This window comes from Methylobacterium sp. 22177 (genome assembly GCF_052045615.1).
Classification (GTDB): Bacteria; Pseudomonadota; Alphaproteobacteria; order Rhizobiales; family Beijerinckiaceae; genus Methylobacterium; species Methylobacterium radiotolerans.
The window spans coordinates 164,423-210,889 of record NZ_JBQEPK010000004.1; the positions used below are offsets into that span (position 1 = coordinate 164,423).

At 73.7% G+C, this 46,467-nt stretch carries 45 protein-coding genes and 1 pseudogene (1 of these 46 running past the window's edge); 21 read left to right on the forward strand and 25 right to left on the reverse strand.

Annotated elements, in window-relative coordinates:
• The 3 genes in view from ACTJK8_RS06900 to ACTJK8_RS06910 are tightly spaced (each overlapping or abutting the next) and all read right to left on the reverse strand, a layout consistent with a single transcriptional unit that may run on beyond the window.
• Window positions 1-221, reverse strand: the 5' portion of a protein-coding gene (locus ACTJK8_RS06900; RefSeq protein WP_440761737.1) for an error-prone DNA polymerase. Its footprint begins 3,070 nt before the window's first position; only the first 221 of its 3,291 coding nucleotides appear in the window; the start codon lies at window positions 219-221; the stop codon falls past the left edge of the window.
• The gene (locus ACTJK8_RS06905; RefSeq protein WP_440761738.1) at window positions 218-1,981 is read right to left on the reverse strand and encodes a Y-family DNA polymerase; all 1,764 of its coding nucleotides are present in this window, start codon (window positions 1,979-1,981) and stop codon (window positions 218-220) included. Before ACTJK8_RS06905 ends, ACTJK8_RS06900 begins: the two co-directional genes overlap by 4 nt.
• Window positions 1,908-2,693: an ImuA family protein gene (locus tag ACTJK8_RS06910; protein WP_051475893.1), complete on the reverse strand. Its 786-nt coding sequence runs from the start codon at window positions 2,691-2,693 to the stop codon at window positions 1,908-1,910. The genes ACTJK8_RS06905 and ACTJK8_RS06910 overlap by 74 nt, the downstream gene beginning before the upstream one ends.
• A 225-nt stretch (window positions 2,694-2,918) precedes the next feature.
• Here ACTJK8_RS06910 and ACTJK8_RS06915 point away from each other — a divergent pair, with 225 nt between their 5' ends.
• Window positions 2,919-3,845, forward strand: coding sequence for a collagen-like protein (locus ACTJK8_RS06915; RefSeq protein WP_440761739.1), 927 nt, complete (start codon window positions 2,919-2,921; stop codon window positions 3,843-3,845).
• Window positions 3,846-3,870: 25 nt separating this feature from the next.
• Here ACTJK8_RS06915 and ACTJK8_RS06920 read toward each other — a convergent pair whose 3' ends face one another.
• Window positions 3,871-5,088 (reverse strand): TIGR03862 family flavoprotein, encoded by a 1,218-nt coding sequence (locus tag ACTJK8_RS06920; protein ID WP_012318989.1) that lies wholly within the window; start codon window positions 5,086-5,088, stop codon window positions 3,871-3,873.
• Between the two features lie 257 nt (window positions 5,089-5,345).
• Here ACTJK8_RS06920 and ACTJK8_RS06925 point away from each other — a divergent pair, with 257 nt between their 5' ends.
• The gene (locus tag ACTJK8_RS06925; RefSeq protein WP_440761740.1) at window positions 5,346-6,884 is read left to right on the forward strand and encodes an MDR family MFS transporter; all 1,539 of its coding nucleotides are present in this window, start codon (window positions 5,346-5,348) and stop codon (window positions 6,882-6,884) included.
• 357 nt (window positions 6,885-7,241) lie between these two features.
• Window positions 7,242-8,276 carry a TerC family protein gene (locus ACTJK8_RS06930; RefSeq protein WP_012318987.1) on the forward strand — a complete coding sequence of 345 codons (1,035 nt, stop codon included), beginning with the start codon at window positions 7,242-7,244 and terminating at the stop codon, window positions 8,274-8,276.
• A 25-nt stretch (window positions 8,277-8,301) separates the two neighbouring features.
• Here the strand turns inward: ACTJK8_RS06930 and ACTJK8_RS06935 are convergent, their stop codons facing one another.
• The 3 genes from ACTJK8_RS06935 to ACTJK8_RS06945 all read right to left on the reverse strand — a co-directional run bounded on the left by ACTJK8_RS06935 (window position 8,302) and on the right by ACTJK8_RS06945 (window position 10,226).
• Window positions 8,302-9,057: an N-acetylmuramoyl-L-alanine amidase gene (locus ACTJK8_RS06935; protein ID WP_012318986.1), complete on the reverse strand. Its 756-nt coding sequence runs from the start codon at window positions 9,055-9,057 to the stop codon at window positions 8,302-8,304.
• Window positions 9,054-9,794: a TerB family tellurite resistance protein gene (locus ACTJK8_RS06940; RefSeq protein ID WP_024830265.1), complete on the reverse strand. Its 741-nt coding sequence runs from the start codon at window positions 9,792-9,794 to the stop codon at window positions 9,054-9,056. Before ACTJK8_RS06940 ends, ACTJK8_RS06935 begins: the two co-directional genes overlap by 4 nt.
• Before the next feature lie 162 nt (window positions 9,795-9,956).
• Complete coding sequence (locus tag ACTJK8_RS06945) at window positions 9,957-10,226, reverse strand: hypothetical protein (protein ID WP_012318984.1); 270 nt, start codon at window positions 10,224-10,226, stop codon at window positions 9,957-9,959.
• Window positions 10,227-10,466: 240 nt separating this feature from the next.
• Here ACTJK8_RS06945 and ACTJK8_RS06950 point away from each other — a divergent pair, with 240 nt between their 5' ends.
• Window positions 10,467-11,123 (forward strand): urease accessory protein UreE, encoded by a 657-nt coding sequence (locus ACTJK8_RS06950; protein ID WP_024830266.1) that lies wholly within the window; start codon window positions 10,467-10,469, stop codon window positions 11,121-11,123.
• 127 nt (window positions 11,124-11,250) lie between these two features.
• On the opposite strand, the gene ACTJK8_RS06955 is transcribed toward ACTJK8_RS06950, so the two are convergent.
• Window positions 11,251-11,676 carry a GFA family protein gene (locus tag ACTJK8_RS06955; protein WP_053621168.1) on the reverse strand — a complete coding sequence of 142 codons (426 nt, stop codon included), beginning with the start codon at window positions 11,674-11,676 and terminating at the stop codon, window positions 11,251-11,253.
• A gap of 163 nt (window positions 11,677-11,839) precedes the next feature.
• Window positions 11,840-12,055 carry a hypothetical protein gene (locus ACTJK8_RS06960; RefSeq protein ID WP_012318981.1) on the reverse strand — a complete coding sequence of 72 codons (216 nt, stop codon included), beginning with the start codon at window positions 12,053-12,055 and terminating at the stop codon, window positions 11,840-11,842.
• Between the two features lie 510 nt (window positions 12,056-12,565).
• On the opposite strand from ACTJK8_RS06960, the gene ACTJK8_RS06965 reads away from it, so the two are divergent.
• On the forward strand, window positions 12,566-13,441 hold the full coding sequence (locus tag ACTJK8_RS06965) for an SDR family oxidoreductase (RefSeq protein WP_012318978.1): 876 nt from the start codon (window positions 12,566-12,568) through the stop codon (window positions 13,439-13,441).
• 68 nt (window positions 13,442-13,509) lie between these two features.
• Here the strand turns inward: ACTJK8_RS06965 and ACTJK8_RS06970 are convergent, their stop codons facing one another.
• The 3 genes from ACTJK8_RS06970 to motA form a co-directional block, all read right to left on the reverse strand.
• Window positions 13,510-15,141 (reverse strand): methyl-accepting chemotaxis protein, encoded by a 1,632-nt coding sequence (locus ACTJK8_RS06970; RefSeq protein ID WP_274852403.1) that lies wholly within the window; start codon window positions 15,139-15,141, stop codon window positions 13,510-13,512.
• Between the two features lie 1,054 nt (window positions 15,142-16,195).
• Window positions 16,196-17,056, reverse strand: coding sequence for a flagellar motor protein MotB (locus ACTJK8_RS06975; protein ID WP_012318957.1), 861 nt, complete (start codon window positions 17,054-17,056; stop codon window positions 16,196-16,198).
• A 22-nt stretch (window positions 17,057-17,078) separates the two neighbouring features.
• Window positions 17,079-17,942: a flagellar motor stator protein MotA gene (motA, locus tag ACTJK8_RS06980; RefSeq protein WP_012318956.1), complete on the reverse strand. Its 864-nt coding sequence runs from the start codon at window positions 17,940-17,942 to the stop codon at window positions 17,079-17,081.
• A gap of 495 nt (window positions 17,943-18,437) precedes the next feature.
• Here motA and dusA point away from each other — a divergent pair, with 495 nt between their 5' ends.
• A complete protein-coding gene (gene dusA / locus ACTJK8_RS06985) occupies window positions 18,438-19,457 on the forward strand; it encodes a tRNA dihydrouridine(20/20a) synthase DusA (protein WP_440761741.1) in 1,020 nt (339 codons plus the stop codon).
• A 12-nt stretch (window positions 19,458-19,469) separates the two neighbouring features.
• On the opposite strand, the gene ACTJK8_RS06990 is transcribed toward dusA, so the two are convergent.
• Genes ACTJK8_RS06990 through cobS form a run of 3 tightly spaced genes read right to left on the reverse strand, consistent with a single transcriptional unit; the run spans window position 19,470 to window position 21,257 of the window.
• On the reverse strand, window positions 19,470-20,162 hold the full coding sequence (locus tag ACTJK8_RS06990) for a retropepsin-like aspartic protease family protein (protein ID WP_024830269.1): 693 nt from the start codon (window positions 20,160-20,162) through the stop codon (window positions 19,470-19,472).
• Window positions 20,159-20,371, reverse strand: a complete 213-nt coding sequence (locus tag ACTJK8_RS06995; protein WP_012318953.1) for a DUF1289 domain-containing protein — start codon at window positions 20,369-20,371, stop codon at window positions 20,159-20,161. Before ACTJK8_RS06995 ends, ACTJK8_RS06990 begins: the two co-directional genes overlap by 4 nt.
• Window positions 20,372-20,423: 52 nt before the next feature.
• Window positions 20,424-21,257: an adenosylcobinamide-GDP ribazoletransferase gene (gene cobS / locus ACTJK8_RS07000; RefSeq protein ID WP_440761742.1), complete on the reverse strand. Its 834-nt coding sequence runs from the start codon at window positions 21,255-21,257 to the stop codon at window positions 20,424-20,426.
• Window positions 21,258-21,343: 86 nt separating this feature from the next.
• Here cobS and cobT point away from each other — a divergent pair, with 86 nt between their 5' ends.
• Window positions 21,344-22,396 (forward strand): nicotinate-nucleotide--dimethylbenzimidazole phosphoribosyltransferase, encoded by a 1,053-nt coding sequence (gene cobT, locus ACTJK8_RS07005; RefSeq protein WP_012318951.1) that lies wholly within the window; start codon window positions 21,344-21,346, stop codon window positions 22,394-22,396.
• 138 nt (window positions 22,397-22,534) lie between these two features.
• Here the strand turns inward: cobT and ACTJK8_RS07010 are convergent, their stop codons facing one another.
• Window positions 22,535-24,127, reverse strand: coding sequence for an ABC transporter substrate-binding protein (locus tag ACTJK8_RS07010; protein ID WP_059408725.1), 1,593 nt, complete (start codon window positions 24,125-24,127; stop codon window positions 22,535-22,537).
• 117 nt (window positions 24,128-24,244) lie between these two features.
• On the opposite strand from ACTJK8_RS07010, the gene ACTJK8_RS07015 reads away from it, so the two are divergent.
• From ACTJK8_RS07015 to queC, 4 genes are all read left to right on the forward strand, one after another.
• Complete coding sequence (locus ACTJK8_RS07015) at window positions 24,245-24,922, forward strand: GntR family transcriptional regulator (protein WP_012318949.1); 678 nt, start codon at window positions 24,245-24,247, stop codon at window positions 24,920-24,922.
• 104 nt (window positions 24,923-25,026) lie between these two features.
• Window positions 25,027-25,980, forward strand: a complete 954-nt coding sequence (locus ACTJK8_RS07020; RefSeq protein WP_029361237.1) for a dihydrodipicolinate synthase family protein — start codon at window positions 25,027-25,029, stop codon at window positions 25,978-25,980.
• Between the two features lie 99 nt (window positions 25,981-26,079).
• Window positions 26,080-26,436, forward strand: coding sequence for a 6-carboxytetrahydropterin synthase QueD (gene queD / locus ACTJK8_RS07025; protein WP_012318947.1), 357 nt, complete (start codon window positions 26,080-26,082; stop codon window positions 26,434-26,436).
• Entirely contained in the window at window positions 26,426-27,145 is a 720-nt protein-coding gene (gene queC, locus ACTJK8_RS07030; RefSeq protein ID WP_012318946.1) for a 7-cyano-7-deazaguanine synthase QueC, read from the forward strand. The genes queD and queC overlap by 11 nt, the downstream gene beginning before the upstream one ends.
• Here the strand turns inward: queC and ACTJK8_RS07035 are convergent.
• Window positions 27,132-27,698: a TetR/AcrR family transcriptional regulator gene (locus ACTJK8_RS07035; protein ID WP_024830274.1), complete on the reverse strand. Its 567-nt coding sequence runs from the start codon at window positions 27,696-27,698 to the stop codon at window positions 27,132-27,134. The two genes, queC and ACTJK8_RS07035, sit on opposite strands and share 14 nt — an antisense overlap.
• A gap of 149 nt (window positions 27,699-27,847) precedes the next feature.
• Here ACTJK8_RS07035 and ACTJK8_RS07040 point away from each other — a divergent pair, with 149 nt between their 5' ends.
• From ACTJK8_RS07040 to ACTJK8_RS07060, 5 genes are all read left to right on the forward strand, one after another.
• A complete protein-coding gene (locus ACTJK8_RS07040) occupies window positions 27,848-28,810 on the forward strand; it encodes a quinoprotein relay system zinc metallohydrolase 2 (protein WP_012318944.1) in 963 nt (320 codons plus the stop codon).
• Between the two features lie 41 nt (window positions 28,811-28,851).
• Window positions 28,852-29,691, forward strand: coding sequence for a quinoprotein dehydrogenase-associated SoxYZ-like carrier (locus tag ACTJK8_RS07045; protein ID WP_012318943.1), 840 nt, complete (start codon window positions 28,852-28,854; stop codon window positions 29,689-29,691).
• A gap of 2 nt (window positions 29,692-29,693) precedes the next feature.
• Window positions 29,694-30,290 (forward strand): rhodanese-like domain-containing protein, encoded by a 597-nt coding sequence (locus tag ACTJK8_RS07050; protein ID WP_012318942.1) that lies wholly within the window; start codon window positions 29,694-29,696, stop codon window positions 30,288-30,290.
• 121 nt (window positions 30,291-30,411) lie between these two features.
• Entirely contained in the window at window positions 30,412-31,230 is an 819-nt protein-coding gene (panB, locus tag ACTJK8_RS07055; RefSeq protein ID WP_012318941.1) for a 3-methyl-2-oxobutanoate hydroxymethyltransferase, read from the forward strand.
• A 13-nt stretch (window positions 31,231-31,243) separates the two neighbouring features.
• Window positions 31,244-31,525 (forward strand): DUF333 domain-containing protein, encoded by a 282-nt coding sequence (locus ACTJK8_RS07060; RefSeq protein ID WP_127991125.1) that lies wholly within the window; start codon window positions 31,244-31,246, stop codon window positions 31,523-31,525.
• Window positions 31,526-31,860: 335 nt separating this feature from the next.
• Here the strand turns inward: ACTJK8_RS07060 and ACTJK8_RS07065 are convergent, their stop codons facing one another.
• The gene (locus ACTJK8_RS07065) at window positions 31,861-32,856 is read right to left on the reverse strand and encodes an NUDIX hydrolase (protein ID WP_012318939.1); all 996 of its coding nucleotides are present in this window, start codon (window positions 32,854-32,856) and stop codon (window positions 31,861-31,863) included.
• Window positions 32,857-33,073: 217 nt separating this feature from the next.
• Between ACTJK8_RS07065 and thiE the strand changes: the two genes are divergently transcribed.
• The 3 genes from thiE to ACTJK8_RS07080 all read left to right on the forward strand — a co-directional run bounded on the left by thiE (window position 33,074) and on the right by ACTJK8_RS07080 (window position 35,465).
• The gene (gene thiE, locus ACTJK8_RS07070) at window positions 33,074-33,868 is read left to right on the forward strand and encodes a thiamine phosphate synthase (RefSeq protein WP_440761743.1); all 795 of its coding nucleotides are present in this window, start codon (window positions 33,074-33,076) and stop codon (window positions 33,866-33,868) included.
• On the forward strand, window positions 33,865-34,680 hold the full coding sequence (thiD, locus tag ACTJK8_RS07075) for a bifunctional hydroxymethylpyrimidine kinase/phosphomethylpyrimidine kinase (protein ID WP_012318937.1): 816 nt from the start codon (window positions 33,865-33,867) through the stop codon (window positions 34,678-34,680). Before thiE ends, thiD begins: the two co-directional genes overlap by 4 nt.
• Window positions 34,681-34,838: 158 nt before the next feature.
• Window positions 34,839-35,465: a helix-turn-helix domain-containing protein gene (locus ACTJK8_RS07080; RefSeq protein WP_012318936.1), complete on the forward strand. Its 627-nt coding sequence runs from the start codon at window positions 34,839-34,841 to the stop codon at window positions 35,463-35,465.
• Window positions 35,466-35,498: 33 nt separating this feature from the next.
• Here the strand turns inward: ACTJK8_RS07080 and ACTJK8_RS07085 are convergent, their stop codons facing one another.
• The 6 genes from ACTJK8_RS07085 to ACTJK8_RS07110 form a co-directional block, all read right to left on the reverse strand.
• On the reverse strand, window positions 35,499-36,482 hold the full coding sequence (locus ACTJK8_RS07085; protein WP_012318935.1) for a helix-turn-helix domain-containing protein: 984 nt from the start codon (window positions 36,480-36,482) through the stop codon (window positions 35,499-35,501).
• 251 nt (window positions 36,483-36,733) lie between these two features.
• Window positions 36,734-37,312, reverse strand: a complete 579-nt coding sequence (locus ACTJK8_RS07090) for an ABC-type transport auxiliary lipoprotein family protein (protein WP_024830276.1) — start codon at window positions 37,310-37,312, stop codon at window positions 36,734-36,736.
• 121 nt (window positions 37,313-37,433) lie between these two features.
• Complete coding sequence (locus ACTJK8_RS07095) at window positions 37,434-38,516, reverse strand: MlaD family protein (RefSeq protein WP_012318933.1); 1,083 nt, start codon at window positions 38,514-38,516, stop codon at window positions 37,434-37,436.
• A gap of 131 nt (window positions 38,517-38,647) precedes the next feature.
• Window positions 38,648-39,457 carry an ABC transporter ATP-binding protein gene (locus ACTJK8_RS07100; RefSeq protein ID WP_012318932.1) on the reverse strand — a complete coding sequence of 270 codons (810 nt, stop codon included), beginning with the start codon at window positions 39,455-39,457 and terminating at the stop codon, window positions 38,648-38,650.
• Between the two features lie 10 nt (window positions 39,458-39,467).
• Entirely contained in the window at window positions 39,468-40,622 is a 1,155-nt protein-coding gene (locus tag ACTJK8_RS07105; RefSeq protein ID WP_440761744.1) for an ABC transporter permease, read from the reverse strand.
• 48 nt (window positions 40,623-40,670) lie between these two features.
• Entirely contained in the window at window positions 40,671-41,846 is a 1,176-nt protein-coding gene (locus ACTJK8_RS07110) for an MFS transporter (RefSeq protein WP_012318930.1), read from the reverse strand.
• A gap of 149 nt (window positions 41,847-41,995) precedes the next feature.
• On the opposite strand from ACTJK8_RS07110, the gene ACTJK8_RS07115 reads away from it, so the two are divergent.
• Complete coding sequence (locus tag ACTJK8_RS07115; RefSeq protein ID WP_440761745.1) at window positions 41,996-43,330, forward strand: hypothetical protein; 1,335 nt, start codon at window positions 41,996-41,998, stop codon at window positions 43,328-43,330.
• Window positions 43,331-43,445: 115 nt separating this feature from the next.
• Complete coding sequence (locus ACTJK8_RS07120; RefSeq protein WP_012318928.1) at window positions 43,446-43,886, forward strand: DUF1489 family protein; 441 nt, start codon at window positions 43,446-43,448, stop codon at window positions 43,884-43,886.
• Between the two features lie 127 nt (window positions 43,887-44,013).
• Here ACTJK8_RS07120 and ACTJK8_RS07125 read toward each other — a convergent pair.
• Window positions 44,014-46,467, reverse strand: a pseudogene (locus ACTJK8_RS07125) (hypothetical protein); the annotation flags it as partial.

Below are 46,467 nucleotides of genomic sequence, written 5' to 3' on the forward strand. Positions count from 1 at the left end.
CCCGGCAGGATCCGGATCGCGGTGCCCTGCGGTTCGAGGGCGCGGGCCGCCGCGTGCGCGCGCACCACACCGGCCACGGTGTTGCGGTCGGCGATGCCGATGGCCTCGAGGCCGTAGGAAGCCGCCTGCGCGACGAATTCCTGCGGGTGCGCGGCGCCGTGCAGGAAGGAGAAGTTCGTGGTGACGGCGAGCTCGGCGTACGGGAGCTGAGGCGCGGTCACGCGAACAGCCCGTGGACGTACCACGCGGCCGGGCGGTCGGGGGCGTGCGGGCCGTCGCGGTAGAGCCAGAGCCGGTGCCCGGCCTCGCACTCGATGCGGTAGTAATCGCGATCCGCGCCGGGCTCGCGCCACCATTCGGCGGCGATCCGCTCCGGCCCCTCGGCATGGGTGACCCGGTGGATCCGGGCGCGCCAGCGGAAGCGCCGGGGCGGCCCCTCCGGAACGGTCGAGAGCACGTCGAGGGCGGCCTCGCCGCGGGGGAAGATGACCAGGGGGCGGGGCGGGAGGTCTTCGGGCCAGGGGGACGCGCGGGTGCGCGCCTTCCCTTCCATCCCTGTGCGGGAGGTTGCCCCCATCGGGGTCGAACGCCGCCCTTGATCGAGGAGCGCACCCGGCCCCCCCTCCCGTGCGGGGTAAGGTCGGGGTGAGGGACGGGAAGCGTCGGGATCGAGCACACCGCCGCCGTGAGAGGCGGTCGCGCCGCGTCCCGCAGGACCTGATCCCTCTCCCTGCCCCTCTCCCTGCCCCTCTCCCTGCCCCTCTCCCTGCCCCTCTCCGGCCACCCAGACCCGGCTCCGGTCGGCCCGCTCGGGCAGGTGGCTCGCCCGGGGCTCGAGCCGCAGGAGCGCCCGCCCGAGGCGCTGCGCCAGGGCATCGGCCAGGACGCCGACCCCGTCGGCCGCGGACGCCGCGCCGAGATCCGTCTGGCGGGCCGGCATGGGACCGGTCACCGTGACGGCGAGCGCCACCGTCTCGAACCCGAAGCCGGCGTCGAGGGCGGAGCCCAGCCGGTCGAGGCGCAGGGAGACGAGGGCCGCGACCCGCTCCGGGCAGCGCTCGGGGCGGGACAGGCCGAGATCGAGGACGCGCAGGGCGCCGTCGACCCGGTGCAGGCTGAGGCGCAGGGCGCAGGCGCCGAGCCCGTCCCGCTCCAGCCGGGGGGCGGTCTCGGCCATCAGGTCCCGGACGGTCCGGACGATGTCCGCTTGCCGCCCGATCGGGTCGAGGAAGCCGCGCGCGGCGGCGTAGGCGGCGGCCTCCGTCAGGGGCGCCAGCGGCTCGGGCCGGCGGGCCAGGGCCTGGTCGAGGCGCAGGAGCAGCGCCGCGCCGAAGCGGCGGGCGAGGGGCCCCCGGGGCAGGGCGTCGAGTTCGCCGATCCGGCGCAGGCCGAGCCGCTTCAGCCCAGCGACCGTACCGGGATCGAGGCGCAGGGCGTCCACGGGGAGAGCCCGCAGGGCCTCGGGGGCCCCGCCCGGCGGCACCACGACCCGGCCGCCCCCGCCATGCCGCGCCAGCGCGAAGGCGCCGCCGGGCGTGTCGGCCAGCGCGATCGCCGCCGGGACGCTGCTCCGCGCGAGCCGGGCGGCCAGGTCCGCGACGAGGTTCGCCTCGCCGCCGCGCAGGTGGCTCGCGCCGGCGACGTCGATGTAGAGCCCGTCCGCCGCCTCACCCGGCCCGAACGGCGCCACGAGGGGCGCGTACCCGCTCGCCCAGCGGCACAGCCGCAGCAGGGCGTCCCGGTCGGCTTCCGGGTCGGCGGGATAGACCTGGAGCGGGACGCCGATCCGCGCCCGGACCCGGCCGAGGGGCTCGCCGACCCGGAGGCCCAGGGCGCGGGCCTCCGGGTCGAGGGCCACGAGCCGCAGCCCGCCGGACCCTTCGGCCGCCACCGCGAGGGGGCCGCGCTCAGGCGCGAGACCCGCCCGCCGCAGCCGCGTCACCGGCCAGTGGCTCAGGCAGATGCAGACGATGCGCGGCATGGTCCCACTCCACAAGCCAGTCGCCGCCCCGCCCGTTGCGGCAGCGGTCGAGCCGCGCCCGCCAGCGCGGCCTGTCCAGAGTCCCGAACCGGTCCCGCGCCGCCGGCGCCGCCGCGATCCGCCAGCGGGTGGCGGCCCCGTTGGGCAGGCTGGCGGGCGCCGGCCGCAGGATCAGCAGCAGCGGCGGCGCGGGCCCTTCCGCGGCGAGCTGCAGGCGCCGGCCCGGCTTCAGCGGCAGCCCGTCCCGCAGGAGGCCGATCAGGGCCGTGAGCGCCCGCGCGTGCAGGGCCGCCTCCAGGGCGCGGAACACCTCCGCGTCGCTGCCGGCTTCCAGCAGCAGCAGGCGGCCGGGGTCGAGGCCGAGGCCGGCGAGACCGTGCCCGTAGGGCAGGGGCTGGCCGGGCGCGGCGGCGATCAGCGCCTCTCCGGGCGCCCGGGCGAGGTGGCGGGCGCAGAGCGCCAGGGCGAAGCCCAGGGCCGCGATCGCGTCCGCGGGCTCGGCCGGCGCGATCTCGTGGGGCGGCCCGAGGACGAGGCCGCCGCCGGGCAGGTGCGCGTCGAGGTCCGGCACGCCGAGCGGCAGGACCAGGGACGGATCCCGGCCCCGGTCCGGCGGCGCGAGGCGCACCCGCAGGGCCGCCAGCCGGGCCCGGGGATCGCTCGGCGCGAGCGCCGCCTCGGTCTCGTCCGCAGGGTCCAGCCCCATCTCCATCGGCTCCGGTCATGCTGGACGATAGGAACAGAACAGGAACAGGCACAAACGGTTTCCGCAGGGTCCCGGAATCGCGCGTGGCGGCAGCGGCTTGGCCTGTGGACGGCTGTGGACGCCGGTGGACTCGACAGCCACCTCTGGGTTCGAGGTCACGGTTGACCGCAATCGCAGGGCGAGACCAATGTCCCGACGCCGCGCGCGTGACGCGGCCGGACCGGACCGCGCATGCGCTCAGCCCTCAGCTCAGCCCTCACCCTGACGTTCCTGCTCGCCCTGGCGGGGGCGGCACTCGGCCAGCAGGCGGATCCGCCGGGTGCCGCCGGTCCGGATCCGGCCGCGTCCGCCCCCGCGACGGGGCGGTCTCGCCCGGCCCGCCCGCGGGTCCGCCACGCGCAGGCCCCGAGCCAGCCGATCATGGTCTACGACGCGCGGATCGAGGCCGGCGACCTGCGGATCTCGGGCTCGGTGCGCAAGCCCGGGGCGATCGTGGTGCTGGACGACGACATCTCGATCCAGGCCGACCGGCGCGGCCGGTTCACCTTCCGGCTGCCCTACCGGCCCTCGACCTGCGTGGTGACGCTGAAGGCGGAGCCGGACGAGCGCGAGGCGGTGGTGGCGAACTGCGCGCCCGAGGGGCCGCCCGGACCGCCCGGTCCCCAGGGTGCGGCGGGACCGGCCGGCGAGACGGGCCCCAAGGGTGAGACGGGCCCCAAGGGTGAGACCGGTCCCAAGGGCGAGCAGGGGCCCAGGGGGGATCAGGGGATCAAGGGCGAGCAGGGCCCTCAAGGCGAGCGGGGCCTCAAGGGCGATACGGGTCCCCAGGGCGAGCCCGGCCCGAGAGGAGAGCCCGGTCCCGCGGGCGCGGTCGGCCCACAGGGCGCACCGGGTCCGAAGGGCGACGCGGGCGCCGCGGGCCCACGGGGTCCGGTCGGACCGCAGGGCGGCCCGGGTCCGAAGGGCGAGGCCGCCGCGGCCAGCCTGCGGCCCGTGCGCAAATCCGACTGCCCGGGGGGCTGCACGATCACCTGCGGGACCGGCGAGATGCTGGTCACGGCCCACTGCCTCAAGGGCGGCGCGCCGGTCTACGAGGGGGAGGGCGCCAGCTGCCCGGCGGAGGCGTCCGGCATCGTCGGGTTCTGCACGCGGCCCTGAGGCGGGCAACCCTGATCCCGGCGGCTCAGCCGCCGGTCTCGCGCAGCCAGTCGAGCATCCCGGCGGCGGCCGCCCGGCCGCCCGCGAAGGCGCCCTGGAGCAGGTAGCCGCCGGTCGGCGCCTCCCAGTCGAGCATCTCGCCGGCCAGGAACAGGCCGGGATGGGCGCGCAGCATGGACCGCCCGTCGAGGGCGTCGAGCCGGACGCCGCCCGCCGTCGAGATCGCCCGCTCGATCGGCGCGGAGGCGGTGAGGGTGATGGGCGCGGCCTTGATCAGACCGGCGAGGGCCCCGGGCTCCGTCGGGAGGGCGCCGCCGGCCGCCTCGCGCAGCAGACCCGCCGCCGCGGGCGCGAGGCCCGCGGCCTTGCGCAGCCGGGTCCCGGCCGAGTCGCCCGGCCGGGACCCGGACAGGCGGCGGGCGAGGGCCTCCCGGGTCAGGTCGGGGCGGAGATCCACGACCAGCCGCGCGCTGCCCACGGCCGCGATCGCCTCCCGCAGGGGGCGCGAGAGGGCGTAGATCGCCCCGCCCTCGATGCCGGCCTCCGTGATCACGGCCTCGCCCCGCACCGTGGTGCCCGCGCAGGTGAGCGCCACCCGCTTCAGCGGCGCGCCGGAGAACCGCTCCCGAAACAGGTCGGACCACGCCGCCGCGAAGCCGGCATTGGCCGGACGCAGGGGCGCCACCGCCACGCCGAGCCCTTCGAGGAGCGGCACCCAGCGCCCGTCCGAGCCGAGGCGGGGCCAGCTGGCCCCGCCCAGCGCCAGCAGGGTGGCGCGGGGGCGGAGGTCCAGGGGACCGTCCGGGGTCTCGAAGCGCAGGCCTTCGGCGATCCCCGTGAGCCGGTGGCGGGTGCGGATCCGGACGCCAAGGCGGTCGAGCCGCGCCAGCCACGCCCGCAGCAGCGGCGAGGCCTTGAAGCTTTGCGGGAAGACGCGCCCGCTCGAGCCGACGAAGGTCGGCTCGCCGAGATCCGCGCACCACGCCCTGAGCGCGTCGGGCGGGAAGGCCGCGATGGCCGCGTCGAGGACGCCGCGCGGATGGTAGCGGGCGAGGAACTCCGCCCGCGCCTCGCTGTGGGTGATGTTGAGGCCGCCGCGCCCGGCGATCAGCAGCTTGCGGGCGACGGACGGCATGCGCTCGTAGACCGTGACCGCGCGGCCGGCCTCCCCCAGCAGCTCGGCCGCGGCGAGCCCGGCCGGCCCGCCGCCCACGATGGCGATTGCATCCCTGTCATCCGGCATGGGCCGGGAGAGCGACAGCCCGGCGCCCTCTGTCAAGGGCGAAGGCCGGATCGGCGCCGGGCGCCATGGGCTGGCCTCCGGCGTTGCGCTAGGAACCGGGTACGTCCGGACCTGCGTTCTTTCCGATCCCGGGCGCCGCGGATACCGGCACACCGGCCCGCGACCGCGGTCCGTCCGCACACCTCCTCATGCCGCCCCAGGCCCCGTCCGCCCCGGACGGTCGGCCGGCACGGTCCGGATCAGAGGCTCTCAGACACGTGGCCAGTCCCGTCGCCGTCACCGAGGTCCAGCCGCAAACCCGGGCGCGGCCGGCCGGCCCGCAGGCCGCGCTCAGCCCCGGCGAGATCCGCGCCATCGTCTACGGGCTGATGACCGCGATGCTGCTCGCGGCCCTCGACCAGACCATCGTGGCGACCGCCATGCCGACCATCGGCCTCGACCTCGGCGACGCCGCGAACCTGCCCTGGATCGTCACCGCCTACCTGCTGGCCTCCACGGCGGTGACCCCGCTCTACGGCAAGCTCAGCGACATCCACGGCCGGCGGATCATGCTGCTGATCGCCATCGCGACCTTCGTGGTCGGCTCGCTCGCCTGCGCGCTCGCGCCCACGATGGTGGCGCTGGCGCTCGCCCGGGGCCTCCAGGGCGTCGGCGGCGGCGGGCTGATCGCCCTGGCGCAGACCATCCTGGCCGACATCATGTCGCCCAAGGAGCGGGCGCGCTACCAGGTGGTGATCGCGGGCGTGTTCGTCACGGCCTCGGTGGCGGGGCCGCTGCTCGGCGGCTTCTTCGCCCAGCACCTGCACTGGTCGCTGATCTTCTGGATCAACCTGCCGATCGGCTGCCTCGCCTTCGCGCTCACCAACGCCAACCTGAAGCGCCTGCCGCGCCACGAGCGCCGCCACCGGCTGGACTATCCCGGCGCCGCCCTGATGGTGGCGGGCTCCGTCACCCTCCTGCTGGCCCTGAGCTGGGGCGGGGTGCGCTATCCCTGGGACTCGGCGCCGGTCCTCGCCCTCCTCGCCGGGGCGGCCGTGCTGGGGGGCGGCTTCGCGGCGCGGCTCGCCACGGCGCCGGAGCCGCTGATCCCCACGGAGGTGCTGAGGGACCGGGTGGTCTACAGCGCGACGCTGGCGGCCTGCTTCGCCATGGGCACCTTCATCGGGCTCACCATCTACGTGCCGATCTTCCTCGAAGGGGTGATCGGGCTCTCGGCGAGCGAGTCCGGCGTGGCCCTGGTGCCGCTGATGATCGGCACCGTCACGGGCGCGACCCTGTCGGGCCGGTCGATGCTGCATTTCCGGCACTACAAGCGGGTACCGCTGGCGATGATGTGCGTCAGTCTCGCCTGCTGCGCCACCATCGCCTGGCTGGGCCGGGCGCTGCCCTTCTGGCTCATGGAGGTGCTGTTCGCGCTGCTCTCCATGGGAATCGGGACGATCCTCCCGCTCTCGACCATCTCGATCCAGAACGCCGTGGAGACGCACCAGCTCGGCATCGCCACCGCCGCGATGAACTTCTTCCGCTCCCTCGGCGGGGCGCTGATCGTGGCGGCCTTCGGGACGATCGTGCTCGGCGGCGCCGCGGGCGGGGCAGGGGGAGGGGCGCACGACGTGGAGAGCCTGATCCGCGGCGCGGACCCGGCCCAGCTCGCCCTGACTTTCCGCTACGTCTTCCTGGCCGCCTGCCTCGGCCTGCTCGGCGCCTTCACGTTCCTGGCGCTGATGGAGGAGCGGCCCCTGCGCGAGCGCACGTCGCCGAAGATGGCCGCCGAGACGCCGGAGGCCTCCGCCTGATGGCCCCCGGGGTGGACTTCTGCCGATCCCGCGACGCCGGACCGGGCCGGGATCCCGTCACCGCGCGCGCGGGCGGGGCCGAGACGGGAGACCGCTCCGGAGCAGGTCGGGGACGCGTGCGGGTGCTCGCGCCTTCCGGCGGCATCCGGAAGGTGACGCGCTCCTTCGTCGCGCCGGGGCCACGGGGGCCGGATATCGTCACCGGCCCGCGCGCCACGCCGGCGCTCTGCCCTTGATTCGCCCGGATCGCCCCTTACGTCGACCTCATCGGCTGCGGGCCCCTCTGGCGGGCGCTCCTCAGCGCCCGTGATGTCGGAGCCGATGCTTTCCATTCGGAATCAGCATCAGGTCCCGCACATGATGGACGTCCTCACCGTCGTATGGCTCGGCAAGCCGTTGTGGATGTGGCTTGGGTTCCACGTCCTGATCGCCTGCCTGCTCGCCTTCGACCTCGGGCTCCTCCACCGCGACAAGGAGCACGAGATCGGCGTCCGGGAGAGCCTGCTGCTCACCGGCTTCTACCTCGCCCTCGGCCTCGCGTTCGGCGGCTGGATCTGGTGGTATCTCGGACCGTCCTCCGCCGAGGAATACGTCACCGGCCTCGTGGTCGAGAAGTCGCTGTCGATGGACAACGTCTTCGTCATCGCCATGATCCTCACGGCTCTGGGCGTCCCCCGGGCCGCCCAGCACCGGGTCCTGCTCTGGGGCATCCTGGCGGCCGTGGTGCTGCGCGGCCTGATGATCGGCCTCGGCGCCGCCCTGGTGCACGAGGTGCACTGGGTGCTCTCCCTGTTCGCCGCCTTCCTGATCTACGCCGGCCTGAAGATCCTGATCGCGGGCGACGAGGAGGAGGGCGACTTCCAGAACAGCGCCGTCGTGCGCTGGTTCAAGACGACCTTCCGGGTCACGCCCGACCTGCACGGCCAGCGCTTCACGGTGCGCAAGACCGACCCGAAGACCGGCAAGGTCGCCCTGTACTTCACGCCGCTGGCCCTCGCCCTGGTGCTGGTGAACGGCGCCGACGTGATCTTCGCGGTCGACAGCGTGCCGGCGATCTTCGCGATCACCACCGACACGTTCGTGGTCTACACCTCCAACATCTTCGCGATCCTGGGCCTGCGCGCCCTCTACTTCGCGCTCGCCGCCATGGTCGACCGGTTCGCCTACCTGAAGACGGCGCTGGCCTTCATCCTGATCTTCATCGGCGCCAAGATCGTGGTGGCCGACACGTTCGGGCTCATCCACGTGCAGCCCTGGGTCTCCCTTGTGGTGACCCTGACGCTGCTGGCGGCCGGTGTCTTCTACAGCCTCTGGCGGACCCGGACCGACGCTTCGGCCGCGGCCGCCCCGGAGGCCGCCCCCCCGCACGAGGCGCGGGCCCACCGCGCCTGAGGGGGGCCCGGCGGGCGCCCGGCCCTCAGGACGCCGGCAGCGCCGCGATCAGGTCGCGCAGGGTGGTGATGGTGGAGGCGTCGGCCACGCCGTCCACCCGCGCCGGGCGGAAATGGCGCTGGAACGCGGTGACCACAGCCCGGGTGCGCGCGTCGAACGTCCCGGTCACCGGCAGGTCGTAACCGTAGAGCGCGAACATCGCCTGCAGCGCCTCGACGGGCTGGCCAGCATCGCCCCGCGCGAGGAAGCGGCCGTCCTGGAGGCGCGCGGGCGGCACGTGGTGACCTACCCCCGCCGCCGCGAGGCGGTCCCACGGGAAGATCTCCCCCGGATCCTCCTTGCGCTCGGGCGCCACGTCGGAATGGGCGAGCACCCGCTCCGGCGGGATCGGCCAGCGGCCGAGGATGTCCCGGGCCAGCGCGATCACGGCCTCGACCTGCGCCTCCGGGTACGGCGGCAGCCCGCCGGCATGGCCCGGATTCACGATCTCGATCCCGATCGACCGGGAATTGACGTCGGTCTCGCCCTTCCAGGCGCCGGCCCCGGCGTGCCAGGCCCGGCGGGCCTCCGGCACCATCTGGACGGTGCCGCCATCCTCGAACACGAGGTAGTGCGCCGAGACCTCGCTCAGCGGGTCGCGCAGGCGCGCGAGGGCGGCGGCCCCGCTGTCCATCCCGGTGTAGTGCAGGATCAGCATGTCGAGCGGCCCCGCGCGGCGGGCGCCGTGGTTCGGCGAGGGCGCGACGCGGCGGGCCAGGGGGCTGTCGGGCGCGAGACTCACCGGAGTCCGCGCTCCTGCGCGATCCGGTCATAGGCCGCGTTGATCGCGGCGAGCCGCCGCGTGGCGATGGCGACCGCCTCCGTCGGCAGGCCGCGAGCGAGCGCCCGGTCCGGGTGGTGCTCGGCCACCAGCGCCCGGTGGCGGGCCTTCACGGCGGCGTCGTCCGCCCCGCGGTCGAGCCCGAGGACGCCGTAGGGATCGTCCGGCAGCCGCACGTGGCGGGCGGCGATGCGCCGGAACGCCGCCTCGTCGAATCCGAAGATGCCCGAGACGGCGCGCAGGTAGCGCTCCTCGGCCTCGTGCAGCGCCCCGTCGGCGCCGGCGATCTGGAACAGGCCGTCGAGCACGTCCTCGAGGAGCGCCGGCTCGTCGCCGAAGGTGGTCGCCAGTTGCTGGGCGTAGGCCTCGAAGCCGCTCGTGGTCTTCTTGGCGAGGTCGAACAGGCGCTCGACGCCCGCCCGCGCGGACGGCTCCACCTGCACGACCCGGCCGAACGCCTCGACCTCCGACGGCAGCACGACCCCGTCGGACTTGGCCATCTTGGCGGCGAGCGCCACGAGTCCGGTGGTGAACACGACGTCGCGCGGCGTCCGCCCGAAGGGCGCGCCGACGCGGTCGAGCAGGAAATGGCCCGCGACCCCGCCGATCAGCGCCCCGAGCGGACCGCCGAGCGCGAGGCCGAATCCGGCACCGCCGAGCTTGCCCCAGACGCCCTGAGACTTGGTCGCCTGATTCATGGGCGGACCGGTCCCGGCGCTGATCCTCGGCTCGGCTCTGTCATCGGGGGCGGCGGGGTTCCGGCGCCGGGACGGGCCCGGCCGAGCGACGGGATAGCCGCTCCGCACGCCGCGAGGAAGGGCCGGGACGCGCCCGGCCCCCCCAGGTACGCTCAGCGTGGCTCAGCGGCAGTAGACGTTGCCGTAGGCGTCGCGGTAAGTGCCGTAGGGGCAGCGCGGCGCGGTCGAGGCGCCCACGATGGCACCGCCGGCGCCGCCGATCGCGGCACCCGCCAGGGCACCGCCCGCGCGGCCGGTGGCCGCCGCGCCGATCGCCGCACCGGTCAGGGCGCCGAGGCCGGCACCGCCCAGAGCCCGGTCCTCCGGGGTGTTGCAGCCGGCGAGCGAGAGGGCGGCGATGGTGGCGATGGCGGCGGCCGTCAGCTTCTTCATGGTCCCCAGAACTCCCTTGTGTATCCGGTCCGGCCGGTGGCCGTGATCGTTTCGGATCGCGTCGAGCTTAGCAGGAAAGGAATGTCGGCCATACGGCTAAGGTTCCATCGGCCGCGGGACGAGTTGCGCCGGGTTCCCGTCTCGCCCTATGCCACGGTTCGGAGGCGCTCCGGCCGCAATGCCGCGACGCCCTATCCGGCACCACGCCCGGCACCAGTCCGGCTCATGTCCGAGGGTCCCATGCCGACAGCCACCACGATCGTCCGCCGGGCCGCGGTCCGCGCCGACCGCGTCGCCGACACGGTGACCCTCGACCGCGCGGCCCGGGCTGCCGTCGCGGGATCCCTGGTCGCCGAGGGCGGCCTCGGCTTCGACGTCGCGCTCACCAGGACCGCGGCGCTCGAGGACGGCGACGCCCTGCGCCTCGACGACGGTCGGCTCGTCGCGGTGCGGGCGGCCGCCGAGGACCTCTTGGAGGTGCGCGCCGAGAATCCGGCCCGCCTGCTGCGCCTGGCCTGGCAGCTCGGCGGCAGCCACGTGGACGCCGAGATCGGCACGGACGTGCTCTACGTGCCGGCGACACCCGCCGCGGCCGAGCTGGTGCGGGGGCAGGGCTGCGTCGCGACCCCCGTCTCCCGCGCCTTCCGGCCCGAGCAGGCCGCCCACGATCACAGCACCTGCGGACACGATCACGGGCACGACCACCATGCCCACGATCACGACCACGATCATCACGACCACGGTCACAAGCACGCGCACGACCACCGTCACAGCCACGATCACGGGCACCATCACGAGCACGGGCACCAGAAGCACGCCCACGATCACGCCCATGACCACGGCCATGACCACGGCCACGTGCACGGTCCCGGCTGCGGCTGCGGCCACGAGCACTAGCGTTCGAGCCGGGCCCGGTCCGGAGCGGCGCTCGGGCACAGGGCCGGTCAGACGGGACCGATCGGGGGCCCGCGCCGGCTCCCGACCGCGGCCGCTCCACCACCGTCACGCGGCCATCACGGGGCCGTCACTCCGCCGGGACGAAGCGCAGCGTGCCGGCGCGACGCGTGGGCTGGCCGGTGTCGTTCGTGTGATTGACGCCGTCCATCACCGGGACCTCCGGAAAGTCGAAGGGGCTGACCCCGTCCAGGCAGGCCACGTTGACGGCGTGGACGTTCGGGTCCGACCGCCGCTGATGATGCGTGTAGACGCCGCAGCGGGAACAGAAGAAGTGCTGCGCCGCCCCGGTGTGGAACCGGTAGGTCGTCAGGGCCTCCGCGCCCTGCAGGATCCTGACCCCGCCCGGCCGCGCCATGACGACGACGGCGCCGCGCATGCGGCAGTAGGAGCAGGTGCACCGGCGGATCGACGCGAGATCGTCGCCGAGGGCCGCCTCGAAGCGCACGGACCCGCAATGGCAGCGGCCGGACCGGATCGTCGCGTCGTCCGCCATGGGCCGGGCCTTCCGTGCGTTTTCCTGCGATCCGACTCGGCGACAGACCCGGCCGGTGCTCCGACGTCTAGGTTCCTGACGCCGCGGGGACAATCACCATGTCTTCACGCGGCGTGTCAGGAAAACTCACGCTCCGCCGTCAGGACATCCGCTGCGCTCCGGGTCACAGGCGCTTCGGCACGGGCCTGCGGCAGTAGAGGCGCGCCTCCTCGTCTGACAGGCTGTCCTGGGCCGCCACGCACTGGTCGAGGGTGAGGCCGATGCTGGCCGCGTAGGGCTCGTCGGGCGACAGCGCCGCGCGGGCGAGGGCCGCCAGGTACAGCAGGAACGCCGCGGCCGCGGCGATCAGCGCGGCGACGACGGCGCGCTTCAGCAGCATCGCCGGCGACCGATCACGGGATACCGACCAGCAGCAGCGCGAGCGCGAGCACCGCCAGCCCCGCTCCGATCAACGCCACGGCGGTGTAGTCGCGTCCGGACCGCCGCGCGGACGCCCGGCCGGGCCGGTTCATGATCGGCGTTCCGGATCCCTGTGCAGCGTTCGGGCCCCGGGGCTGGCTCACTTCAGCAGGCCCCACAGGCCCGTGGCCAGTCCGAAGGTGAGCGAGAGCATCGCGGCGCAGAGCAGGACGCGGTCGATCACGCGGGCGGCCCGATCCTCCGGCTGTGCGTCGATCATGGCGAGACCTCCTCGCGGCCAGAGTGGCGAACGGCTGTTGCTGACCTGTGTCGGCCCGCCGCCGGCACACGGGTTCGTGTTGTCCGCGACGGAAGCCGCCTCGAACGGGGCCGTGCCGGGCAGGGCTGTGCCGGGCGGGGCGCGGCGCCAGGGCACTGGAACACCCGGGAGACCGTGCGGTTGGACCGGCATCCCTATCGGAGACGACGCGTGACCACGGATCCGCTGCACAAATATCCCCGCCCGCCCTTCGCGGCGCAGCCCCAGAGCTTTCCCGGCAAGACCGGCCGCATGGAGCCGGAACCCGACCACGGCGAGGCGAGCTACAAGGGCTCGGGCAAGCTGACCGGTCGAGCGGCGCTGATCACCGGCGGCGATTCCGGCATCGGCCGCGCGGTCGCCATCGCCTTCGCCCGCGAAGGGGCCGACATCGCCATCTCCTACCTGCCCGACGAGCAGGCCGACGCGGAGGCGGTCGCCCAGTGGGTCGAGAAGGCGGGACGGCGGGCGCTGCTCCTGCCGGGCGACCTCAAGGACGCCGCCTACGGGCGCCAGATCGTCGCCCGCACGGTGGAGACGTTCGGGCGCCTCGACGTGCTGGTCAACAACGGGGCGTTCCAGCAGCCGAACGAGGACCTCGCCGGGATCGACGACGCCGTGTTCGAGGACCATTTCCGCACCAACGTGTTCGGCGCGTTCTACGTGACCAAGGCGGCGCTCGCCCATCTGAAGCCCGGCGCCTCGGTGATCTTCACCTCGTCGGTGAACTCCAAGCACCCGATGCCGTCGCTCCTGGCCTACAGCGCCACCAAGGGCGCCCTGAGCAACATGGTGCTCAGCCTCTCCCAGCTGCTCGCCGACAAGGGCGTGCGCGTGAACGGCGTGCTGCCCGGGCCGATCTGGACGCCGTTCATCCCCTCCGGGATGAGCCAGGATTCGGTGAAATCCTTCGGCAGCCAGGTGCCGTTCGGCCGGCCCGGACAACCGGCCGAACTCGCCTCGGCTTACGTGATGCTGGCCTCTGAGGAGAGCAGCTACACGTCGGGCGCGCTCGTCACGGTGGCCGGGGCCATGCCGGTGTTCTGACGCGCCCCTCCGGTGCGCTTCGCGGACGGGCCCCGCACCCGGGGGCGCCCGTCCGCGCGACGGCGCGCTCAGGCGGCGCGCATCTCGACGAGAAACCGCATCACCTCGGCGCGCAGGGCCTCGGCGCTGCGGCAGACATCGCCGGCCGCCGCGCCGACCTCCGCGGCCACGCGGTGCGTCGCCTCCGCGGCCGACGAGGCCGAGACCACGTTCTGGCTCACGGCGTCGGTTCCCCGGGCGGCCTCGTCGATGTTCTGCGAGATGTGCCCGGTGGCGAATCGCTGCTGCTCGACCGCCGCCGCGATCGCGCTGGCGATCGCGTTCATCGTGTCGACGGTCCTGCCGATCGCGTGGACCGCCCCGACCGCCTCCGTCGTCTCGCCCTGGATCGCCGCGATCTGCGCGGTGATCTCCTCGGTGGCCTTCGCGGTCTGCCCGGCCAAGCCCTTCACCTCGGCGGCGACCACGGCGAAGCCGCGACCGGCCTCGCCGGCCCGCGCCGCCTCGATCGTGGCGTTCAGCGCCAGCAGGTTGGTCTGCTCGGCGATCGCCGCGATGATCCGCACGACCTCCCCGATTCTCTCCGCTGCCCCGGCGAGGCCGCGGATCTGCCGGTCGGTCCGCTCCGCCTCGGTCACGGCCTGGCCGGCGATCGCGGCCGACTTGGTGACCTGCCCGCCGATCTCGCCGATCGAGGCGGACAGCTCCTCGGTGGCCGCCGCCACCGTCTGCACGTTGGCCGCCGCCTGCTGCGCCGCCCCGGCCGCCGAGCCCGCCTGCCGCGACGCCTGCGCGGCGGTGTCGGCCATCGCCCGGCAGGCCTCGCGCATGCCGGCCGCCGCGGTATCGACCTGTGCCAGGAGCTGGCTCACCTCGGTGTCGAAGCTGCGGGTCACCGCCTCCATCCACTGGGCGCGCTCCTGCCGGCGCTCCTGCTCGGCGCGCTGCTCGATCGACAAGGTCCGGGCCTGGATCATGCTGTCCCGGAACACGCCGGCGGCCTCGGCCATGTGGCCGATCTCGTCGCGCCGACCGAGTCCCGGAATGGCGACGTCCGTCGCGCCGTCGGCGAGGCGGCGCAGGGCCGCCGTGAAGGCGCTCAGGGGTCGCGTGATGCTGCGCGCCAACAGGAACCCGACCAGCCCGATCCCGACCGCGAGGGGTGTCAGCCAGAGCAGGGTGGTGACCGTCCGCCCCCGGTCCATGGCGTGGATGTCGTCCACGTACAGGGCCGAGTTGATGACCCATTGCCAGGGCTCGTAGGCGAGCGAGTAGGCGACCTTCGGGGCGGGCTCGGTCTCGCCGAGGCGGGCCCAGCGGTACTCGGTGAAGCCGCCGCCCTCCTGGCCGTGCTGGATCATCGTCCAGACGAAGGTCTTCTTCATCGCCGCGTCGTCGCGGGACCGCGTGCCTTCGATCTTGGGATCGGGATGGACGACGTTGCGGCCGATATTGCCCGGGGCCGAGCTGTAGACGAAGACGTAGTCGCTGCCGTTGTAGCGCATCGCCCGCAGCGCCTCCCCCGCGCGCCGCCGCGCCTCGTCGGCCGTGATGGCGCCGGCCTCCGCCTGCTGGGCGAACGCCGCCACGATGCCGTGCGCCGACTCGACCTGGGCGCGGATGGCGGCCCTGCGGCCATCCATCATCACCGCGCCGACGAGCGAGATCTGAACGCCCACGATCGATATGAAAGCCAGCAAGATACCGCCGATAAGGTAAAATATCCTCTTTCCGATCGTCATATCGAATTTCCCGACTATAAATAAAGTTATTATGCCCAGATCGCGGACAGAATCGACTGTCCTTCAGCGCTGCGCCGGGCCATCATCTGCCGTACATTGGAATTATTCCATGACGGGCGAGCATATGAGATATGCTTCATCCCGATCGCGGCGGAGAAGACCTGTCCGCGCCGGACGGCCACCCGGCCGGACCGGACGCCGGCCCGGGCCGACGCTCCGCCCGACATCGGCGCTCGGCCTTGTTCCACGGGGGCCTCGCCGTCGACCGGTGGAACATCCCCGGAACGCCGCCGGAACGGCGATCCGCCCGCGCCCGGATGGCTGCCCGGGGGCGACGTTCGGCGCGTGCGGCCCGGCCGGGCCGGCGGCCTGCGCGCTGGCCGTGCCGGATCGACGGCGCCGAGGGCTGGGAGGCGGCCGGGTCCCGCGGGCCAGGCGCTGGGCGTCGAGCGCGCGGCGAACCCGCGCGACCTTGCCCTCCGGTCGGTGCGCGCGGGCCCGACGGTCGCGGGCGCGGAACATCCGCGAGCCGCGCGGGCGGCTCGCGGACACGTGCACTCGAAATGCGCGCGCGGCCGGCGCGATCGCCCGGAGTCAAGTCTCGCTGAACGGCCCTGTCACCGCGGCCGCGATCGGCGAGGCCCCGCCTGTCCCGACCGTATGCCCGGACGGGAGCACCGCATCATCGCGCTGGCGGGACCTGGAACCTGACAGGCCGCGGGTCCGGCACCCGTGATCCCGTCTTCGAGTCGCGGGTCGAAGCGACACCCGGGGTTTGACCAGGTCCCGTCGGGGCGGGCTCGCCTCGAAGGCTCCGCGCTCGGCGGGCCCATCCATCGCGGCGCAGCTCGCAGGCGCTGCGAGCGTGCCGGCCGCTCCGGCTCGGCCGCCCGCGCCGGACGCGACGAGGCGGCTCAGGATCCGGCGCGAAGCGCGCGAGACGCCGCGATGATCTGAGGCGCTCTCGACGGCGCTTCGCGCGGTGTCGTCCGAGTCGGCGCAGGTCTCGTCGTCAGCGAAGAAGGTTCGGGGGCACCGGCGGGCTCGCATTGAGCAGCGTGATCGTCACCCGTCGGTTCGGCGCGAGGTAGGGATTGTCGGGGAAAACCGGCTCGGTGTCGCCGCGTCCCGACACGGCGGAGAAGTTGTCGTTGGGAACCCCGGCACCCGACAGGATCTCGCGCACGGCGAGCGCGCGCCCGGCGGAGAGGCTCCAGGGTTCGCCGGCCCGTGCCGAGCCCGGGCGCGCAACGGCCGTGTAGCCGGTGATGGACAGGCGATTGGGCATCCGGCGCAGGGCGGGCGCGAGCGCCTCCAGCACGCGACGGGTGCGCTCGTAGGGCTCGACAGAGCCCTCGCGGAACATGGAGCGGCCGTCCTGGTCCACGAGGGACACGTTCACGCCCTCCTTGGTCGGCTCGATCACGATGTTCTTCGACAGCTCGGCGATATCGGGCATCGTCTGGAGCGCCTGCCGGAGGCTGGCTATGGCGCTCCAGTTGGCCTGCACGTTGGCGACCGGACGGCTGGCATCGAGCTCGCTGGTGAGGCCCGGACTGGTCGGGCGCGCTGTGACCTCCCGCTCGGCAGAGCCCCTCTCCGCGTCGCGGGGGGTGGACGGCTTGTTGCCTGCGGTGTCCAGGGCGGTGCCGTACAGGATCCCGCCCGCACCGCTGGTTGCAGGGCTCAGAGCCGCCGGCGAGAAGTACTCCGCCAGACCGATCTTCTGCTCCTGCGTCGTCATGCTGATCAGCCACATCAGCAGGAAGAACGCCATCATGGCGGTCACGAAGTCCGCGTAGGCGATCTTCCAGGCCCCGCCGTGGTGGGCATGGCCGGCCTTCTTGACCTTCTTGATGATGATCGTGGTCATCGAATCCCTGCCGGCTATCGGGTCAGCTCTGGGCGGGCAGAGCGGCGGTCGCCGCTTCCACCTCGTTGAAGGTCGGGCGGACGTCGCTCATCAGAGCCTTCCGGGCGAACTCGACCGCCATCACCGGGGGCTGGCCGGCGATGTGGGCGAGCAGACCCGCCTTGAGTGAGAGGTAGTATTTGGATTCGGCCTCGAAGAGGCTCTTGAGCGACTGCGCCATGGGCCCGAAGAAGCCGTAGGCGACGAAGACGCCGAAGAAGGTACCGACCAGCGCGCCGCCGATCAGATGCCCCAGCACCTCCGGCGGCTCCTTGATCGCGCCCATCGTCTTGATCACGCCGAGCACGGCGGCGACAATGCCGAGCGCCGGCGTTCCGTCGGCGAGCGACTGCATCGCCGAGACGACGCGCTCCTGCTCCTGGTGGTGCGTCTCCAGTTCCTCGTCCATGAGCGCGTCGATCTCGTGGACGTTGTTGGCGCCCAGCGTCACCATACGCATGTAGTCGCAGACGAACTCGACCGCGTGATGGTTCGCCGCGAAGGTCGGGAAGGCGTTGAACAGCGTCGACTCGCCCGGATCTTCGATGTGCGGCTCGAGCGCCATCGAACCCTTCTGCTTCGCGAGCCTGAACAACGAATACTGCATCCCCAGCAGCTCAACATAGGATTGCTGGTTGTATTTGGGGCCCTTCACGAGCGTGCCCAGCATGGCGGGCACGGCCTTGAGCACCGGCCCGGTGTTGCCGATGACGAAGGCGCCGATGGCTGCGCCGAGGATGATGACGAACTCGAACGGCTGCCAGAGGACCAGCAGATGGCCGCCCATCGCCGCGTAGCTGCCGAAGACGCAGGCGAAGACGATCAATGTGCCGACGATCAGCCGCATGACTTGCCATCCTTAAGCGGCGGCAGGTGCAGCCCGCGCGACGCTACCAATGGATCCGAGAAATCACTGATCTTGGTTAACGGTGCGTTTCGAGCCGCGACCGGAGGATCGTAGGATGTCTGATCCCGGCGTTCGGTGGGGCGGGTTCGGCCTCAGGTAAGGGATGCGGGCGTGCCCGAGGCGGCCGCACCGGCTTTCACGCGTCGTCGGGCACAGCCGCGGCGGGCGCGCCGAGTTCCGCCTCCCGCTTCCTGGCCCGGGGCGCGGCCGCGCGCCGGTGGACGGTCCGGGTCTCGCGGTGGACCTTGCCGGCTCTTTTGACGGCGATCTTCGCGTGATACCCCGTCGTCCCGGTCCTCCGCGCGCTCGACGATGGTCCCCATCGCGCGCCAAGCGGTGGTACAGCACGGGGTCGAGCCGGCACGCTGAGGCCGGGCTCCGCGCCGTCCGACGCCCGATGGGGCCCGGCGAGGTACAGCACGAGAGCGACAGCAAGTGATTGCCGCAACGGAAGAACCTGTAAATCTCAGCGGATGGCGCTTCTCCGTCGCCCCGATGATGGACTGGACGGACCGGCACTGCCGGGCGTTCCACCGGTCGCTGTCGGCGCGCGCCCGCCTCTACACCGAGATGGTGACCACCGGCGCGGTGCTGCACGGGCCGCGCGAGCGGCTGCTCGGCTTCGCGGCGGTGGAGCACCCGGTGGCGGTCCAGCTCGGCGGCTCGGACCCGGGGGAGCTGGCGCAGGCCGCCCGCATCGCCGCGGATCTCGGCTACGACGAGGTCAATCTGAATGTCGGCTGCCCCTCGGACCGGGTGCAGGAGGGCCGCTTCGGCGCCTGCCTGATGCGCGAGCCGGCCCTGGTGGGTGACTGCGTCGCCGCCATGAAGGCGGCGGTCCCCGTGCCGGTGACGGTGAAGTGCCGGATCGGCGTCGACGATCAGGACCCCGAGGCGGCGCTCGACGCCCTGGCCGACGCCGTGGTGGCGGCGGGCGTCGACGGGCTGATCGTCCACGCCCGCAAGGCCTGGCTCCAGGGCCTCTCGCCCAAGGAGAACCGGGACGTGCCCCCCCTCGATTACGGCCGCGCCGCGCGGCTGAAGCGGCGGCTTCCCGGGCTGCCGATCGCGGTCAACGGCGGCCTGCGCGACCTGGATTCCGCGCGGGCGCGGCTCGCCGAGGTCGACGGCGTCATGGTCGGCCGCGCCGCCTACACCGAGCCGGCACTGCTGCTCGGCGTCGATCCCGACCTGTTCGGCGTGCCGGCCCCGGCCCCCGACGTTTTCGCGGCGGTCGCGATGTTCGAGCCCTACATCGCCGCGTGCCTGGCCCGGGGCGAGCGCCTGCACGCGGTCACCCGGCACATGCTGGGGCTGTTCAACGGTCGGCCGGGCGCGCGGGCCTTCCGGCGCCACCTCTCGACCCACGGGATGCGCCCGGAGGCCGACCTCGCGACCCTGCGGGAGGCGGTGGCGCTGGTCTCCCGCGCCGTGCCCGAGGCGCGCGCCGCCTGAGCGCCGGCCCGGTCAGGGCCGGCGCAGGATCAGGCGGTCGCCCCGGACCTCGTAGCCGGACAGGCGCGACAGGAAGGTCTGGCCGAGGAGATTCGCCGAGAGCGCGCCCGGCTTGGCCACCATGGCGTTGACCCGCCGCTCGGTGATCGTCCCGACGCTGAGCGAGTCGAGCTGGGTCGGCGCCGCGTAGGTGACGCCGTTGGCGGTGGAGACGCGGGCGGTGAACTCGGCGGGCGCGGGCGTGAGCCCCAGCGCGGCGGCGTTCTCGGCGGTGAGCACGACGCTGCTCGCCCCGGTGTCGAACAGGAAGGGCTGCACCCGGCCGTTCACCTCGGCATCGACGCGGAAATCGCCGTCCGCCCGCCGTGTGACGGTGACCGAGCCGTCGGCGCCCGGGGTCGCGCTCCCCGGCCGGAGATCGCCGAGCACCCGGGCGCCGACGTCCTGGATCCGGTCGCGGTAGCTGTAACCGATCACCAGGGCGAGGCCGATCAGCGCCCAGGCCAGGAGCGCCTGGAGGTTCGCGCCGAGCCGGGCCGTGAATTGCCGCCAGAACCCAGCCACCACCAGGAGCAGGATCGTGCCGGTCCAGGCGAGGTTCGCCAACTGGTCGGGCCCGATCACGCCGCCGACGCTGTCGCTGCCGTCGCTGAGGACCAGGGCGACGAGAACCAGGGCGAGGGCCGCGAGGCCGAGATAGATCATGACGGCAGCGGCGCTTCCAGGGGCGCGAGGCGGGCGGCGCGCATCCGGGCCTCCAGCCCCGCCATCACGGCGCGGCGCTGCGCCTCCGACAGCGAGCCCCAGGCGGCGATCTCGTCGCGGGTCCGGCCGCAGCCGCAGCACAGGCCGGTCGCGGCGTCGAGGACGCAGACCTTGGTGCAGGGGGAGGACGGTTTCGGCGCGGGCGGCATCGGTGATCCTTGGCCGGGGGATCGTGGCCGGGTCAAGACGCGGCGGGATCTGTCAGTCCGCCACGCCCGCCGTCGCCGCCACCAGGGCCAGCAGGGCGGCGATCTCCGCGGCCTGCTGGCAGGCGCCGATGACGTCGCCGGTCTGCCCGCCGATCTGCGCGCGCGCCAGCCGGGTGAGGCCCAGTGCCGCGAGGCCGGCGCACAGGATCATCAGCGCGACCCCACCGAAGGGCAGGCCGAGCGGCACGGCGCCGAGCGCCAGCACCGCGCCGAGGCCGAGCGCGGTGGCGAGGCTCGCCCGGTCCGGGCGGCCGACCGAGGCGGAGAGGCCGCCCGGCCGCGCCGGCGCCAGCACCACCATCGGGGCGAGGGCGGCGACCCGCGACAGCGCGGCCGCCAGGATCAGGCCGGTCACGGCCGCGTGGCCGGTCCGGTCGAGGAGCGTCGCCAGGGCGCCGATCCGCAGGGCCAGCGCCAGGACCAGGGCCGCGCCGCCGTAGGCGCCGATCCGGCTGTCGCGCATGATCTCCAGGCGGCGCTCCCGCGTGGCGCCGCCGCCGAACCCGTCCGCGACGTCGGCGAGCCCGTCCTCGTGGAGGGCGCCGGTCGCCACCACCGCGACCGCCACCGCGAGGGTCGCGGCCAGGAACGGCCCGAGCCCGACGGCCCAGCCGGCCGCCAGCACCAGGGCGGCGGGCAGCGCCAGGATCAGGCCGGCCAGCGGCAGCATCCGCGGCAGGGTGGTGAAGTCGGGGCTCCGGTGCGGGTCCGGCTCGCCGGGCAGTTGCGGCACCGGCAGGCGGGAGTAGAAGCGCAGGCACCCGGCGAGGTCGTAGAGGGCGCCGCGCCCGGGCCAGTCGGCCTCCCCGCCGGTCTGCCTGTCCATCGCGGTCTCTCGCATCCGCCCGCCACCGCGCGCCGCTCCCGTATAGTCTCCCCGTCCGGGGGCGCCCACAGGAAATCATCGCCGCCATGACCGATTCGAAGACCGACCCGATGACCGCGCCCGAGCCCGGCCCCTTCGCCGACATCCGCAACCTGCTGACGGCGATGCCCGGCCCCGACGCGGAGGCGAAGGCCGCCGTCGCGGCCCGGGACGCGACCCTGACGAAACCCGCCGGTTCGCTGGGTCGCCTGGAGAGCCTCGTGACGTGGCTGGCGGCGTGGCAGGGCAAGGCGCCGCCGACCTTCGACCGGCCGCTGGTCTGCGTCTTCGCCGGCAGCCACGGGGTCACGCGCCGCGGCGTCTCGGCCTTCCCGGACGCGGTCAACCGGCAGATGCTCGACAACTTCGCCGCCGGGGGCGGGGCGATCAACCAGATCTGCGCGGCCTACGGCCTCGGCTTCAAGGTGTTCGACCTCGCCCTCGACATGCCCACCGGCGACATCACGGAGGGGCCGGCCCTCGACGAGCGCGCCACGGTCGCCACCATGGCGTTCGGCATGGAGGCGGTGGCCGCCGGCACCGACTGCCTCGGCATCGGCGAGATGGGTATCGGCAACACCACGGTGGCGGCCGCCCTCTACGCCGCCCTGTTCGGCGGCGATCCCGCCCACTGGGTCGGGCGCGGCACCGGGGTCGACCGGGACGGCCTGTCCCGGAAGGTCGCGGCCGTGGAGGCGGCGCTCGCGCACCATGCCGGCCACCTCGACGACCCGCTCCAGGTCCTGGCGCGCCTCGGCGGGCGGGAGATCGCCGCCATGGCGGGGGCGATCCTGGCCGCGCGGCTGCAGCGCATCCCGGTGGTGATCGACGGCTACGTGGCCACCGCCGCGGCGGCCGTGCTGCACGCCGCCGACCCGGCCGCCCTGGACCACTGCCTCGCCGGCCACGTCTCGGCGGAGGGCGTCCACGCCGAGGTTCTGGAGCGGCTCGGGCTGGTGCCGCTGCTGGCGCTCGGCATGCGCCTCGGCGAGGCCTCGGGCGCCGGCATGGCGATGGGCCTGCTGAAGGGCGCGCTCGCCTGCCACACCGGCATGGCGACCTTCGCGCAGGCCGGTGTGTCCGAGAAGGGCGCGGGCTGAAGACGCAGGGGCATCCGCACCCTCGCGTCTTCGCGAGCGGCGCGAAGCGATCCAGCGGCGCCCCGCCCATCAGCGCCCCGCTGCCCTGGGTTGCTTCGCTGCGCTCGCGAAGACGAACCGTCCTCGGGAGCGCCCTGATCAGGCGGTCTTCTCGATGTTCCAGAAGAACTGCACGGGCGCCATGACCATGCCCTTGAGCTTCGCGCTGACGGCCATCGGCTGCTGAACGAGGCCCGCGGGCGCGTAGGGCACGACCGCGAAGGCCCGCTCCTCGATGCGCGCGGCGAGCGCCTTCTGCTGCGCCTCGTCGCCGGTGGCGATCCAGTCGCTGCGCAGGCTCTCCAGGGTCGGGTCGTCCGGCCAGCCGAACCACGCGGCCTGACCGTTGGCGCGGATCAGCGGGTGCAGCGCCGGGTTCAGCACGTCCGCCCCCGACCAGAGGGTGTGGAACAGGGACCAGCCCCCGGCATCGACCGGCCCGCGATTGCCGCGGCGGGCGATGAAGCTGCCCCAGTCGGTCGAGACCAGATCGACGTTCATGCCGAGCTGCTTGAGCAGGTCCTGGGTCACCAGCGACTGGTTGTAGGCGATCGGCTGGTCGGCCGGGGCCAGCAGGACCACGCGCTCGCCCTTGTAGCCGGCCTGGGCCAGCATCGCCTTGGCCTTGGCGAGGTCCGCCTGCATGGCGGCGGCCCCGCCGGCCCCGGTCGACATCGGCGAGCCGGGCGTGAAGAAGGTCTTGGCCTCCCGGTAGTATTCGGGGCTGCCGACCACCGCCTGCATGTAGTCGTCCTGCTTCATGGCCATCATCACGGCCCGGCGGATCTCGGGATTGTTGAACGGCGGCTGCGTGTGGTTGAACCGCATCAGCAGGATCAGCCCGAGCGGCACGTTGCGGATCTCGATCCCCGGCTTGCCCTTGAGGACCGGGATCAGGTCGATCGCCGGCTGCTCGTACCAGTCGACCGCCCCCTGGATCATCGCGCCCACCGCGGCCGAGGCCTCGGTGATGGCGAGCCACTCGATCCGGTCGACCTTGGCGACCTTGCCGCCGGCCGCCCAGGAGGGCGCCTCCTCGCGGGGGCGGTAGCCGGCGTGGCGGGTGTAGATCGCGTTCTGGCCGGGGATCCATTCCCGCGCCTCGAAGCGCCACGGCCCGGAGCCCGTGGCGTCGGCGATCGGCTTGGACGCGTCCTGGAGGGCGACGCGCTCCGGCATGATGAACGGCACGTTGGAGGACAGCTTGCCGAGCGCCGCCGGGAGGAGGGGGAACGGCTTCTTCAGCGCGATGGTGAAGGTCCGCGCGTCCTCCTGGCCGTAGCCCTCCACGAAGCCCGCCAGGGTCTGGCCGAACGCGTCCCGCTTGGACCAGCGCGCGATGGACGCGATGCAGTCCTTGGCCTCGACCGGCGAGCCGTCGTGGAAGGTGAGGCCGTCCCGGAGATGGAAGGTCCAGCGCAGGCCGTCGGGCGCGGTCTGCCACGCGCTGACCATCTGCGGCTGGATTTGGAAATTCTCGTCGGTGGCGAACAGCGTGTCGTAGACGAGATAGCCGTGGTTGCGGATGACGTAGCTCGTGGCGACGATCGGATCGAGGGACGGCAGGGGCGTCGACGGGATGAAGCGCAGCACGCTGCCGCCGCCGGGCTGGGCCCGGACCAGGTGCGGGAGGCCGAGGCCGGCGGCCGCGCCGGCGGTTCCGGCCAGTATCTGGCGGCGGGAGAGCGTCATCGCGGGCACCCTTGTCCTGATCGAGCCCGTTGCCCGATTGATTTTATACAATTTCAACACCGGAGCTCCGCCGTCAAGGGTCCTGCGGAGCACCGGGAGCCGACCGGGAGCGAGACGATGAAGAACCGGACCATCGCGGGTTCGATCGGGACCGAGATCCGGCGGCGCATCCTCGACGGCCGCTACCCGGCGGGCTCGCAGCTCCGCCAGGACGGACTCGCGGCGGAGTTCGGGGCCAGCCGGATCCCGGTGCGCGAGGCCCTGTTCCAGCTCGAGGCCGAGGGCCTCGTCCGGATCCTGCCCCATCGCGGCGCCATGGTGGCGCCCCTCTCGCCGGCGGACGCCGCCGAGGCCCTCGAGCTCCGGGGCGCCCTCGAGCCGCGCCTCCTGGCCCTCTCGGCGCCCCGCCTGACCGCCGACGACTTCGCCCGGGCCGACGCCCTGCTGGAGGAGTACGCCGCGGCCCTGCGGGCGGGCGCGACGGCGCGCTGGGGCGCCCTCAACACCGAGCTGCACCTCCTCCTCTACAGCCGGGCGGAGCGTCCCCGCGCCCTCGGGCTGGTCGGCTCCCTGCTGGCCGAGTGCGACCGCTACACCCGCCTCCAGCTCTCCACCGACGGCGCCGAGCTGGAGCGGGCCGACCGCGAGCACCGCGAGATCGTCCGGCTGTGCCGGAACGGCCACGTCTCGGCCGCCCGTGCCCTCCTGACCGACCACATCGACCACGTCGCCGCCGCGCTGATGGCGTTCCTCGGGGCCGCGCCCGGCCCGGCCCGCGAGACCGGGATTGTATAAAATCCTTGCCAGACTCGCGCGGCGCTGCCATGGAGGGGCGTGCCGCCCCGCGAGGCCCGCAAGGCCGGCCGGGACGATCCCACCTCCCAGCAGGCGAGCCGGCGATGGCCTTCGATCGACACATCTTCTCCGGCACGATCCCGGCCCTGATGACGCCCTGCCGGCCGGACCGGACGCCCGACCTCGACGCCCTGGCGCGCAAGGGGCGGGAACTCGTCGATGCCGGCATGTCGGCGGTCGTCTACTGCGGCTCGATGGGCGACTGGCCGCTGCTCACCGACGAGGAGCGGATGGCGGGCGTCGAGCGGCTGCTCGCCGCCGGCGTCCCGGTGATCGTCGGGACCGGCGCGCAGAACCCGAAGCGGGCCGCGGCGCTCGCGGCGCACGCCAAGGCGGCCGGCGCCCACGGCCTGATGATCATCCCGCGCGTCCTGTCGCGCGGCAGCTCGGCCGCGGCCCAGGAGGCGCATTTCGGCGGCATCCTGGAGGCCGCCGTCGACCTGCCGTCGGTGATCTACAACAGCCCCTACTACGGGTTCGAGACCCGGGCGGACCTGTTCTTCCGCCTGCGCGCCCGCCACCCGCACCTCGTCGGCTTCAAGGAGTTCGGCGGCGCGGCCTCGCTCACCTACGCGGCCGAGCACATCACCGGCCAGTCGCCCGACATCACCCTGATGGTCGGCGTGGATACCCAGGTGGTGCACGGCTACGTCCATTGCGGCGCCCGGGGCGCCATCACGGGTATCGGCAACGTCCTGCCGCGGGAGGTGCTCCACCTCGTCGCCCTGTGCGAGAAGGCCGCCGCGGGCGACGTCCCGGCCCGGCGCCGGGCCGAGGAACTCGACGCCGCCCTGGCGATCCTGTCGAGCTTCGACGAGGGGACGGATCTCGTCCTCTACTACAAGCACCTGATGGTGCTGGAGGGGAACCCGGAATACGCGCTCCACTTCAACGCCACCGACGCGCTGAGCGCCGGTCAGCGCCACTACGCGGAGACGCAGCTGCGCCTGTTCAAGGCGTGGTACGCGCGCTGGTCGGAGGAGACCGCCGGGGCCTGATCCCCGGCCGCGGCCGAACGCAGGGCAGCCCGTCTTTGCGCGGGACCGCCCGTCGGCGCTATGGCGGGTGCGAGATCGGCCACATCCGCGAACCCTCCCATGAAGATCACCCAAGCCTTCACCTTCGAGGCGGCCCACCGGCTGCCGAACGTGCCCGAGACCCATCGCTGCCACCGGATGCACGGGCATTCCTACCGGGTCGAGCTGACGGTCGCCGGCCCGGTCGATCCCCGGACCGGCTGGGTGATCGACTTCTACGACATCGAATCGATCTTCGGGCCGCTCCTCGCCCGACTCGACCACCACTGCCTCAACGAGATCGAGGGGCTGGAGAACCCGACCGCCGAGAACATCGCGGCCTGGATCTGGCATCGCCTGCGGCCGGACCTGCCGGGGCTTGCCCTGGTGCGTGTCGCCGAGACCCCGATGTCCTGGGCGGAGTACGATGGCGAATGACCCTGTCGGGCCCGGCGACCGCGCCGCGCTGGTGCTGTTCTCCGGGGGCCAGGATTCGGCCACCTGCCTGGCCTGGGCGCTGGACCGGTTCGACCATGTCGAGACCCTCGGCTTCGACTACGGCCAGCGCCACCGGGTCGAGCTCGACCGCCGCGCGGCCCTGCGGGCGGGCACGACCGCCCTCGACCCCGCCTGGGCGGCCCGCCTCGGGGACGACCACACGCTCGCCCTCGACGCCCTCGGGCAGGTGTCCGAGACGGCGCTGACCCGGGAAGCCGCGATCGGCTACGAGGCGTCGGGCCTGCCCAACACCTTCGTGCCCGGCCGCAACCTCGTGTTCCTGACCTTCGCGGCGGCGCTCGCCTACCGGCGAGGGCTCCGGCACGTCGTCGGCGGCATGTGCGAGACCGACTATTCCGGCTACCCGGATTGCCGCGACGACACGATCAAGGCCCTGCAGGTGGCGCTGAACCTCGGCATGGAGCGGCGCTTCGTGCTGCACACGCCGCTGATGTGGCTCGACAAGGCGCAGACCTGGGAACTGGCCGAGAGCCTCGGCGGGCGGGCGCTGGTCGACCTGATCGTCGAGGAGAGCCACACCTGCTACCTCGGCGAGCGCGGGCAGCGGCATCCCTGGGGCTACGGCTGCGGGACCTGCCCGGCCTGCCGCCTGCGGGCGGACGGCTACGCCCGGTTCACTGCGGCCTGAGGCCGTCGACCAGCACCGCCAGCGTCCCCCGGAAGGCGTCGGGGCTCGCGAACAGGCGCTCCATCAGGAGCGCCCCCTCCAGGGTGGCGACGACGTAGCGGGCGAGCGCCGCCGGATCCGCGCCGCCGCGGACGCTCCCGTCCGCCTGGCCCGCGCGCAGGACCGTCTCCAGCCACGCGAGGTGGTCCGCGAAGAAGGCCGCGATGTCCCGGCGCAGGCGCTCGGGCAGGGCCTCGCCCTCGATGGCCAGCGCCGCGCAGAGGCAGCCGAGCCCCTGCTCGACGCCGCCGAGATAGAGCCGCCCGTAGGCCTCGATCCGCCCCGGCCCGTCCGGCACGTCCCGGTGGATCGCCTCCAGGGCCGCGGCGTAGCGCGCCGCGTAGGCCGCCACCAGGGCGGCCCCGAGATCGACCTTGGTGGGGAAGTGGTGGTGGATGCTCGCCTTGCGGATCCCCACCGCCGCCGCGAGGTCGGCGTAGCTGAAGCCGGCGAAGCCGCGGCCCCGCACCAGGGTCTCGGCCTGCATCAGCAGCTCGGCGCGGGTATCCCTCATCGCGGCGATCGTCGCTCCAAACCCACCCGCCTCATCGCACGGAGTCACGCGAACGTGCACGCGCCCCGGCGACCGGCACACGGCGGCCCCTTGACGGGCGACGAATCTACCTACTTAATGGTAGACAATCAAGATCGGGAGGTTTCGGCATGACGGCACGAGCCGTCCATCCGAGGACGCTGGCCGCCGGGCCGACGCGACGGCACGCCCTCTTCGCGGGGCTCTGCCTGTGCTGCCTGCCGACGCTGGGCCGCGCCGCCGAGAGCTTCACGATGGAGGAGGTCGGGCCGGGCCTGTACGTGCGCAAGGGCCTGATCGCCGACGCCACGCCCGAGAATGCCGACGCCATCGCCAATATCGGCTTCCTCGTCGGCAGGACCGGCGTGGTGGTGACCGAGTCCGGCGGCAGCCTCGCCGACGGCCAGTGGCTGCGCGCCGAGATCGCCAAGCGCACGGACAAGCCGATCACCCACGTGGTGCTGACCCACGTCCACCCGGACCACGTCTTCGGGGCGGGGGCCTTCGTCCAGGACAAGCCGGTCTTCATCGGCCACGCCAAGCTCACCGAGGCGCTGGCGGCCCGGGGCGAGTTCTACCGCAAGCGGCTGATCGATCTGCTCGGCGAGGACCGGACCGGTCCGGTGGTCTACCCGACGATGAGCGTCGCCGACACGGCCGAGATCGACCTCGGCGACCGACGCCTGACCTTCACGGCCCACGGCCCGGCGCACACCACCTCGGACCTGTCGATGATCGATTCCGGCAGCGGCCTGCTGTTCCCCGCCGACCTGCTGTTCGTGAACCGGATCCCGTCCCTCGACGGCAGCCTCAAGGGCTGGCTGCGGGAGATCGAGCGCCTGAAGGCCATGGGTCCCGCCCGGGCCGTGCCGGGCCACGGCCCCGTCGCGGTCGACCTCGCCCCGGCGCTCGCCGACCTCTCCGGCTACCTGACCGCCCTGCGCGACGGCACCCGGGCGGCGATCGCCAAGGACGTCCCCATCGAGAAGGCGGTGACCCGCGTCGCGGCGGACCAGCGCGACAGGTGGGCCCTGTTCGACACCTACAACGGCCGCAACGTCACCGTGGCCTACCAGGAACTCGAGTGGGAATAGGTTTCGGGATCCCCATATCCAAGCCAATCGGGAGGCACGCCATGACGCACAGGATCGGACAGACCTTCTCCACCCTCGCCCTCGGCCTCGTCCTGGCGACCACGGCCCTGTCCGGACCGCTCGCCGGCGCCGCGCGGGCAGCCGGCGCCTCCGACACCGACCAGGAGCGGGCGGCCCGCTGGCAGGAGATCGCCAAGTCGATCTTCGGCGACCGCCAGATCGCCCCGACCGACAGCCTCGTGAAGATCGAGGCGCCCGCCCGGGCGCTCGACGCCGCCCTGGTGCCGATCACCCTGACCATGCCCAACGACGGGCAGATCAAGGCGGTCTCGCTGATCATCGACGACAACCCGGCGCCCTACGCGGCCAAGTTCGAGTTCGGGCCGGCCGCCGACCCGGCGGAGCTGAAGCTGCGCGTGCGGGTCAACAACTACACCGACATGCACGCCGTGGTGGAGACGACGGACGGCAAGCTCTACGAGGCCAAGCAGTTCGTGAAGGCCTCCGGCGGCTGCTCGGCCCCGATGGGCATGAGCGACGAGGAGGCCATGAAGGGCATGGGCGACATGCGCATGAAGTTCGCCGAGACGGCGGCCGGCAAGCCCGTCGAGGCGACGCTGATGATCCGCCACCCGAACTTCTCCGGCATGCAGATGAACCAGGTGACCCGCGACTACACGCCGGCGCGCTACATCGACAAGCTGACCGTCTCGGCGGGCGACCGGAAGGTCTTCACCATGACGGGCGACATCTCGATCGCGTCGAACCCGGTGATCAACTTCGCGTTCAAGCCGGACGGCAAGCCGATCCAGGTGGCGGCCTCCGACAACCAGGGCGGCCAGTGGCAGCACAGCTTCACCCCGCCGAGCCCGACGAACTGACCATGCGGCGCCTCCTCCTGACCGGCCGGGCCGCGGCGGCCTGCGCCGCGCTCCTCTGCCTCGCCGCGGCCCCGGCCGACTCCCCGGTGAACGTCCCCGAGCCGGAGGGCCTCTACGCCGGTCCCCCGAAGGGCTACACGCCGCCGACCCTCAAGGGCGCCGCGGTGGTCGACGCCGACGCCGTCGCCGCCCTGATGGCCGGGCCCGACAAGCCGGTGCTGCTCGACGTGGCGGCGCCGGACCGCAAGCCGTCGAACTTCCCGGAGGGCCGCCTCTGGCTGCCGGTGCATCCGTCGATCCCCGGCGCCGTCTGGATGCCGGAGGCCGGCGCCGAGCCCCTGGCGCCGGCGCGCGAGGCGCTGTTCTACGCCCGCGTCGCGGCCCTGACCGGGGGCGACAAGGCCAAGCCCGTCGTGGTGTTCTGCCACGTCGAGTGCTGGGGCAGCTGGAACGCCGCCAAGCGGCTGGTGCTGAAGGGCTATACCGGCGTGCGCTGGTTCCCGCAGGGGGTCGAGGGCTGGCAGGAGCAGCACGAGACCGCGAACCTGACGGTCGATCCGGACTGGAAGGCGGGTGCCGAGCCGCAAGCGGGGCGCTGACCCGCGGCGCCGGGCCATGTAAGAGAGGCCCGGAACGAGGCTCACGGAGCGGGCGCGCCCGCTCCCGGGCGGGAGAGGGGACCCGCGCCTCGTCCTGGGTGGCCGGAATGAGGTCTGAACCATGTCGCAGGTCGTGCAGTCCCGACGGCTCCGGGCGATCGATATCGGCAAGCGCAAGGCCGAGGGGCGCAAGATCATCGCGCTCACCGCCTACCACGCCCACACGGCCGGCATCGTCGATCCCTATTGCGACTTCATCCTCGTGGGCGATTCCCTCGGCATGGTCATGCACGGGATGGAATCGACGATCCCCGTGACCCTGGAGATGATGATCCTCCAGGCCCAGGCGGTGATCCGCGGCACCGAGAAGGCGCTGGTCGTGGTCGACATGCCGTTCGGCTCCTACGAGGCGAGCCGGGAGCAGGCCTTCCTGAACGCCTCCCGGGTCCTGAAGGAGACCGGCGCCGGCGCGATCAAGATGGAGGGCGGCGCCCATTTCGCCGAGACGGTGGCGTTCCTCGTCCAGCGCGGCGTTCCGGTGATGGGCCATATCGGCCTCACCCCGCAGGCGGTGAACACGATGGGCGGCTTCAAGGTGCAGGGCCGGGGGCCGGACGACGAGCGCCGACTCCTGGAGGATGCCCGCGCCATCTCGGAGGCCGGCGCCTTCGCGATCGTGCTCGAGGGCATCGTCGAGCCGGTGGCGCGGGCGATCGCGTCCTCGCCCCGGGTCACCGCCGCCACGATCGGCATCGGCGCCTCGGCGGTCTGCGACGGGCAGATCCTGGTTCTGGAGGACATGCTCGGGCTGTCCGAGCGCACGCCGAAATTCGTGCGCCAGTTCGGGAGCCTGCGGACCCACATCGAGGACGCCGTGAAGGCCTACGCCGACGAGGTCCGGGCCGGGCGGTTCCCGGCCGACGACCACACCTACGGGTAGGGCAGGGCGGCCCATGAAGTGCGTGATCGGGCCGTGGAGCGCTGCCGCCGCGTGGCCTGTCCGCGCGCTCGCGGTCTGCGCCGCGGTCGCCGGACCGGGAGCGGCGCGGGCACTGGAGAATCCGGCCTCGGCCTTCTGCGCGACGATGGGCGGGCAGTCGATCCTCGCGAAGCTGCCCGACGGCGGCACGATCGGGCTCTGCGCCCTTCCGGGCCGGAAGATCGTCGAGGAATGGACGCTGTACCGGATGCTCCACGGCGTGAAGCCGGCACCCGGCGCCGACCCGTTCCGGTAGCCCGGCCGGCCCGGTCCCCGAACAGTCCTCATCCGTGGCCATCGGGCCGGCGTGAGTGATCTCGGCCGCCCGACGAGGCCACTCTCGTCGTGCGCGCTCTCTCAGGCGGGATCGACGACCCATGCGGCGGGCCCGATCGCGCCGGCGCCGCGTCCGCGCGTGCCTCGCCCTCGGCCTGATCGCGGCCGGGACGGGAGCCGGTCGACCCCGACACGGTCGTCCGGATCGCCTCCCTGACCGAGCCCGTGACCGCGACGGTCGCGGCGGCCCTGGCGGGCGACGCGCTCGACGCCGGCGGGCTCGGCACCCTCGCGCGGCGGGACGGATCGCCGCCGTCACCCCGCGCGCCGCGACGGCAGCCGCAGGCCCGGGGCCGGGCGCTCCAGCAGCACCTCCCGGCGGAAGCGCACCAGCCGCGCCGGCCGGCCGGCGGCGCCGCTGGTGACGCTCTCGGTCTCCTCCACCAGCCCCTGCTGGGCCACGAGGCGCCGGAAATTCTGCTTGTGCAGCTGCGTCCCCGACAGGGCCTCCACGGTCTTCTGCAGCTGCAGCAGGGTGAACTCCGGCGGCATCAGCTCGAACACCACCGGGCGGTACTTGATCTTGCCCCGCAGCCGGCCGATCGCGGTGGCGAGCACCCGCCGGTGGTCGAAGGCCATGGGCACGCCGGTCGGGTCGTTCGGCAGGGCCGGGCCCGGATTGCCCTTCGCCTCCGGGATCAGCCCGGCCTCGAACAGCAGCTCGTAGCGCTCCAGGACGCGCTCCTCGTTCCACGTGCCGCCGTTCATGCCGAAGGTCAGGCCGAGGCGGTCCAGGCGGCGGGTCCGCGCGGCGCAATCCTCGGGCTCGGACGCCCATTCGGCGAGCCGCGCCTCGATGGCGTCGAGCTGGCGCGGGCGCCCCTGCCGGAAATCCTCGTAGGGCAGGTAGCGGTACCAGTTCTGCCACGCGGCCTCGGCGAGCCCCGCCGGCCGCTCCTCGCGGACGAGCGCCAGATAGGCCACCGAGAGCGAGTGCACCCCCGACAGGGTCGCCGTGCCGGAGCGGTCGCGGTCGCCGAAGGTGTAGAGCTGCTCCACGTAGCCGAGGCGCTGGTGCGTCTGCCGCTCCACCCAGGCGCGCAGGCCGCGCTCCAGCGTGGCGTGCTCGGGGACGAGGGGACCGGCCGGCAGGCCGTCGCCGCGGCCGGGCGCCTGGTCCGGGACCCGGATCGTCAGGGCGCGCGGCTCCCCCTTGGTCGCGGCGACGATCACCGCGACGAGGCCTACGGAGGAGCGCTCCGGCGGGGCCTGCCCCCCGCGCGCGTCCGTCTGCGTCGCGGCACCCGTCATCGTTCCTCGACCGTCCGTCCCCCGGGATGCGCCGTAGCGGATCCCGCCTATAGGGGGGCAGGATCGCCGCGCGTCAACGCCGCCGTATGACGGAGCGGGGGGCCCCGTCGACGCACCGCGCGCCGACGGCCGCTTGCCAACGCGGCGAGGCCTGCCCAAACAGGGGCCGGGGCGGGCCGGCACGGGGCCGGCCGAGGCGGATCGAGCGACGACAGCGATGCCAGCGAGCGCGACTTCCCCCGCGAATTCCCCTGCGAATTCCCCTGCGAATTCCCCTGCGAATTCCCCTGCGAATTCCCCTGCGAATTCCCCCGCGCCGTCCTCCGCGGCCGGCAGCCGGGCCGTCGACCTGCGCCTCTACGGGCTCCTCGATGTCGGCGTCTGCGGCGCCGACGGGGCGCGGCTGGCGGAACTCGGCGCGGAGGCGGTGGCGGGAGGCTGCACCCTGCTCCAGTACCGCGAGAAGGACATCGCCGATGCCCGCGCCGCCCTGGCGCGGATCCGGGCGATCCTGGCAGCGGTGGGCGGCCGCGTCCCGGTCCTCGTCAACGACCGCGTCGACCTCGCCCTGGCGGCCGGAGCCGACGGGGTGCATCTCGGCCAGAGCGACCTCCACCCGGCCGACGCGCGCCGGCTCCTGGGGGAGGGCGCGATCATCGGCCTCACCCTGAAGAAGCCCGCCCAGGCCGACGAGCTGTACCGGCTGCCCGTCGACTACGCCTGCATCGGCGGCGTGTTCGCCACCACCAGCAAGGACAACCCCGACCCGCCGGTGGGCCTCGACGGCTTCGCCAGCATCGCCTTCCGCGCCCGCCTCGCCCGTGGGGCCGGCCTGCCGCTCGGCGCCATCGCGGGGATCGGCCTCGACAACGCCGCCGCGGTCGTCGCCGCGGGGGCGGACGGCGTCGCGGTCATCACCGCCCTGTTCGGCGCCGACTCGGTGCGCCAGCGCGCCCACGACCTGCGCGCGCGGATCGACGGCGCCCTGGCGGAGCGGGCCGGCGCCCGATGAGCGGCCCGGCGCCCATCGCGGTCACGATCGCGGGCTCGGATTCCGGCGGCGGTGCCGGCATCCAGGCGGACCTCAAGACCTTCTCGGCGCTGGGCGTCTACGGCGCCAGCGTGATCACGGCCCTGACCGCGCAGAACACGATCGGCGTCCAGGGCATCCACGACGTGCCGGCGGATTTCGTCGCCCGGCAGATCGACAGCGTGTTCGCCGACCTCGCCGTGAAGGCCGTGAAGATCGGCATGCTGTCGCAGACCGCGGTGATCGCGGCGGTCGCCGAAGGCCTGGCGCGGCGCGCCGGAGCGATCCCGGTGGTCCTCGATCCGGTGATGGTCGCCACCAGCGGCGACCGGCTGATCACCGACGCCGCCGTGGCGACGCTGCGCGAGCGGCTGCTGCCCCGGGCCGACCTGATCACCCCCAACCTGCCGGAGGCGGCGGTGCTCCTCGGCGAGCCCGTCGCCGCGGACGCGGCGGCGATCGTGGCCCAGGCGCGCCGGCTGGTCGCCCTCGGCGCCAGGGCGGTGCTGATCAAGGGCGGCCACGGCACGGGGCGGGAGAGCATCGACCACCTCGTGACGGCGGACGGCGCCCTGCGGACCCTGTCGGCGCCGCGGATCGCGACGCGCAACACACACGGCACCGGCTGCACGCTCTCGGCCGCGGTCGCGGCGGGCCTCGCCCAGGGCCTGGCGCTGCCGGAGGCGGTGGCGGAGGCCAAGGCCTACCTCACGGCCGCCCTCGCGGCGGCGGACAGCCTCGCGGTCGGAACGGGGCACGGGCCGGTCCACCACTTCCACGCCGTCTGGTCCTAGGCCGGTCCTGGGCCGGTGCTGGGCCGGTCCTGGGCCGGCGCTTTCCGGTGCGCACGCCGCTGCGCGCGCCGGGCGCCGCCTTGCAACCGGGCGTCGATTGCGTTTGAAGAAGCGCACGATCGTTCGGATAACGGAACGGTGCAGGCGGATCGGGGACGATGCAGGATCAGGCGGAACGGCCCGACCGGGCGCGCGGGCGCGACCTGCTGACCGGGGCGCAGGCGCTCTCCGGCCAGCTCGGCAAGACCATCCAGCGGCTGCGCAAGGCCTACAACCTCTCGCTCTCGGAACTCGCCGAGCAGTCCGGCGTGGCCAAGTCGATCATCAGCCAGATCGAGCGCAACGAGACCAACCCGACGCTGGCGACGATCTGGCGCCTGTCCCAGGCCCTCGACGTGTCGATCGAGCGGGTGCTGGCGGCCGGCGACGAGGAGCCGTTCATCGAGAAGACCTCCCGGGCCGACACGCCGATCCTCGTCTCCGAGGACGGGAAGGTGCGGCTGGCGATCATCGGCTGGCTCAAGACGATCGAGTGGCTGCAATGGTACGAGGTCACGGCCGATCCGGGCGGCGTCCTCGACTCGGACCCGCACCAGCGCGGCTCGGTGGAATCCCTCTCGGTCACCGAGGGCGCGTTCGAGGTCGAGATCGGCGGCGTCGTGCAGCGGGCGCGGGCCGGCGAGACCCTGCGCTACCGCTGTGACCGGCCCCACCTCGTGCGCTGCACGGACGGCCCGGCCCGGGCCACCATGGTGGTGATCATGAAGGCCGCCGTGATGGAGTGAGGCGGCCCGGCCGAGCCCCGGTCAAGCCCCCGGTCAGCGCTCCGGACTGGCGGCGGCGCCCGGCGCGAGGGCGCGCATGCGGTAGTCGCGGGGGCTCAGGCCGTAGCGCTCTTTGAAGCGGCGGGAGAAGTGGGACTGGCTGAGGAAGCCGCAGCCATACGCCAGGGTCCCCAGCGGCATGTGGAGGCAGCCCGGATCGGCCAAGCGCTTGGCGGCCGCCTCGAGCCTGCGGTGCCAGATCCAGTCGGCGATGTGCCGGTCCTGCGCGCGGAACAGCGCCTGCAGCCGGCGCAGGGACACGCCGGCCGCGGCCGCGAGCCGGGGCGGGTCCAGGGTCGGATCGTGGAGATGGGCCTCGAGATAGGCCCGGGCGCGCTGCACCACGACGCTGTCCTGGACGGGCTGCTGCGCCTCCCGCGCGAGCCGCTCCGCGAGGCTGGCGACGATGAGGTCGAGCCCCGTGGAGACCATGCTCTCGGCCACCTGGGGCGTCAGCCGGTCGCCCAGGCTGAGCAGGTTGCCCAGGAACGACCGGGTCAGGGTCGCGGTCGGCAGATCGCCGCCGACAGTCACGCCGGCGAACAGGCGTGCGGAGCCCAGAGCCCCCTCCAGCCGCTCCCGCGGGATCCCGATGGCCAGCACCTCGCTGTAGCCGCCGTGCTCGATCGTCCAGGGTGTATTCGTATCCCGGATCGAGAAGTCGCCGACCCGATCCGTGCTCGACCGATCGTACTGATCCGCGCGGACCTGTCCCGAGAGCACGATGCTCATGAACAGGTGGTCAGTCTTGTGGTTCTCATGGCGAAGCGTGCGCGGCGTCGTGGCCGCCCGCAGGTTGCGCAGCGCGAATTTCGTGAAGACCAGGCCGCCGATACTGGCTCCCTCGATCGTCGCGTGAAACGGATCGTCGTTGAGACGGTCCTGCGCCATCGGAACCAGGCGATCTTCGCAGACGTCTCGCCACAGGCGAAACCTATCCTTCTCCGATACACCTTCGGTTGAGAACAGAGTCTGCATCGCGGCAGCCGTATGACCGCGATTGCTGCGAACCGCAACCGCGCCCCGTCCACGCACGCCGCCGCGGCGCCGCGGGACACGGATTGATCGGCAGGAAATCCCGCGCGCCCACGATGGACCGTCGGGCCCGTCCCATCACCCGTGGCGCCTGTCGGGCCGTGGAGCGGATCCGCACGGCTGGCATTCGGAAGACGTTCCGTCGCGAGCGCCCCGCCCCGGCGGGGGCGTCGGCGCGGGCCGGCCGCGGGGCCTCAGCGCCCGCTGTTCACCCAGCGCACCACGTCGGCCAGCACGACGGTCAGCGCCTGATCGAGGGCGCGGGCGCCGCTGCCGGCATCGATCTTGGACACCGGGACGCGGGCCGTGAAGATCCGCGCTGCCGCGACCCTGCCGGTGCCGTCGGCCACGAGCTTCAGCGACAGGTCGACCACGGCCTCGCCGGTCCCGGACTGCACGTCGAAGGCGCGGATCTCGCTGATCAGCTGGTAATCGGCCACGACCTTGTCGCCGGGCCGGCTCACGGAGCGGAGCCGCCCGGAATTCTCCAGGCTCTGGATGAGCCGCGTCTGGATCAGGCGCGGCAGCCGGTCGGCCCACTGGCCGCCGCCCAGGAAGGACAGGGCGCCGCCGTTCTCGCGGACGATGATCCGGTCGGCCTCGAAGGGCTGGATGCTCACCGGCTCCGAGACCACGATCGAGCGGCCGGCCGCGATCGGCCGCCCCGCGGCCGGCAGCGCCGCGAGGTCGAAGGTGAGGGGCGCCGCGCCGCCGCAGCCGCCCAGGAAGGCGGCGAGCAGCGCGGCGGCGGCGATGTGGGACGAGCGGACCATACGCATGACCTGAGGGACCCCGCCGGCGAACGGCGGAGCTGTATAAGCTATGCGGTTAAAACTAATCCGCCGCGGCATCCGTGCCGTGCGCCGGGACACATCCGCCCGGCGACGCGGCATTTCACCGGCCACCGTTGTATTCAGGCAACGAAGGCTTGCCGCCGAAGATCACCTGGCTCGGGTCGCGCTCCAGGCTGCGCACCGTGCGGTTGAGGGTGCTCAGCGTCCGCTGCCCGTCCCCCGACAGGGCCTCCACCTCCCGGCGGCCGGTGCCGCTCAGCCGGCCGAAATTGGCCGAGATGCTGGCGGTGCGCTTGTCGAGGTTCTCCGACATGGTCCGGAACGCCTTGCCGGCGTCGCGCACCGAGATCGCCGCCGCGCGGATCTCCGCGAAGGTGCTGGAGCCCTCCTGGCCGGAGGCCGAGCCCAGGAAGCTCTCGGCCCCGTTGAGCACGGCGTCGATCTTGTCGGCCGAGGCGCTGAGCTTGCCGGCGAGCAGCCGGGCGTCGTGCAGGCCGGCCTCGATGTCGGGGCTGGCCTTGGACAGGGCGGCCGAGAAGCGGTCGGCGTTGTCGATCACCCGGCCGAGCTTGGCCCCGTCCACGGCCTTGACCAGCGCGGAGATGTTCGGGCCGGCATCGGCCAGCGTCTTCGAGAAGGTCTCGACATTGGCGAGCGACCGGTTGATCGCCCCCTCGTTGGCGGAGACGAGCCGGTCGAGGCGGGCCAGCATGTCGTCGGCCCGCTGCGCCACCTGGCGGGCCAGCGCCATCATGTCCTGCATGTCGGAGGAATCGGCGAAGATCGTCGGCGGCTCGCCGTTGGCCATCGGGGTCAGCACCGGCGCGTCGGCGTTGCCGCCCGACAGGGAGATCACCGAGACGCCGGTGAGCATCGCCGAGTCGAGCCGGGCGCGGGTGTCGGCCCGGAGCGGGGTCGCGGGATCGACCTTGATCGTGGCGAGCACCCGGCGGGGATCCTGCGGGGCGAGGCGGATATCGGTGACCTCGCCGACCTTGATGCCGTTGAAGTTCACGCTCGAGCCGCGCGACAATCCCCCGACCGAGCCGGAGAAGACGATGCGGACGAGCTGGCTGACCTGCCGCGACGAGCCGCCGGAGAGCCACAGCACGGTGCCGAAGCCCGCCAGGATGACGGCGATCGTGAAGGCCCCGATCAGGGCGTAGTTCGCGCGGGTTTCCATGCGCTCAACCTGCGGTTCTGGCCGGCGGAGATCCGGCCGGGCCTGGAGCCCCGGCTCCCGGACGGGAGCAGGGCGGGATCTGGGTGGGGCGGCGACCGGGCACCGGATCAGGCATCGGATCAGCGATCGGATCAGGCATGGGCCGAGGCGCCGCCCGTGGCGATGGTCCGGGCGCGCTTGCCGTGGAAGTACGAGCGCAGCCAGGGATGGTCGCTCGCCAGCATCTCGTCGATCGTGCCGGCGGCGATGATCTGGCCGTCGCCGAGCGCCGCGATGCGGTCGCAGGCGGTGTAGAGGCTGTCGAGGTCGTGGGTGACCATGAACACGGTCAGCCCCAGCGTCTCCTTGAGGGTCGAGACGAGGTCGTCGAACTCGCCCGCGCCGATCGGGTCGAGGCCCGAGGTCGGCTCGTCCAGGAACAGGATCTCGGGATCGAGCGCCAGGGAGCGGGCCAGGGCCGCACGCTTGATCATGCCGCCCGACAGTTCCGAGGGCAGCTTGTCGGCGGCGTCGGGCTTCAGGCCGACCATCTCGATCTTGAGCCGGGCGAACTCGTCGAGCAGGCGCTCGGACAGGTTCAGGTGCTCGCGCATCGGCACCTGGATGTTCTGCTTGACGGTCAGCGCCGAGAACAGGGCGCCCTGCTGGAACAGCACGCCCCAGCGCTGCTCCATCCGGCGCCGCTCGGCGTAGGTCAACGCGTCGACGTCCCGGCCGAACACCTCGATCGTGCCGGCCCGCTTGGGGTTGAGGCCCAGGATCGTCCGGGTCAGCACCGATTTGCCCTGGCCCGAGGGGCCGACGAAGCCCAGGATCTCGCCGGCGCGGATGTCCAGGCTCAGGCCTTTCAGGATGTTGCGGTCGCGGAAGCCGACCACGAGGTCGCGCACGCGGATGATCGGCGCGGGGCCATTCGGCGAGGCGGTCATCGGGGCATCCATCGCGGCGGCCTCAGAAGTCGATCGCGGCGAAGAACACCGCGAACAGGCCGTCGAGGACGATGACCATGAAGATGGACTTCACCACCGACGCGGTGACGTGACGGCCGAGCGATTCCGCGGAGCCCTCGACCGCGAAGCCCTCGATCGTGGCGATCACCCCGATGGTCAGCGCCATGAACGGCGCCTTGATCAGGCCGACCATGACGTGGTGCACGCCCACCGCCGCCTGGAGCCGGACCAGGAACTGGTCGAGGGTCAGGCCGCCGTAGAGCATCGCGGTGAGGCCGCCGCCGGCGAGCGCCGCCAGGTCGCCGATCAGCGTCAGCATCGGCAGGCCGATCATCAGCGCGAGCACCCGGGGCACGATCAGGATCTCGACGGGGTCGAGGCCCATGACCCGGAGCGCGTCGACCTCCTCGCGCATGCGCATGGAGCCGATCTCGGCGGTGATCGCCGAGCCGGAGCGGCCCGCGACCATGATCGAGGTGAGCAGCACGCCCATCTCGCGCAGGATCAGGAGGCCGATCAGGTTGACCACGAAGGTCTGGGCGCCGAAGCGCTGGAGCTGGAAGATGCCCTGCTGGGCGACGATGCCGCCGACGAGGAACGAGATCAGCACGATGATCGGCGTGCCGTTGAGCGCCACCTGCTGGATCTGGTTGATCAGGGCGTTGCCGCGGAACGTGCCGGGCCGCAGGGCGACGCGCCCGCAGGCGGCGATCAATTCGCCCAGGAAGGCGAGGGCGGTGACGAACTCGTGGCCGCCCTGCACGGTGCGGCGGCCGGTGGCGTCGAGCAGGCCGACGACCGGGCCGTGCCGCCGCGGCGGCGGCGCGTCCGGCTCGCGCAGCCGGACCTCGCCCAGCAGAATGTGGTGCTCCGGGCGGGCGCCGAGATAGGTGAGCGCGCTGCCCGCCTGCTCGATCTCGGCGCGGGTCCGCTCCAGGACCCAGGCGCCCAGGGTGTCGAGGCGCTCGATCCCCGACAGGTCGACCGCCACCGGCCCGGCGCGGCCGGCCGCCGCGATGCGCGCGGCCGCGGCCTCGACGGTCGGGGCCTGGTCGGCGGTCCAGCGGCCGTCGAGCGCCAGGCGGCCGTCGGCCGACCGGTCCCGCAGCGCGGCGCCGGCCAAGGCGCCGGGAACACTGCCCTCGCTCAGCAACACCCTTACTCCTCGATCGAGGCACCACCCTGCCCGGCGGTTATGACGACATTACGGTTGACGATCCGTCTCCAACCGCACCCCCAGCGCGCGGCGGGAGGCCAGGGCGAGGCCCAGTCCCGCGGCGGCGAGCGGCGCCATCAGCAGGAAGGCGAGGGGGCCGCCGGCCCGGTAGGCGACGCCGCTCACCAGGGTCGCGACCACCGAGATCCCGGCATTGACCGCGCTGAGGGTGCCCTGCGCCCGGCCCCGCGCGCCGTCGGGGGCGTAGGCCGAGACCGCCGCCATGGCGCCGAGCTGCGTCGCCCCGAAGGTCAGGCCGTGGAGGCACTGGAGCGGCACCAGCGCCGCGAGATGGTCGCCGAGGAGGTACATGCCGATCGCCCGGAGGATCGCCGCGACGGCCCCGGCGCCGAGGAGCCGCACCGGGCTGCGCCAGGCGGCGGGCAGGGCGGGCAGGCCGGCGAACAGGGCGATCTCGGCCAGCACGCCGATCGCCCAGAGCGCGCCGACCCAGGCGGGCGGGATGCCCTGGCCGGTCCAGTAGATGCTGCCGAACCCGTAGATCGCCCCGTGGCTCGCCTGGATCGCGGCCGCCGCGCCGATGCACAGCCAGAGCCTGGGCGGCAGCCGCTTCCGGCCGTCGCCCTCCGCCGACGGCGGCAGGGCCGCCACCGCGCGGCTGCGCCACGCCACCAGCGCCGCGCCGAGGGCGAGGCCGGTCAGGAGCAGCGGCACGGCGAGCCGGCCGCCGAGCGCCGTCAGCAGCACGCCGCCCGCGAGGTTCGCCAGCAGGAACGCGATGGAGCCCGCCATCCGGATCCGCGAGTAGGCGAGGCGGGCATCCCGGCGCACGGCGGCGAGCGTCAGGTAGTCGATGCAGGGCACGAGCGGCGCGCCGGCGACCGCGTTGAGCACGATCAGCCCGGCCAGCAGCGGCCACGCGATCCCGGCCGCGGCGGGCATCAGCGCGTAGGTCAGGCTCAGGGCGAGGCTGCCGAGCAGGATCAGCCGCCGGGGGCCGAGGCCGCGGTCGAGGAGGCTCATCAGCGGCGCCGTGGCGGCGATCCGCGTGGCGATCGGCAGGGCGAGGAGGACGCCGATCACCCGGGCATCCAGCCCCAGGGCGTCGAGCCACAGGGGCATGAACGGCATCGCGATGCCGATCTCGGTGAACACCACGGCGTAGAGCAGCGACAGGCGCGCCGGGCCGGACGGGCGGGGCAAGGCGGGTCTCGACGAGCGGGGAGGGGGCGGAGGCGGAGCCGGGAGGGCGTCCGTAAGCCCCCGTTAAAGGGCCTCTGTCAAATTCCCGGGGATCGGTGCGCACCGGGGCGGGCCGCCGCCGCGCCCGCATCGAGCGTCCAGAGAGGCCCATGTTCGGTTCCGTCAACCCGAGCGCGCACGCGTCGGCCGAGTACGAGGCGATCGAGGCGACGATCAGCGCCAGCGAGCGCGGCCGCTGGTTCCTCGCCGAGTATGCCCGGCGCAACCGGGGTGCCGAGACCGAGGTGCTGCTCGGGGCGATCGCGCGGCTGGAGCGGAGCGTCACCGCCGACCGCGGGCAGGAGGCCTTCGGGCACCTGCGCGGCAACCTCCTCGACATGGCCGACGCGATCAGCCGGACCAAGGGCGAGATCGCGGCGCTCAACGCCCCGAACGGCGACGAGACCCGTCTGACACAGGCGTCCCTCGCTCTCGACGCCATCGTGCGCGAGACCGAGCAGGCGACCTCCGACATCCTCAGCGCCGCCGAGTCGATCCAGGAGGCGGCCTGGACCCTGCGCGAGCGCGGGGCCGACGCGCAGGCCTGCGACGCCCTCGACCGCCACGCGACCGCGATCTACACGGCCTGCTCCTTCCAGGACCTGACCGCGCAGCGCACCGCCCGGATCGTCTACACCCTGCGCTACCTGGAGGACCGGGTCTCCGCGATGATCGCCATCTGGGGCGAGGACGCGGTGCGGGTGCCGCCCCACCGGGGCGCGCGGCCGGACGGCGAGCCGGCCGACCTGAACCAGAGCGACATCGACCGCTACATCGCCATGGACGTGCCGGCCGTCACCGTGGCGGCCCTGGTGGCCCGCCCCGGCAGCCCGGCGCTGCACGAGGACCTGGTGTTCCTGCCGGTCCAGGCGGAGGCCCGGGCGCCGGAGACCGAGCCCGCGGCCGAGATGCCGGCCGGGCTGGCCGGCGCCTCGCCATCCGCGCCTGAGCCGGTGGCCGAGACGGACGGCGACGTCGAACCGGTCGAGGCGGCCGGGCTCGCGGACGCGTCGGACACGGACCTGGGCACCGCGCTGGCGGACGGATCGGAGGCCGCACCTGCGGCCGACCCTGAATCTGGCGCGACGACCGATCTGGAGGCCGACGGGGCGGTCGATTTCGGGCCCCTCCCGGAGGACGGCCCGGAGATGGTGCCGGAGCCGGCCCCGGAGGTCGCCTCCCCGCCCGCCGCCGCGACGTTCGCCGAGGCCACGCCGGAGCCCGACGCCGCGACCGGAGCGGTCGAGGAGGATCTCGCGCAGGACATCGCGCAGGACATCGCGCAGGACATGGCGGAGGACATGGCGGGGGACTTGGCCGACCTCACCTGGGGCGAAACCGTCGCGGCGGCCCCGGAGCCGGCGATGCCGCCGGAGGAGCCGGCCCTGAGCTTCGCCGAGATCGACGCGCTGACGCCGGAGCAGCGGCTCGCGCTGTTCGCCTGACAGGCTCCGACCGGGCCTCGGCGCCGACGCCGCGCGGCGGGGCGGTTCGACAGGCGCGCCACGGCGCGGACCCTGCTATCAGGGGCGCCCCCGGCAACCCCGAGCACGCGCATCCGTGGCCCTGCACCTGATCAAGCTCTGCGTCGGCCCCGCCACCATCGCCGACCTCGAGGCCCGGCAGGCCCGGTTCCGGGAGGAGGCGCTCCGGGACGGCCGGCAAGCGGCCCCGTTCCACGTCACCCGCACCCTGCCCAAGCGCCACCGGGAGATCACCGGCCACGGTTCGATCTACTGGGTGATCCGCGGGACGCTGTCCTGCCGGCAGGCGATCACCGCGATCGAGCCGCTCACCGGGGAGGACGGCATCCCGCGCTGCCGCCTGGTCTTCGATCCCCGGCTCGTCCCGGTGGCGCCCCGGCCCTACCGGCCGTTCCAGGGCTGGCGCTACCTCACGGCGCGCGACGCGCCGGCCGATCTCGGGGCCGAGGCTTCCGGGGACCTCGCCGAGATGCCCGAGGCCCTGCGGCGCGAACTGGTCGGCCTCGGCCTGCTGTGAGGGCGGGGCGGCGCCCGCGCCGCCCGGTCCCGCGCGCAACGTCAGGATGCGGGGGCGGGTGCGACGGATCTCGTCGTCCCCGGCGTGTGCCCCGCCGGCGCCGCGAACGGCCCCGGCGGGATCGGTCCTACGCCCCGTCGAAGCGCCCGCTGGCATGGGCCAGCATGGTGTAGACCTTGCCGGTCTCCGAGGTCAGGTAGGCGTCGGTGCGCTTGGCGTCGCTGTCGTTCTTGACCACGTCGCCGAGCAGGCGCTCGAACTCGCTGACGTAGCGGTCGACGCTGCGGCGGAACTCCGCGTCGGTCCTGTAGCGGCGCTGGATCTCCGCGAAGGTCGCCCGGCCCTGCGGCGTGTAGATCCGCGGGTCGAACAGGTTCGGCTCACCCCGGCGGTACCGCTCCCACAGGTCGACCGCGGTCCGGTGCTCGATCATCTTGGCGATGTCGGTCGAGATCGTGTCGAGGGCGATCCGCCCGGTCTCGGCGGCCGCCACCGCGGGGCGGCGGGCCGGCGCCGCGGGCGCCGGGGCGGCGGCCGGCGCGTCGGTCGCCGGCTCCTCGTCGTCGTCCAGCGAGGCGCGGGTCAGCAGGTCCGACAGCCAGCCGCGCTTGTCGCCGGCCTGCGCCGGGCGGGCGGGCGCGGCCGGGCGCGCCTCGATCTTGGCCGCGGCGGCGCGGGGCGTCGGCGCGGGGGCCGGCAGGGCCGGAGCCGCGGGGGCCACCGTCGGCATCGACGGTGCGGGCGCGGGGGCCGCGGCGGTCGGCGCCGCCGCGACGGCCCGGCCGCCACCCTCCGCGACCCGGCGCTGGGCCTGCGGCTGGGCGACGTCGACCGAGCGGCCGGAGCGGGAGACCAGGGACGACAGCTCGTTGAGGGCCTTGATCTGGTCCGCCACCACCCGGCGCATCTCGCCGGTGGCGTCCTGCGTCTCGCGCGGCAGCTCGAGGACGCCCTTGGCGAGCTCGGCGCGGGTCGCGTCGAGTTCGCCGCGGATCGAGCCCGCCATCTCGCGCAGGGCCGAGAAGGAGTCGCCGAAGCTGGCCTGGGCCTCCTGGAAGCCGCTGCGCATCTCGCGGGCCGCCTCCTCGATGACCTGCCGGACGCCCTGGGCGGCCTTCTCGCCCTCGGCGCTGGCGCTGTCCTTCAGGTCGGCGAAGGCGCTCGTCACCGAGGCCCCGGCCCCCTGGGCCGACTGGGCCAGGGACTCGCCGACGCTGCGGGCGCGCTCCTCGGCGGCGCGCAGGGTCTGCTCGATGGTCTGCGCCAGGGCGGTGCCGTTCTGCTCCAGGGCCGCGGCCCGGGCCTCGAACGCGGCCAGCGCCTCGGTCAGCTTGGTCTCGCGGCCCGACAGGGCCGAGTCGAGCCGCTCCTCGATGGCCGCCAGGGAGGCCGCGGCCCGGTCGAGGGCCGCGACGTGCGCGGCGGTCTGCTCCCCGAGCGAGCGGCCGCGGCCGTCGAGGGTCTCGGCGAGGCGCGAGGCCTCGCTGAGCGCCCCGTCGGCGGCGCCGCGCAGGGCCTCGACCTGGGCCGACACGCCGGCGCTGGCGCGGCCGGTCTCGGCGGCGATGCGCTCCAGCGCCCCCTGGACCTGCTCGATCCGGCCGGCGAGACCCTGCTCGATCGCGCCGAGATTGGTGTCGGCGCCGGCCACGAGGTCGGTCAGCGCCGTGTTGGCGGCCTCGATCCGCTGGAGCAGCGCGCCGAGCTCGCGGCCCATCCGGTCGTTGGTCTCGAACAGCTCGGAGAGGGTGCGGCCGGCACCGTCCTCGACGGCGGCGCGCAGCAGCTCGGCCGAGGCCCGCGACTGCACGGCCAGCTCCTCGGTCCGCTCCCGCAGGCTCTCGGCCAGGGGCACGCCGGTCTCGGCGAGCGTCCGCTCGATCGCCTCGGCGCGGTCCGACAGCGCCCGCGACAGGTCCATCATCGGCCCGTCGATGGCGCCGCGCAGGCGCTCGACATGGCCTTCCAGGCTGTCGCCGACGGCGCGGCCGCTGCCCTCGACGCTCGCGAGCAGCGCGCCGCCGCGCTCCTCGATGGCGCGCACGAGGGTCTCGGCGCTCTCGGCGAGACGGCGGGACAGGGCCTCGCCGCGGGCATCCACCAGGGCGCCGAGCGCCGTGGCGCGGCGCTCGAACCCCGCCCCGAGGGCCTCGGTGCGGGCGTCGATCAGGCCGGCGAGCGCGGCCTCGCGGCGGCTGAGCGTCTCGGCCAGCGCCGCGTTGTGGGCGTCGACCTGCTCGGCATGGGCGCGGGCCCGCTCGTCGAGGGCGGCGACCAGGGCCGCCGTGCGCTCGTCCATGAGGCCCGCGAAGGCCTCGTGGCGGTCGTCGAAGGCGGTGGCCAGGGTGTCGGCCCGCTGCGCCACCAGGGTCGCGAACAGCCGCATGCGGCTGTCGATGCGCTGCGTGAAGGCGTCGGCGCGGGCGTCGACGCCGCGGGCCAGGGCCTCGCTCTGCGCCTCGACGGCCTGCGCCAGGGCCGCGGTGCGGCCCTCGACCACGCCGTCCAGGGCGCGCAGCCGGGCGTCGAAGGTCTCCACGAGGGTGCCGGTCCGGTCCTCGACGGCGCCGTCCAGGGCGCG

Excerpts from the sequence above, each read along its gene's own strand:
- ACTJK8_RS06905 (WP_440761738.1), bottom strand. The coding sequence starts at position 1,981 with ATGCCGCGCATCGTCTGCATCTGCCTGAGCCACTGGCCGGTGACGCGG.
- ACTJK8_RS06910 (WP_051475893.1), bottom strand. The coding sequence starts at position 2,693 with ATGGAGATGGGGCTGGACCCTGCGGACGAGACCGAGGCGGCGCTCGCG.
- ACTJK8_RS06915 (WP_440761739.1), top strand. The coding sequence starts at position 2,919 with ATGCGCTCAGCCCTCAGCTCAGCCCTCACCCTGACGTTCCTGCTCGCC.
- ACTJK8_RS06920 (WP_012318989.1), bottom strand. The coding sequence starts at position 5,088 with ATGCCGGATGACAGGGATGCAATCGCCATCGTGGGCGGCGGGCCGGCC.
- ACTJK8_RS06930 (WP_012318987.1), top strand. The coding sequence starts at position 7,242 with ATGATGGACGTCCTCACCGTCGTATGGCTCGGCAAGCCGTTGTGGATG.
- ACTJK8_RS06940 (WP_024830265.1), bottom strand. The coding sequence starts at position 9,794 with ATGAATCAGGCGACCAAGTCTCAGGGCGTCTGGGGCAAGCTCGGCGGT.
- ACTJK8_RS06945 (WP_012318984.1), bottom strand. The coding sequence starts at position 10,226 with ATGAAGAAGCTGACGGCCGCCGCCATCGCCACCATCGCCGCCCTCTCG.
- ACTJK8_RS06950 (WP_024830266.1), top strand. The coding sequence starts at position 10,467 with ATGCCGACAGCCACCACGATCGTCCGCCGGGCCGCGGTCCGCGCCGAC.
- ACTJK8_RS06955 (WP_053621168.1), bottom strand. The coding sequence starts at position 11,676 with ATGGCGGACGACGCGACGATCCGGTCCGGCCGCTGCCATTGCGGGTCC.
- ACTJK8_RS06960 (WP_012318981.1), bottom strand. The coding sequence starts at position 12,055 with ATGCTGCTGAAGCGCGCCGTCGTCGCCGCGCTGATCGCCGCGGCCGCG.
- ACTJK8_RS06975 (WP_012318957.1), bottom strand. The coding sequence starts at position 17,056 with ATGACCACGATCATCATCAAGAAGGTCAAGAAGGCCGGCCATGCCCAC.
- motA (WP_012318956.1), bottom strand. The coding sequence starts at position 17,942 with ATGCGGCTGATCGTCGGCACATTGATCGTCTTCGCCTGCGTCTTCGGC.
- ACTJK8_RS06990 (WP_024830269.1), bottom strand. The coding sequence starts at position 20,162 with ATGATCTATCTCGGCCTCGCGGCCCTCGCCCTGGTTCTCGTCGCCCTG.
- ACTJK8_RS06995 (WP_012318953.1), bottom strand. The coding sequence starts at position 20,371 with ATGCCGCCCGCGCCGAAACCGTCCTCCCCCTGCACCAAGGTCTGCGTC.
- cobS (WP_440761742.1), bottom strand. The coding sequence starts at position 21,257 with ATGGACAGGCAGACCGGCGGGGAGGCCGACTGGCCCGGGCGCGGCGCC.
- cobT (WP_012318951.1), top strand. The coding sequence starts at position 21,344 with ATGACCGATTCGAAGACCGACCCGATGACCGCGCCCGAGCCCGGCCCC.
- ACTJK8_RS07010 (WP_059408725.1), bottom strand. The coding sequence starts at position 24,127 with ATGACGCTCTCCCGCCGCCAGATACTGGCCGGAACCGCCGGCGCGGCC.
- ACTJK8_RS07015 (WP_012318949.1), top strand. The coding sequence starts at position 24,245 with ATGAAGAACCGGACCATCGCGGGTTCGATCGGGACCGAGATCCGGCGG.
- ACTJK8_RS07020 (WP_029361237.1), top strand. The coding sequence starts at position 25,027 with ATGGCCTTCGATCGACACATCTTCTCCGGCACGATCCCGGCCCTGATG.
- queD (WP_012318947.1), top strand. The coding sequence starts at position 26,080 with ATGAAGATCACCCAAGCCTTCACCTTCGAGGCGGCCCACCGGCTGCCG.
- queC (WP_012318946.1), top strand. The coding sequence starts at position 26,426 with ATGGCGAATGACCCTGTCGGGCCCGGCGACCGCGCCGCGCTGGTGCTG.
- ACTJK8_RS07035 (WP_024830274.1), bottom strand. The coding sequence starts at position 27,698 with ATGAGGGATACCCGCGCCGAGCTGCTGATGCAGGCCGAGACCCTGGTG.
- ACTJK8_RS07040 (WP_012318944.1), top strand. The coding sequence starts at position 27,848 with ATGACGGCACGAGCCGTCCATCCGAGGACGCTGGCCGCCGGGCCGACG.
- ACTJK8_RS07045 (WP_012318943.1), top strand. The coding sequence starts at position 28,852 with ATGACGCACAGGATCGGACAGACCTTCTCCACCCTCGCCCTCGGCCTC.
- ACTJK8_RS07050 (WP_012318942.1), top strand. The coding sequence starts at position 29,694 with ATGCGGCGCCTCCTCCTGACCGGCCGGGCCGCGGCGGCCTGCGCCGCG.
- panB (WP_012318941.1), top strand. The coding sequence starts at position 30,412 with ATGTCGCAGGTCGTGCAGTCCCGACGGCTCCGGGCGATCGATATCGGC.
- ACTJK8_RS07060 (WP_127991125.1), top strand. The coding sequence starts at position 31,244 with ATGAAGTGCGTGATCGGGCCGTGGAGCGCTGCCGCCGCGTGGCCTGTC.
- ACTJK8_RS07065 (WP_012318939.1), bottom strand. The coding sequence starts at position 32,856 with ATGACGGGTGCCGCGACGCAGACGGACGCGCGCGGGGGGCAGGCCCCG.
- thiE (WP_440761743.1), top strand. The coding sequence starts at position 33,074 with ATGCCAGCGAGCGCGACTTCCCCCGCGAATTCCCCTGCGAATTCCCCT.
- thiD (WP_012318937.1), top strand. The coding sequence starts at position 33,865 with ATGAGCGGCCCGGCGCCCATCGCGGTCACGATCGCGGGCTCGGATTCC.
- ACTJK8_RS07080 (WP_012318936.1), top strand. The coding sequence starts at position 34,839 with ATGCAGGATCAGGCGGAACGGCCCGACCGGGCGCGCGGGCGCGACCTG.
- ACTJK8_RS07085 (WP_012318935.1), bottom strand. The coding sequence starts at position 36,482 with ATGCAGACTCTGTTCTCAACCGAAGGTGTATCGGAGAAGGATAGGTTT.
- ACTJK8_RS07090 (WP_024830276.1), bottom strand. The coding sequence starts at position 37,312 with ATGGTCCGCTCGTCCCACATCGCCGCCGCCGCGCTGCTCGCCGCCTTC.
- ACTJK8_RS07095 (WP_012318933.1), bottom strand. The coding sequence starts at position 38,516 with ATGGAAACCCGCGCGAACTACGCCCTGATCGGGGCCTTCACGATCGCC.
- ACTJK8_RS07100 (WP_012318932.1), bottom strand. The coding sequence starts at position 39,457 with ATGGATGCCCCGATGACCGCCTCGCCGAATGGCCCCGCGCCGATCATC.
- ACTJK8_RS07115 (WP_440761745.1), top strand. The coding sequence starts at position 41,996 with ATGTTCGGTTCCGTCAACCCGAGCGCGCACGCGTCGGCCGAGTACGAG.